The organism is Curtobacterium sp. VKM Ac-2884 (genome assembly GCF_015350945.1).
GTDB lineage: Bacteria > Actinomycetota > Actinomycetes > Actinomycetales > Microbacteriaceae > Curtobacterium.
Genome location: NZ_JADKSA010000009.1, coordinates 1 through 55,881, shown reverse-complemented (window position 1 = coordinate 55,881; position 55,881 = coordinate 1). Strand labels below are relative to the sequence as shown.

The window sequence follows — 55,881 nt, the reverse complement described above, 5'->3', positions numbered from 1 at the left end:
CCCCGTCGGACACCTCAGCACGATGCACTGGCTCGGTCTGCGGCCCGGAGACGTGCACCTGGCGATCAGCTCGCCCGGCTGGGGCAAGCACGCCTGGAGCTGCTTCTTCGCGCCGTGGATCGCCGAGGCGACCGTCTTCGTCCACGACACCCCGCGGTTCGATCCGGCCGCGCTCCTCGCTCAGCTGGAGTCCGCCGAGGTGAGCACGTTCTGCGCGCCGCCCACCGCCTGGCGGATGATGCTCCAGTCCGATCTCGGTGAGCGCCCTCGGGCACTGCGCGAGGTCGTGTCGGCCGGAGAACCGCTCAACCCCGAGGTCATCGACCGGGTCGAACGCGCGTGGGGTCTGACCATCCGCGACGGCTACGGGCAGACCGAGACCACCGCGATCATCGGCAACGCGCCCGGCAGCACCGTCACCCCGGGGGCGATGGGCCGTGCGTTGCCCGGTGTCACCGTGACGCTGCTGGACCCCGTCACCGGGCGGCCCGGCGACGAGGGCGAGGTCTGCCTCGACCTCGACGAGCGACCGGTCAACCTGATGGCCGAGTACCTCGGCGACCCCGAACGGACCGCGGCATCGATGCGCGACGGCTTCTTCCACACCGGCGACATCGCGGTGCGGGACGCCGACGGGGAGCTGACCTTCATCGGTCGGACCGACGACGTGTTCAAGTCGTCCGACTACAAGGTGTCACCGTTCGAGGTCGAGAGTGCCCTGCTGCAGCACCCCGCCGTGGCCGAGAGTGCCGTCGTGCCCGCCCCCGATGACGCCCGGCTCAACGTCGTCAAGGCGTACGTGACGCTCGCCGCCGGGTTCGAGGCGACGGCGGACACCGCCGAACAGGTGCTCGCGTACGCGCGGACCGCGCTCCCGGCGTACGCACGCGTGCGTCGGGTCGAGTTCGCGGAGCTGCCGAAGACCATCTCGGGCAAGATCCGGCGCGTGGAGCTGCGGGAGCGCGAAGAGCGCGCGGCCGCGAGCGGGGTGCCCGTCGACGGCGAGTGGCGCGACGAGCAGTTCCCGGGACTGCGCGCGTCCCGTCCGCAGCGACCGTCCACCGGCAGCTGACACGCGGCGCGGCACGTGGAACTGATCACCGACGTGTCCCGCGGCGCCTGGCTGCTCGCCCGCGCGGGGGCGTTCGGCACCGTGGGCGGGACGGTCGGAACCGGGTTCGAGGCCTCCGCGCGCATCCTCCACCCGGTGTCGGCGGATCGCGAGGACCGTTCGATCGTGGACGAGTGGGGCGACCGCCCGAACGTCGAGTCGGCGGTGTGGCCGTGGGCGGAGGTCGCGGCTCGCACCGGGAAGACCTTGCATCCGCTGGTGCAGTGGCGGAGCCTGACCGGCCGGACCGACGAGTCCGACCTGGTGCTCGAGGACGGATGGCGCGTCCACCCGCCCGAGGAAGGCTGGTTCGAGCCGATCCTGCTCGCTGCGCTCACTGAGCACCTGGCCGAGGCCACTTCGACGCCGGACGATCTGGTCGCAGCGGTCTGGGGCGGGTGGGGTGATCTGAGCGGCGGTTCGACGCTCGCCGTCGGTTGGCAGGGCGCCGATCAGGCGACTGCGGAGGAGATCGAGGCGATGCAGCGGTACGTCGTCGAGCAGCAAGCAGTGCACGACGGAGAACAGGCGGCGATCCGTGCTGCCCTCGCGGTGGAACGCTTCGACTGGCCGCACCGCGAGTGCTTCCTCCTCTCGATGACCCTGCCGCAGCTCGCCGACCCGACATGGCTGGACCGTGCCCGGATCGGGACGGTCGCGGACCTGCGCCACACCCCGCAGATGCTCTGGCCGGAAGACCACTCCTGGGTGCTCGCGTCGGAGATCGACTGGGACTCGACGATCGTCGCCGGGGCGCGTGCCCTGGTCGACGCGGTCCTGGCCGACGACCGGTTCGAGGCCTTCCCGGTCGACGAGGACAGCGACCTGACGTGGGACGGCGACCTGGTCAACGGTTGAACCGTGGCGGTGTCGGCGGCCTCGTCCGCCGCCTGTCGACTAGAGCCGAGCGGGGAACGCCGATCGTCGGCCGACCAGCGTGAGCAGCGCCGCGACCGCCCCGAACACGATCATCACCACGGCCAGGACCAGTCCGTCGAACACGGTCAACAGCGCGGCTCCGAAGACCCCGGCGACGAAGATCGCGATGTTGAACGCGACGGGCAGGAACGCGCTGGCGACGTCGGCGTTCTCCCCACCGGCCGTGGTGAGCGCCGCCTGCAGCTGCGTCGAGGCACCACCGAAGCTGACTCCCCACAGGACGGCGGCGACCAGGACGGCGACCGGCGATGCGTGGCCGACGAGCAGGACGACGCCGGTGACGACGAACAGTCCGACGCTCAGGTGGAGCAGGGGGCGGGGATGCCGATCGAGCAGTGCTCCGGTGATCACGACGCCGAGGATCGCCGCGATGCCGTAGACGAGGAGGACGAGTCCGGCGCTGAGGTCGGTGCCGGTCACCCGCAGGTACGGGGAGATGTAGGTGTAGATCGTGTTGTGCGCGACCATCCACGTGGCGATGACGGCGAGGATGATCGCGATCCCACGGATGCGGAACACCTTGACCACGGAGAGCTTCGCAGTGCCGGTCTGCCCGGGTGCGTCCGGCACGAACGCCGCGATCAGCGCGAGGATGACGACCCCGACGAGGCTGAGTCCGATGAACGACCAGCGCCAGTCCAGGGCGGTGCCGATGAACGACCCGAGCGGCGTGCCGAGCGCGAAGCCGACGGGGGCGCCCGTGGAGACGATGGCGAGCGAGACGCCTGCGAACCGCGCGGGACTGATGCGCCGCGCGTAGGTGGCGAACATGCCCCAGATGATCCCGGAAGCCGCGCCGGCGACGAACCGCGTGACGAGCGCGATGGTCACGTTCGGGGCGAACGCGGTGAGGGTGTTCGCGATGATCAGCACGGCGATGGCCGTCATGATCAACGGCTTGCGGCGTAGGCCCCGCGTGAGTGCGATCGCCGGCACCGTGACGATGACCGTGCCGATCGCGTAGGCGCTGACGAACAGTCCGACCGTGCCCTCGGACGTCCCCATGCCGTGCGCGATGACCGGCAGGAGGCCCGCGGGCATGGTCTCCATGGCGACGAGCACGAACCCGATCGCCGCGAGCAGTGCGAGCGGGAACCACGGCAGCCGGTCGTCGGCAACCGGAGTGGTCGACGGAGCCGACGGGGTCGTGGTCACGAGGGGGTCCATGTCCCTGACGCTAGGGCGGCTCGAGCGGCGGAAGGGAGGTTCTGCTCGACCCTGTTTCGGCAGAGCCTCACTCGTTGCGCGGAAGTGGTCTTCGCTGGGGGCATGACCGAACCCCAGACCTTCTTCATCACCGGGACCAGCCGCGGTATGGGCACCGAGTTCGCGCGCGCTGCCCTGGACGCCGGACACCACGTCGTCGCGACCGGGCGGGACCCGGAACGTGTCGTCGCAGCGGTCGGCCAGCACGACGAGCTGCTCGCCGTCGCGCTGGACGTCACGGACGAGCGCACCGTCCGGAGCGCGGTCGAGGCAGCGATCGAGCGGTTCGGCCGCATCGACGTCCTCGTGAACAACGCCGGGAGCTTCCAGGGCGGGTTCTTCGAAGAGGTCTCCCCGGAGCAGTTCCGCGCGCAGATGGAGACGAACTTCTTCGGTGCGATGAACGTCACCCGCGCGGTGCTCCCCGTCATGCGGGCGCAGGGCTCCGGTCGGGTCATCAGCATCAGCTCGACCGCCGGCATCGTCGCCGGTGCCGGTGGGAGCGCGTACGCCGCGTCGAAGTTCGCGCTCGAGGGGTGGATGGAAGCGCTGCACGACGAGGTCCTGCCGTTCGGCATCCACACCACGGTCGTCGAGCCCGGCTTCTTCCGGACCGACCTGCTCGCGGAGGGCAGCTCCACGTTCTGGGGCGACGTCCACCTCGACGACTACCGGTCCTCGTCGGACCAGACCAAGGAGTTCTTCCGCGGCATGGAGGGCAAGCAGAGCGGCGATCCGGCGAAGCTCGCCCGGACGCTCCTCGCCCTGACGGAGATGTCCGCACCACCGGTGCGCCTCGTCGCCGGTGCGGACAGCGTCGAGGGGGTCATGCGGAAGGCGCAGCAGCTCGTCGAGCAGGCGCGGGCGTTCCCGGAACTGACCACGTCGCTCGACCTGGACGACCAGCAGCGCTGAGCCGAGACTCCGCACACGACCAAACCCCTCGAACGGGGGGCTCCGAATGAGTCCGGTCGTTCATGACCCGCATCCGGGTCACAGCGCACCCGCCAGGTCTCGCCAGCACCGAAGCCCGCCGCCCGCCATACTGAACCGATGACCCGCGCGCTGCTCCTCGTCGACATCCAGCTGGACTACTTCCCGGGTGGGGCGTTCCCCCTCGTCGAACCCGAGGCCGCTGCCACCGCCGCCCGCGCCGTGCTCGACTCCTTCCGCGCCGCCGGCGACCTGGTGGTGCACGTCTTCCACGTGTCCACCGACGCCGACGCCACGTTCTTCGTGCCGGGCACGCCGGGCCTCGACTTCCACCCGTCGGTCGCGCCCGTCGATGGCGAGCCGATCCTCGAGAAGCACGCACCGAACAGCTTCATCGGCACCGGACTCCAGGAACTGCTGACCGACGCCGGAGTCGACGAGGTCACCATCGTCGGGATGATGAGCAGCATGTGCATCGACTCGACGACCCGGGCCGCGCACGTGCTCGGCTTCACCGCGACCGTCGTCGCCGACGCGTGCGCCGCGCCGGACCTGACGCTCGGGGGCGTCACCGTCCCGGGCGCGAGCGTCCACGCCGCCTTCATGGCGGCGCTCGACGGCAGCTTCGCGACCGTCACGACGAGCGACGCGCTCAGCCGCTGACGTCCGCAGGGCGCGTTCGGGGCACTGAGACCAGGGCGAAGCGGACGGGAGGCCCGTGGCGGCCCCGCCCCGCGCCTCCCGTCCGCCAGCCGGCTCAGTTGATGATCTCGCCGCGCTCGTCCGCGCGCAGTGCGGCCAGTCGCTCGCGCCAGAGGCGCAGCGCCTCCGGGGTGAGTCGGGGCCAGTCGGTGACCTCGCGGACGATCCGTACTGGTTCGGTGCTGCGGTAGGACCGGGTCGGGTTGCCGGGGAACTTCTTGTCGGTGACGTTGGGGTCGTCCTCCCAGGGGCCGGTCGGCGCGACCTCGTAGACCCGCGGTTCGGCGTCACCGGCGGCGAGCTCGGCCGCGAGCCCGGCGCCGTCGGAGACCGCCGTGAAGTAGACGTGGTTCATGACCACCTCGGGGCGGTAGTTCGACCGGAAGCCCGCGGTGAGCAGGTCGCCCGGTACGAGGTCGGCCTTCGTGCCGTGGAAGAACGGTCCGTCGTCCTGTGCCTGCTTCACGGCGTCAGGCTACGCCGAACGGCTCCGGCCCCCGCGCACCTGACACATCCCCCTTCCGACGGACGCGCCGCCGGACACCCCTGCAATAGCGTGGCCGCTGTGATCGAAGTCAGCCACCTCACCAAACAGTACGGTCCGAAGACCGCCGTGGACGACGTCTCGTTCGTCGTCCGACCCGGCAGTGTGACCGGCTTCCTGGGGCCGAACGGCGCCGGGAAGTCCACCACGATGCGCATGATCATGGGCCTCGACCGGCCAACCGCGGGGAGCGCGACGGTGAACGGCCAGCCGTACACGACGTTCCGCGACCCGCTCCGACAGGTCGGTGCGTTGCTCGAGGCGAAGGCGGTCCACTCGGGCCGCAGCGCCTACAACCACCTGCTCTCGCTCGCGGCGACCCACGGCATCCCGAAGGCCCGCGTGCACGAGGTCATCGACATGACGGGCCTCGAGTCCGTGGCGAAGAAGCGCGTCGGCGGGTTCTCGCTCGGCATGGGGCAGCGCCTGGGAATCGCTGCCGCACTGCTCGGCGACCCGAAGACCCTGATCCTCGACGAGCCCGTCAACGGTCTCGACCCCGACGGCGTGTTGTGGGTCCGGCAGCTCGCTCGCCGGATGGCCGCCGACGGTCGCACCGTGTTCCTGTCCAGCCACCTGATGAGCGAGATGGCGCAGACCGCCGACCGCGTGGTCGTGCTCGGCCGCGGGAAGGTCCTGGCCGACGCCCCGATCGCCGAGTTCGTCGCCGGTGGGGGCGCCGCACCGGGCGCCGCCGGCGGTGGCAGCCGGGTCATCGTCCGGACGCCGTCGCCCGACCAGCTGTTCCAGGCCATCGGCCCGAACGCGACGGTCACCCCGCGCGAAGACGGCACCTTCCTGGTCGTCGGTCCCGACGCACCGACGGTCGGCAACATCGCCGCCCAGGCCGGCGTCGCACTGCACGAACTCACCCCGACCGGCGCGAGCCTGGAGGAGGCCTACATGGCCCTCACCCGCGACGACGTCGAGTACCGATCGGAGGGCACCCGATGAGCGCCACCACCCCGCCCGTCACCCGGGCACACTCGGCATCCGTGCCGGACAGCGTCCGCCTGTCGTTCCCACGCCTGGTCCGCAGCGAGTGGATCAAGCTGCGCAGCATCCGGTCGACGATCTGGTGCTTCGCGATCCTGGCCGTCTTGACGATCGGCATGGCCGGACTGCTCGGCGCGTTCGTCGTCTCGCCGGACAACGCGCCGCAGGACGTCGCGAACGGCAGCTTCGTGAGCATCAACACCACCGGCGTCTCCCTCAGCGCGCTCGTCGTCGGCGTGCTCGGCGTGCTCATCATCACCGGCGAGTACGGCACCGGTCAGGTCCGCTCGACCTTCACCGCCGACCCTCGACGCACCGGTGTGATCCTCGCGAAGGCCACTGTCCTCGCGCTGACCACCTTCGTCGTGAGCGTCGTGGCGACGTGGATCGGCGTGGTCCTGTCGGCGCTGCTGCTGGCGTCCGACAGCACGAGCCCGCAGATCGGTGACCCGTCGGTGTTCATGCCGATCCTCGGCTCCTCGGTGTACGTGACGCTCCTCGCGCTGCTCGCCTACGGCATCGGGCTGCTGGTCCGGTCCAGTGCCGGCGGCATCGCCATCACGCTCGGCATCCTGCTCGTCCTGCCGGTGATCCTGTCGCTCGTGGCGGGGCTGCTGAACGCCGAGTGGATCGCTGACGTCCTGAAGTTCCTGCCCGACCAGGCCGGCAGTCAGCTGTTCATGTACCCGTACACCGGGCAGGAAGCGGGCCCGACGAGCGGCGTGGTCCTGAACGGCTGGGGTGGCTTCGGCGTCCTGGCCGCCGAGGTGCTCGTCGTGGGTGCACTCGCGCTGACGGTCGCACGTCGACGCGACGTCTGACCCGACCGACCGCACACGCGTTCCGCGACGTCCCACCTGTCGATCGACAGGTGGGACGTCGTTCGTTGTGCCTGCATCGACTGGCCCCTGGCCTCGCTAGGCTCACGGCGTGCGACACCTCCCCGCCCTGGTCCTGCCGGCGCTCGCCGTCGTGGCCCTGCTCGCCGGCTGCACGTCGGCGCCGCCCGTCGACGAACAGGCCCTCGGCAGGTGGAAGACGCAGCAGGAGGCGAGGACCGAGACCGATGACGCGGTCCTCGGGGTGCTGAGCGCCGACACGAGCCCCGGCGACGAGGACCCGGCCCATCTCGAGCCCGGCGTCCGCGTGCAGTTCCCGGACTCGCGGACGATCGACCACCTCGAGTTCTCCTGCTACGGCAACGGGCACATGCGCGGCATCGTGCGGACGGTGCTGCCTGGCGGATCGCAGAGCATCGAACTCGATCCGATGGACTGCCGCGACAGCCCGCACCAGATCGAGCTGTCATCGAGCAAGGCCGTCGACAGCGTCGCGTTCAACGACTTCGACAGTGACCGGCCGAGCGCCTGGCGACTCGTCATCGTCGGGCCGGGCCCCTCGGGGGAGTGACTACCGCAGCACCTGGTAGCGGTGCAGCGTGACCCCGTTGTGGTACTCCCGCTGCTCGAGCAGGTCCAGCAGCACCGGCGGTCGCACGCCCGTCACCGGCGGGTCGAACAGCGGCCGACCGGCGCCGAGCACCGCGGGGTGCGTGTAGAGCAACAGCTCGTCGAGCAGCCCCGCGTCGAGCAACTGCGTCGCGAGGTTCGGACCGCCGACACCGATGTCGCCCTCGGACTCCTCGCGCAGGACGGCGAGCTGCTCGATGGCGTCGTCGCCCCCGATGACCCGGGTGTTGTGGTCGGCGCTGGTCCGGGTGCGCGAGACCAGGACCTTCGGCTGGTCGGTCCAGACCTCGCCGTACTCGCGCATGAACGCCGGCATCGACTCGTCGGTGCGGGCGTCCGGCCAGAACGGGTCCATCATGTCGCGGACGACCCGCCCCTCGACGGACAGGGTCATCGCCGCGGCGCGGGCGTTGAACTCGCGGTGCAGCGGCTCGTCGATCCGCATCCACTCGGGTCCCTCGGCGTCGCCGAGTTCGCCCTCGTCGCGCTCGACGAAACCGTCGATCGACACGTTCATCCAGTACACGAACCTCGCGGGCATCGCTGACTCCTTCGTCGCGCGGAACCGGACGGAACCGGCCCGGTCCGCTGCGCGCGAGCGTACGCTCGCGCACGCAGCCCTTCCTCGACGATGAGAGCAGGCACCCGTGCGCCGAACAGTCGCAACCATCCTCGCCGTCGCGACGCTCACGGCGGTCGCGGCCACGGGCCTCCCGGTCGGCCCCGCCGCAGCGTCCACGCCCGTGGCGGACCGGACCACCGGACACAGCGGCTCGGGACACGGCGCGGCCGCGCCGACCCACCGGAACCCGGTCGCGCTGAGCCTGCCCGACGGCGAGACGGCGGCGAGCTGCGCCGACCCGACCGCGATCCGCGGCGTCGGGCGCGACCGCAACTGGTACCTGTACTGCACGACCGACGCGTTGACGGCGACGGAGCAGAACGCCGACGGGTCGCTCGTGCAGCACGGTGTGCCGACCTACCGGTCGACCGACCTGACGCACTGGACGTACGTGAACGACGCGTTCCCGACGCGACCGGCCTGGGTGGGGTCCGCCAACGGGATCTGGGCGCCGGACGTCGTGTACCGCGCGGGCGACCGCGGTCGCGCGGGCACCTGGTACCTGTACTACGCCGCGTCGGACACGCCCTCGGCATCGGCACCGACCGGCGGGGGATCCGCGATCGGCGTCGCGACGAGCTCGAGCCCGACCGGTCCGTGGACGGACTCCGGCGGCCCGGTCGTGGCACCGCAGACCGCCGCGAACGGCACCGGGGCGCGCTGGGCGTTCGACCCCGAGGTCATCTCCGACAAGGGCACCACGTACCTGTACTTCGGCAGCTACTTCGGCGGCGTCAACGTCCGCACGCTCAGCGCCGACGGACTCCGCTCCGACCCCGCGAGCGAGCGGCAGATCGCGATCGACAACCGGTACGAGGGCGCCTACCTGACGCGCCACGACGGCTGGTGGTACTTCATGGGCTCCGCCACGAACTGCTGCAACGGCGCCCTGACCGGCTACGGCGTCTTCGTCGCCCGGTCGCGCAGCCCCCTCGGACCCTTCACCGACCAGGACGGTGTCGCGATCACGAGCACCCGGGTCGGCGGGACACCCCTCCTCGCGCAGAACGGCAACCGCTGGGTCGGCACCGGGCACAACACGGTGGTCACCGACCTCGCCGGCCAGGACTGGATCATCTACCACGCGGTCGACCGCGGCGACCCGTACTACGCCGGGCAGCCGACGTACACGAAGCGGCCGGCGCTCATCGACCCGCTCGACTGGCGGCACGGCTGGCCCGTCGTGCGGGGCGGGGCGGGACCGTCCGACACGGTGCAGCCGGGGCCGGTCGCACAGCCGGGACAGCGTGCGACCTACCGGGCGACCACCGCACCCGTCGACGTGCCCGGACGGACCATCCGCGCGCTGTCGACCTCGTTCGACACCCTCCCCACGGCGCTCCGCTGGACCCGTGAACCCGACCGCTCGACCTGGACCGTCGGCGGTGGCACGTTCCGCTGGCAGACGCAGGACGCCGACATCCACCCGCCGGCGACGCCACTCGCCTCGGTCCTGTCCGAACCGGCGCCGCGGGGCGACTACGTGCTGCAGACCACAGTCGCGGTGGACACCCCAGCCACCGGCGACGGCGTGAACTACGTGCAGGGCGGACTGATCGTGTGGGGCGACGACGGGAACTACGTCCGGCTGACGTCGAACTCGATCTTCAACACCCGGCAGACCGAGTTCGGCAAGCAGGTGTCCGGGCAACCGGCCGGCGCGCCGAGCTACGGCAACACGGTCGTCGGACCGGTCGGGGACACCACCACGCTCCGGATCGTGCACCGGGTCGTCGGCGGGGAGCACCGGTACACCGCCTGGACGAGCGTCGACGGGCGGCACTTCGTCCGTGGTGGGACGTGGACGGCGGACCTCGGGAGCGCCCCGAGGATCGGGCTGATCTCGCTCGGCGGTGCCGGGTTCACGAGCACGTTCGAGGACCTGCGGGTGAGCACGGTGGCGACGCACCGGCGGTGACGGACGCGTGGTCGCGTGCACAACGCGGGCGCGGCTCGAGTGGGTGACCGAAGGAGGACGGGAGGCACGGTGCCAGCTGGCACCGTGCCTCCCGTCCGCTCCGTGGTCGCGTTCAGCGCACCTGCGGCTCGTCGATCGCCCAGTACCAGTCGTTGTCGGCGTTCGTCAGCGCCCACTGGACGCGGACCTGCTTCGCACCGGACGGCACCGTGACGGGGACCGACGCGACCTGCGCGATCTGGTCGGTCGTGTACGACGCGACCTGCCGGAACGCGCCACCGTCGAAGGAGACGAGGACGGTGGCCTGCTGCGCGCCCTCCTGGCGGTAGTGGTTGCCGAACGACACGGTCGCGCTGGTCTTGCCCGCGACCGTGTACGGCTGCGAGGTGATGCGGCTCGAGAACGTGCCGGTGTGGGTCTTGTCGGCCCACTCGTCGGAGTCGGCGACGGCGAACACACCGCGTTCGCGGACGTTGGCCTCGCGGGTCTGGTCGCGCTGCGACTGCGTCCAGAAGTCGTCGTCGGTCAGCGTCCAGCCGGCCCACTCGGTGACGCCACCGGTGCCCATGCCGGTGTTGTCGACGCTCCAGCCGGTCGGCATGCTCTTCGTCCAGCCGAGCGTCGAAGCCGGGATCCCGGTCTCGTCGACGCGGGGCTTCAGGGCGCCGACCATCGTGTCGAACGGGTCGGTCGACGCGGTCGCGAGCGGACGGCCGTCGAGCTCGGCGGGGCGGGCGACGCCGAAGGTGGCGAGGACGTCGGCGGCGATGTCGACGTTCTTCGGGCGGATCGCCGGGGTCTGCTTCGTGATGCCGGGGCCGGTCTTGATGATGAACGCCGAGCGCTCGGCCGGGGTGCTGCCGCCGTGGCCGCCGGCGTCGGTGTGCCCGTGGTCGGCGGTCACGATGAACGACCACTGCTCCGACGAGTACGTGGTGCGCGCCTGCACCGCAGCCCGCAGCTGCCCGACGTACCCGTCGACCTCGCTGATGGCGTCGAGGTACTGCTGCGACGCGGCACCGTACGAGTGGCCGGCGTGGTCGACGTCGTCGAAGTGCACGAACGAGGCGTTCGGGCCGGTCGACCGCAGCGTCGACACGGCGTCGGCAGCCGCGTCGGCGTCGCTCGTGGCGGCGTACCGCTCGTCCACCGTGCCGATGAGCGGCGTGCCGACCGAACCGTCGACGATCGGGTTCCAGCTGGCGTCGGCGTACGTGGTGAGGGCGCTGTTCGCACGTTCGAGCCGGGTCAGGAAGTCGGGGTACTTCGTGATGTCGCTCGTGGTGCCCCACGTGTTGCTGAGCACCTTGTGCTTGTCCGGCCAGACGCCGGTCAGGTTCGTCGCCCAGCCGGGGCCGGACAGCGTCTGCGCCATCGGGGCGGCGTACAGCCAGGTCTTCGACGAGTACCCGGACGCGATCATCGCGTCGAGGTTGGGGGCATCCGCCGCGGCGATGCGGTCGAACATGGCGCCGTCGATGCCGATGACGACGACGTGTTCGCTGCTGGCAGCGGCGGCTGCGGCCGGGGTCGCTGCGGTGGCGGCGGGTGCTGCGGCGATGCCGGTGGCGAGGCCGCTCGCCGCCAGTGCGATCGCGGTCGCGGCGATGGGGATGGTCCTGGGGATGCGCACGGTCGAGGCCCTTCTCGAGGTCGGTGGAGTGGCCAGCCCATCGGCGCAGCGTGGCCTGGGGCGTGCGACCCGGGAGCGTGGGGACGAACGCGTGGTGAACCGCAGATGCACCTGTCCGGACAGGCTGGATCGTCGTTCGCCGCCCGTGCTACCGTCCTGTCGACAGCGCCTAGGGTTCCGGGACTCACGTCCGACTGGTCCGAGCGGCGCCACGGCCCGCCACCGAACGCGGACCGTCATCTGAACGGACAAAAGCCTGGAGGACCTCGCTCGTCGCGCCGCGCGTCGAGCAGAAGGTCCTGCCCGTGACTCCGTTCGCCGTCCTCCTCGTCCTCTCCGCCGCCGTCGCGCACGCCGCCTGGAACGTCATCGCCCACGGCGTGAGTCGCATCGGGTTGCCGTTCCTGTGGCTCGGTGCCGTGTCGAGCGTCGTCGTGTGGATCGGCGTGGTGCCGTTCACCGGCGGGCTCGGCACGGGGAGCCTGTCCGGCTTCCTGGTCGGCATCGTCGTGTCCGGGCTGCTGCACGTCGCGTACATGCTCGTGCTGCAGCGCGGGTACCGGGTCGGGCAGCTGTCCACGGTGTACGCGACCGCACGGGGGACGGGCCCGACGATCAGCGTCGTCCTCGCGATCACCCTGCTCGGGGAGCGACCGTCGTGGTGGGCGTTGGCGGGCGGCCTGCTGGTTCTCGTCGGGGTCGTGGCGGTCGGGCTCGCGGACCGCGGGACGGCGACCGCACCCCGCGCCCTCCCGCGCCGTCGGCTCGACCCCGGCATCGTCGCCGGGCTGCTCACCGGTGTGGCGATCGCCGCGTACACGATCTGGGACGCGCACCTGGTGCGCGGCGGTGTCGCACCGGTCGCCTTCATGGTGGGCTGCACGGCGGTCGAGATCGTGCTGTTCGGCGCAGCCCTCGGCCCGCGTCGGCGCGAGGTCCTGCCGGTCCTCCGTGCGCACTGGGGCCGGGTGCTGGCGTTCGGGGTGCTCTCGCCGCTGTCGTACATCCTGGTGCTCGTCGCGATCACGATCGCACCGGTCGCGCTCGTCGCCCCGATGCGCGAGGTCAGCGTGGTGCTCGTGAGCGTGTTCGGCGTCGTGGTGCTGCGCGAGGGGCGCGCAGGGATGCGGATCGCGGCGTCGGTCGTCGTGCTCGCCGGGATCGCACTGCTGGCGGTCTGAGGGCGGACCGTCCCGCGCCGGCAGGGGAGACCTGTCCGGACAGGTGCCTGTCGTGTTCACCTGCCGGTCACCCTCGGTGCACCGGTTGGGCACGGCGCGCAACCTGTCGGATGCCACAGTTGCGGCGTCCCGAGCGGACGGCGGACCCCGCCCCGCTGCGGATCCTCGCCCCGCCGCCCGAAAGGTCATCATGCCCATCACCGCCCTCAAGCCGCTGGCCGCCCTGGCCGGCGCCCTCGTGCTCGCCGCGACGATCAGCTCCTGCTCGGCAGGCTCCACGGCCGCCGCCGGCAGCGACGAGACGTCGACCGCGACGAAGTACGCCGCGGACGAGAACACGATCGTGTTCGGCGTCGTACCCGACTCGGTGGACACCGAGACCAACTACCAGCCGCTGATGGACTACATCGCGAAGGAGTCCGGCAAGAAGGTCGAGTACCACGAGTCGACCGACTACGCCGCGCTCATCGAGGCGTCGGTCGCCGGCAAGATCGACGTCGCGTCGTTCTCCGGCTTCACCTACGTGACGGCGAAGAACAACGGCGCGAAGATCACGCCCGTGTCGTCGATCATCACGGCCGAGGGGCAGAAGCCCGGCTACTACTCCGAGGCGATCGTGCCGAAGGGCAGTGACATCACCTCGCTCGACGGGTTCAAGGGCAAGAAGGTCTGCTTCGTCGACCCGTCCTCGACCTCGGGCTACCTGTTCCCGAGCTACAACCTGCTGAAGGCCGACATCGACCCGACCAAGGACGTCACCCCCGTCTTCGCCGGCAAGCACGACGTCAGCGTGCAGAAGGTCGCCGCCGGCACCGAGTGCGAGGCCGGCTTCGCCGAGGACAGCGAGGTCGAGAAGAACAAGGACGTCACGGTCATCGCGAAGACCATGGTGCCCGGCGCCCCGATCGTCGTCTCCGACACCCTGCCGCAGGCCGAGAAGGACACCCTGACGAAGGCGCTCGCCGACGTCACGATCGACGACATCATCGCCGCCGGCGTGACGAGTGCCGACAGCGACGGCTTCCGCAGCGTGTTCTACGGCACGAAGCCGGTCGACGACGGGTACTACGACCTGATCCGCGACATCTGCAAGACCACGAAGTCGACCACCTGCCAGGCCTGACCCCGGCACCCCCGGAGCCCGGACAGCGCGAGGAGCAGCACGCATGACGCACGACGACCCCGCGGTGGAGATCACCGCACTCACGAAGCGCTTCGGTGACACGACCGCGCTCCGGGACGTGTCCCTGACCGTCCGACCGGGCGAGGTCGTCGTCCTCCTCGGGCTGTCCGGGTCCGGCAAGTCCACGCTGCTCCGGCACGTGGACGCCCTCGAGCTGCCCACCTCCGGCACCGTCCGGGTCGGCGGCACGACCGTGCACGACCTGTCCGGCCGGAGGCTCCGCGAGCTGCGTCGTCAGGTCGGGTTCGTGTTCCAGCAGTTCGAGCTCGTGCCCGCGCTGACGGTGCTCGAGAACGTCCTGACCGGAGCCCTCGCCGCCCTGCGCGGCCCGCGGCTCGGCCTGTGGTCCTACCCCCGCCGGCTGCGGCACCGTGCGCTCGCGCACCTCGACCGCGTCGGGTTGCTCGACCGGGCCTACCAGCGCGCGGACACGCTGTCGGGCGGACAACAGCAGCGCGTCGCGATCGCCCGGGCGCTCATGCAGGACCCGTCGGTCCTGCTCGCCGACGAGCCCGTCGCGTCGCTCGACCCGGAGTCGAGCGGTCAGGTGATGGCGCTCATCCGCGAGATCGCCGCTGAGCGGGGCCTGACGGTCCTGTGCAGCCTGCACCAGGTCGACCTCGCGCTGTCCTGGGCCGACCGGATCATCGGACTCCGGCACGGCGAGGTCGTCCTCGACACCCGCACCGAGGGGCTCGGCAAGGCGCAGGTCATGGAGATCTACGGCCAGGTCGCGACGTCGACCGACGAGTTCGCGGCCGTCGAGGCGCTGCACGACACCGTGGACGCCACGAGCGGGCTGCCGGCATGACCGCCGTCACCGAGCGGCCCGTCGTCCGCACCCACCGCTCGCCCGAGCAGGCCGTCGCCGCAGCACCGCGCCGGCGCGTCTCGCCCGAGCGCGTCGCCGCCTGCCTGACGCTCGTCGCCCTGGCCGTGCTGGCGTGCGTCGCCCTGGCCCGGATCGACATCTCGGTGCCGAACATGATCGCGTCGTGGTCGAACGCGGAGCACTTCTTCCAGCGCGTCGGCACCGTCCGGTTCCCGGACGCCGCGACGCTGCTGCAGCAGACTGCCCTGACCGTGGGGCTCGTGCTGCTCGGCACCCTGCTCGCCGCGGTGCTGAGCGTCCCCGTCGCCTACCTCGCCGCGGGCAACACCAGCCCGGGCCGCGGGTGGATCGCCGCCGCGCGGTTCGTGAGCGTCCTGACCCGCGCGATCCCCGACGTCGTCCTCGCGATGGTGTTCGTGCTGATGTTCACGATCGGCCCGCTGCCCGGCATCCTCGCCATCGGCATCCACTCGATCGGCATGATCTCGAAGCTCTTCGCCGACGCCATCGAGCAGATCGACGAAGGGCCCCGCACCGCGATCCGCGCCACCGGGGGCAACCGCCTGCAGCAGTTCACGGCCGGCGTGCTGCCGCAGGTGCTGCCGTCGTGGGTCGCGACGATCCTGCACCGCAACGACATCAACCTGCGAGGGTCGGTGATCCTCGGGTACGTCGGCATCATCGGGCTGGGCCGCGAGATGTCGTTCGCGTTCAAGTCCCTCGACTACTCGCTCGGCATCGGGTACGCGATCGTCATCTTCGCGCTGTGCGTGCTGATGGAGATCGTGTCGAGCTCGGTCCGGGCCGCCATGCTCGGCGTCGCGCCGTCCGGCCGGGGGATCGGTGCGAGCGCCATCCGTGCGGGCATGCGCCGCCGGCAGGCCGGCGACGAGCGGCGCCAGCGCAACAGTGCCACGGCCGAACCCCGCGCCACCGCCGCCCCGCGCTTCGCCACCCCCGACGACGCCCTCCGCCGCCCGTGGACCGCCGCGCGCGTCCGCACCACCGTGTGGTCCTGGGTCGCGGGCCTGGTCGTCATCGGCAGCGTCCTGGTGTGCGACATCGCCTGGGGCGACCTCGCCACCGTGTGGGGCAAGATCCCGCCGGTCGCCGCCCAGTTCTGGCCGCCGTCGTTCGGCAGCTACGGTGCCGGCGTCATGTTCTCCGCGATGTTCGACACCGTCGCCATCGCGCTCGCCGCCACCCTGCTCGCGCTCGTCTTCTCGATGGTCATCGGCTCGTTCGCGGCCCGCAACGTCGCACCCACCCGCGGCGTCCGGACCGGCGCCCGGTTCCTGCTCGTCGTCGTGCGCGGCATCCCGGAGACGATCCTGGCCGTGGTGCTCATCGTCATCACCGGCCTCGGCGCCCAGGCCGGCACCCTCGCGCTCGCGTTCGGCGGCATCGGCCTGCTCGGCAAGCTCGTCGCCGACTCGCTGGAAGAGGTCCAGCCCGGCCCGGAACGCGCCCTCACCGCCACCGGTGCGACCCGGTTCCAGCGGTACGCCGGCGCCACGGTGCCGCAGGGAATCCGGGCGATGATCGGCCACACGTTCTACCTCGTCGACACGAACATCCGCGCGGCGACCATCCTCGGCATCGTCGGTGGTGGTGGGATCGGCTACTACCTGCTCAACGCCGCGCAGGGCTCGAACTACGCGTCCGTCACCGGGATCGTCCTGATGATCCTGGTCACAGTGCTCGTGGTCGAGGGCATCGCCATGTGGATGCGGAGGGTCTTCCGATGAACGCGACGACGACGACAGTCACGACGGCCGGCACCGAGCGGGTGGACGTCCTCGTCGTCGGCGCCGGCATCGTCGGCCTCGGCGTCGCCTACGAGGCGATGCTCCGCGGCGCACGCGTCGCCGTCGTCGACCGCGCCGCCGGCGTCGTCGGTGCGAGCGTCCGCAACTTCGGACACGCCTGCATCACCCCGCAGACGGGCGAGGCCGCCGGGTACGCCCAGGAGGCCCGCCACCGGTGGCTCACGCTGGCTCCGCTCGCCGGGTTCACGGCTCGGGAACGCGGTGCGCACGTCGTCGCGCGCCGTCCGGAAGAGCTCGCGGTGCTCGAGGAGTACCGCGCCACGGGCGCGGACGTCCGTCTGCTCGACGGGTCCGCGATCGCGGCCGCCGTGCCGGTCGACCCCGCCACGGCCAGCGGGGGAGCGCACCTCGCGCAGGACCTGCAGGTCGACCCCCGGGAGGCCGCACCCGCCATCGCCGCCTGGCTCGCCACCCAGGGCGTCCGGTTCCACTGGCGCACCGCTGCGCTCGGGATCGAGACCGGTGCGGTCCGCACGGCGCGCGGCACCATCGAGGCCGACCGCATCGTCGTCTGCACGAACCACGACGTCGACCAGCTGTTCCCGGCCCTCGCCGAGGCGGCCGGGGTCGTCCGGTGCCGCCTGCACATGCTCCGCGCGGCGATCCCGCTGGCCTTCCCGCTCGCGACGCCGCTGCTCACCGGGTGGTCGCTGCTCCGGTACTCCGGCTTCGCGGCGATGCCGAGTGCCGAGGCGCTCCGGTCCGCCCTGTCGGCGTCGCTGCCCGACGGCATCCGCTGGGACCTCAACCAGATGTACACGTCGCCGCCGGACGGCAGCGTCATCGTCGGGGACACCCACGAGCGTGAAGTAGACGCTCCGCCGTTCCAGGACGAGGACGGCTTCCGGCTGCTCGTCGCCGAGACCGAGCGGCTGTTCGGCGCACCGCTCCGCGTACTCGACCGCTGGCAGGGCGTCTACGCGTCATCGCCCCGGCAGGAGTTCCTCGTCGAGCACCCGCTGCCGGGCGTCGACGTCGTCACGGTGACCACGGGCATCGGCATGACCACCGGACTCGGCCTGGCGCCGTCGGTCCTCGACGCCGTACCCGGGCAGCACGCGGATCAGGTGCGCGCCAGCACCCGCTGACCGGCGACCCACACCCCGACGACGCGCTCGCCGCGGATCGCCACGACGTCCGCACGGTGTCCGGGTGTCAGTGAGCCGCGGTCGTCGAGACCGGTGTGCCGCGCCGGTGCTGCGGTGACGGTGCGGACGAGGTCGTCGAAGGGCGCGACCCCGGCTGCCGCAGCGGCACGCAGCCCGGGGAGCAGCGAGCCGAGGTGGTAGTCGGACGTGACGACGTCGGCGTGCCCGGCGACGAGTGCCGACCGGGCCGAGGGGCCGGACCCGTGCGAGCCGCCGCGCCACAGGTTCGGTGCACCGACCACGACACCGAGCCCTGCCGTGGTGGCCGTCTCCGCGGCGTCCGACGTCACCGGGAACTCCGAGATGCCGGCGCCCAGGTGCGCCGCGGTCCGCACGGCCTCGGCCGAGTCGTCGTCGTGCGCGGCGAGGACGACACCGGCTGCGCGAGCGACCGCGGCGATGCGCTCGCGGCGGCCCGGGACCCCGGCGGCTCCGCGGCGGAACCGGTCGAGGCGTGCATCGAGTTCGTCGTTGCCGAGTCGGTCCAGCGCCCGGTAGGCGCGACGCCACCCCGCCTCGTCCGGGTACTGCCCGCGGCCCGGCGTGTGGTCCATGTACGACACGAGTCCGATGCGCGCCGGGGCACCGGCGACGAGCCGCTCGAGCGCGTCCACGGTGCCGTCGTCCGTCACGTCGACGCGCAGGTGCACGCGGACGTCGATCGGCAGTGGCGTGGTCGCGAGGGCGTCGAGCACGGCGGCCGCGTGCTCCGCGCTCCGGGTCGGCACGGTGTCGGGTTCGATCGAGCAGCACAGGAACGCCGTGGTCACGCCGGCGAGCAGCGCGTCGGCGGCGAAGGCGTCGAGGGCGTGCGGCAGCGGGACGCCGACGCCGGGGCGCGGCTGCTCGAACCGGGCGAGGGAGTCGGCGTGCACGTCGACGAACCCGGGCAGCAGTTCGACGTCGCCGAGGTCGACCACGTCGTCGTCGGCACGGTGCTCCGCGACGACGACACCGTCCCGCACGTGCAGGACGGTGTCGTCGGTGCCCGCGCCGAGGTGGACACGGGCGGCGCGGTACGTCGTCATCCGACCAGCATGCTGGACGGCACGACCGCGCGGCGCAGGTACCCGGCCGACGGCGGGGTCACGACGGCGTGGTCGACCCCCTCGAGTCCGACGGCGGGTTCGACGAGGTCGGCGAACGGCAGGTCGGTCGACGCCAGGAAGTCCACCGCGGTGGCGAGGTGCCGGGGTGCGTAGTTGTGCACGCCGACGATCCGGAGCAGCCCCCGCACGATGCGCTCGGGATCGAGCGACACCGGACGGCTCGACGACACCGCGCCGACGAGGACGGCCGTCCCGCCGACGTCCAGGGCGTCCACCGCGGTCTCGACGGCGTCCGGGTAGCCGGACAGCTCGATCGCGACGTCGACGGCACTCACCGGCTCGCCCGGCGACACCGCAGCATCCGCACCGAAGCACACGGCCAGGGCACGTCGCCGGGCGTTGGGGTCCGAGACGACGACGGTGGCCCCGGCGGCGACGGCCATCGCGACCGCGGTGACCCCGAGCAAGCCCGCACCCGTCACGAGGACCCGAGCCCCGGCGAGCGGGCGGTCCACCGCGTCCAGTGCTGCGGCGACGGTGGCCGTGGCGCACGCGGCCGGGGCGGCGACCACGGCCGGCAGGTGCTCGGGCACGACCGCGATCGCGGTGCCGGGCAACAGGACGCAGTGCGTCGCGAACCCGCCGTTGAGGAGCCAGTCGGCGGTCGATGCTTCGTGACCGTACTTCCGCAGGGACCGGCACTTCTGCGGCAGCCCGGCACGGCACCGGTCGCACGTGCCGCACGACGCCGCGACCGACCAGACGACCCGGTCTCCCAGAGCCACGGGGACGCCGGCGACGGTGGTCGGCACCGACCCCTCGGCGATCGCGACGACGTGGCCGACCTGCTCGTGCCCGAGGACGCTCGGCGCTGGTCCGGCTCGGTGCCCGAGCGCCGTGTGCAGATCGCTGCCGCACACCGTCGCCGCCTCGATCGCGACCAGGACGGACCCGTCGTGCATCGGCAGGGCCCCGGCGTGCTCCTCGACCGTGACCGGGTGCCCGATGCCGTGCCAGAGCGCGTACCGGGCGTCGACGTCGGTCACCGGGCCACGGCGCTGAACTCGTCGGCGCTGAACTCGTCGGCGCGCGGCTCGTCGGCGCGCGGCGCGTCGGTCCCGAGCGCGGCCGCGTCGAGGCCGGCGAGCAGTGCGGGCAGGTCGGCGACGGAGTCGAGCACGTGCGTGTGCGGCACGGTGGCGAAGTCGGCGTCCTGGTGGGTCCCGGTCCGGACACCGGCGACGATCGACGCCCCGGCACGGGTGCCCGTCAGCAGGTCGGCCACGGTGTCACCGACGACGGCGACCTGGCGCACGTCGTCGGTCTGCGTGCGCAGCACCGCGGTCAGGACCATGTCCGGGAACGGACGGCCACGACCGGCGTCGGCCGGCGACAGCGCGAGGTCGACCCGGTCCTGCCAGCCGAGCGCGTCGAGGACGGCGTCGCGGGTCACTGGGCTGAACCCCGTCGTCAACGCGACCTTCGTGCCGGACGCGCGCAGGGCCTCCAGGACGTCCACCGCACCGTCGACGGGCCGGACGCCGCGTCCCACCGTCGTCGCGTAGGCACGCTCGAAGGCGGCGTTCGCCGCTTCGGCACGCACCGTGTCACCGTCGAACAGGGCCGTGAACACGGCGATCTTCGACTGACCCATGGTGTCGAGCGCGTACTGCACGGCGTGGTCGTGCGCGGCCGTGCCGGGCTCGAGGCCGACGTCGGTGAGGGCGGTTCGGAAGGCGTCGACGACGACACCGCCGTCGTGCACGGTGGTCCCTGCCATGTCGAGGCAGACGAGCGAGATCATGGGGCTCCTGTGGTCCGGTCGCCCGCGGGTGCGGGCTGTCTCCCGCGAGAGCGGGGCTGCCCACAGCGTCCGAGGAACCGATGACCACCATCCGGTCCGCAGGTGTCCGGCAGGTGAACAGCGCCGGGAGCCTGCAGCGCTCCTGTCCGGACAGGTGTGCGACGGGCCCGCCACCTCGGTTACAGTCCGCAGCGTGCCGGAAACGCGTTACCTCGAGATCGCGGCGGAGCTCGAAGCCGAGCTCGCCGACACCGTCGTCGGCACCCGGGTCGCCAGCGAGGCCGAACTCGCCGCACGCTTCGGCGTCGGCCGGTCGGCCGCCCGCGCCGCCCTGCAGCACCTGCAGCGCCGCAACCGGATCCGCCGGGTCAAGGGCGTCGGCAGCTTCGTCGCACGGCGCATCGACTACCGGATCGGCTCCGACGCCGCGCCGTCGTGGAGCCGCACCGTGCGCGACGCCGGGGGAGAGCCCTCGAGCGTCACGCTGTCCTGCGCCCTCGCCCCGGTGCCCGCATCCGTCGCCCCGCACCTCGGGCTCGAACCCGGAGCGCCGTGCCACCGGCTGACCCGGCGCTCACTCGTCGACGGACTGCCCGCCGCGTGGGGCGTCGAGTGGGTGCCCCGCACGGTCGTCCCCGAACTCGGGCAGGCGCTGCGGGTGCGGAACTCGCTCTACGACGTGCTGCGCGAGGCCGCCGGCGCCGAGCCCGTCCGCCGGTGGGTGCGCGCCGGTGCCGACGTGGTCACCGACGAGGTCGCCCGGCACCTGGACCTCGACGAGGTCACCCTCGGGTGGTTCATCGAGAGCTGCACCGTCGACGCCGGCACCGGACGGCCGCTCCTGGTGAGCGAGCGCTGGATCCGGGCCGACGCGATGCGGGTGCTGTTCGAGAGCGGGCCGACGGGCTGACGCGTCGGCGCCGTTCAGCCGGAGAACGCCGCGGGCCACCACGATCCCCGTCGGGATGGGAGGATGCACCGACGCCTGCCCGCACCGAGAACGAGGTTCGATGAGTCCGACCGAGGACACCCAGTCCGCGGCCCCACTGCTCGACGGGCGCTACCGACTCGAACACGCCATCGGCCAGGGCGGCATGTCCGTCGTGTACCGCGGCATCGACGAGAGCCTGCACCGCCCCGTCGCCGTCAAGGTGTTCCACGCCGGCACGGTCGACATCGCCCGGCAAGAGGCCGAACTCGGCGTGCTCGCCTCGCTCGAGCACCACAACCTCGTCAGCCTGCTCGACACCGGCGTCGTCACCGGTCACGACGGCACCCACCAGCGGTACCTCGTGATGGCGCTGGTCGTCGGCCAGGACCTCGAGGAACGCCTCGCCGTCGGCCCGCTCGCCTCCCGCCACATCGCCGAGATCGGCTACGACATGGCCGAGGCGCTGCACTACATCCACAGCCACGGCGTCGTGCACCGCGACATCAAGCCGTCGAACATCCTGCTCGTCGACTACGGCAACGACTCCGACCGCGCCCGCGCGCGGCTCACCGACTTCGGCATCGCGCTCGCCGCGGGCGTCGAACGCATGACCGCCGACGGCGTCACCACCGGCACGGCCGCCTACCTGAGCCCCGAGCAGGCCCGCGGCGGCGACGTCGGGAGCCCGAGCGACGTCTACTCGCTCGGCCTCGTGCTGCTGCAGTGCTTCACCCGCCGTCGCGAGTTCCCCGGTTCGCTCGTCGAGTCCGCGGTCGCCCGTCTGTCCCGCGACCCGGTCGTGCCCGAGCCGCTGCCCGAGCACTGGAAGCAGCTGCTCCGTGCGATGACCGCGCAGGATCCGGCCGCACGCCCCGCCGGTGCCGAGCTCGTGACGCTGCTGCGCGACGTCGTCATCACCGAGACCGCCGGCGCCGACCACGTCGTCGACACCACGGCGGCGGCTCCGGCCGCGTCTGCCGGAGCACCGCGAGCCGACGTCGACACGGCCCGTCCGGCGACGCTCGACACCCTGCCCGACGAGGCCCTGCACCGCACCACCGCGATGGCCGCCCGCCTGTTCGACGCGCCCATCGCCCTGGTCGAGGTGCTCGACGAGGACCGCGCCTGGTCGCAGTCGTACATCGCCGAGGGCGTCGACGAAGCAGCGCGCAACATCAACTTCGGCAACGGCTTCGCGCCCGTCGCGGTCCCCGTCGTCATCCCGGACGGGTCGATCCACCCGGACATGCAGCACAGCCCGCTCGTCACCGGCGCGCTCGGCATCCGGTTCTACGTGAGCGTGCCGCTCGTCCGCCACGACGGTGTTCCGATCGGGACCCTCGCGGTGCTCGACACGAAGCCGCGGCAGGCGACCGAGGCCGACCTCGCCAACCTGCACGACCTGGCCGCGCTCGCCGTCACACAGCTCGAGATCCGGCAGGAGTCGCTCCGCACGACGAGCGACTCCCTGCCGGTCGCTCAGGTGACGGGGCAGCAGGAGGGCGCGCGGCCCTAGACGGTTGCCGCTGGCGGACGGGAGGCCCGGTGTGGGCCCGCCCCGCGCCTCCCGTCCTCCCGCGGTCTCGTCTCGTGCGTCGATCCGGTCGCGCACCTGCGCACCTGCGCGCGCCCGCGTGCCCGCTCGGTCGGCGCGCGCCCGCGTGCCCGCGTGCCCGCTCGGTCGGCACGCTGGACGCCGAGCGGGCGAAATGCCCGGGTTGCGCGCTCCGCGACCCGGGCATTTCGCCCGCTCGCGGGCGCATGCCGCGACTTGCATGCATCCGGTGGAATACGAGTGCCCGCTCGCGCGAGCGGGCGAAATGCCGGGGTTGGGAGTCGGCGGGCCGGGGTATTTCGCCCGCTCGCCGGAGTGGAGGGCATCACCGGCGCGGGAACGGCGGCGCGGTGGCACCTGGACGGGAGGTGGCGTGGGCTGCGGCGTCGGCCCTACTGTCGGTTCGTTGCGCGGCACCGGCCGCCACGGAGGGATCGCACTGTGTTCATGGATCTGTCCGGGTCGCACGTGTTCGTGCTCCTGCTGATGCTGGCCCTCGAGGTCCTCGCGCTCGTGCAGGTCTGGCGTGACCGTCGGCGCACGTTCTTGGTCAAGGTCGTCTGGACGCTCGTGATCCTGGCGCTGCCGGTCATCGGCGTGCTGGGCTGGGCCGTCAACTGGCTGCTCGGCAGAGCTGCGGAAGCGCTGCAGCGACGGAACGCCTGACCGCCGATCCCGGCTGATCGGGCACTGCCCCTATCGGTTCAGGCGGCGCAGGCGCATGCTGTGCGAGGTAACCGGAACCCGAATCCGCAAGTGGCCGAAGCACGCTCGGCCCGTGGGGAGGGAGCGCCTCACTGGACGTCAGTCGAGCGTCGACGCTTCCTTCCTGTCCTGTTCCGGAGCTCGTCCCGCCGCGATTCGGGTGTCGCGACCGGACGGGAGGGACGTGCGCGTCCCCGCGAGCCGGGCCCTCACCGTCGCCCGGCTCGTGCAACTCACTCGGTGAGGGCAGCCGCGTAGGCGCGGACCGACCGGTGGTAGCGGGGGAGCGTCGGTTCGACGGCCTCGATCGCGACGCGGAGCGCCTCGTCGTGACGGCCGGCACTGTGCAGGGCGAGCGCGAGGAACACCTTCGGCGCGGCACCGGTGGACGGGTGTTCCGGGGCGTCGCGGAGCATCGCGATGGCCTCGTCGACGCGGTCGAGGTTCCGCAGGGTCGAGGCGTGCTGCACGACCATCTGTGCTGCACGGGCGGGATCGACGTCGGCGAGTCCCGCGGCGGTGGCGGCTGCGTAGTGGACGTCGGCCTCGGCCTCGTGGCCGCCGGAGTCGTTCGCGCCGCCGAGCTCGAACGCGCCGAGGGCCGGGTGCGGCGCAGCGTCGGCGAGATCGCGCATGCGGTCGATGCGCTGCTGGTCGTCGATCGTGTCGTCGGCCCAGAGTGCGGCGACGCGGGCTTCCCAGTCTGCGGTGCTCATCGGTCCAGCGTATTGCCGCTCGGCGTCGCGCTGTCGGTGACTGTCGCGCGGAACGACCGGACGAGCGGGACGCCGGGGTGCACGAGCGCCGGCGCACGCCAGGCGAGGGCCGAACCGATCGCCGGGTACTCGGCGGCCCGGACGAACCAGGGATCGCGGTGGTCGAGCGCTTCGAGCCGGATCGTGGCCGGGGCTCCCTCGAACACCGCCGACCACTCGACCCACGGGGCGACCGAGCCGTGCACCGCCGCTTCGCCCTGCGCGTCAGCGGTCCGGACGACCACGTCGGTGCAGTCGGCGAAGCGCCAGAAGAACCCGCCGTACCCGGCACCGACCCGGCCGTTGCTGCCCGGACCGCCGAGGTGCACGACGGCGTCGCCGGGGGTTCGGAACGAGGACGACCATGTCAGTTCCCACCCGGAGTCGACGGCGCGCCAGGTGAGCGTACGGTCCTCGTGCAGGACGACCGTGTGGTCGGGGCCGCGCCAGACGAGTTCCTGGACCGTGCCGCCGCCGTGCGGAGCGGGGTGCTGCTCGGCACGCACGACGTCGACGCGGCCGTGGTCGTCGCGCCACACGTAGCCCGGGCCGTGCACGTAGGTGCGGCCGCCCCAGCAGTTCACGCCGTCGACGTCCGGGATCGCGACCCCGACGCCGCAGTGCCAGTCGTGGTCGGCCGGGTGGTGGGCGCTCAGGACGGTGCCGCCGAGGGTCCCCACCGGGTGCAGGTACGGACGCGGCGACGACGTCGCGATGGTCCCGGAGCCGTCGAGTTCCGTCGCCACCGACCCTCCGTCGACGCGCAGGACCTGCAGCACCTCGTCGCGCGCGGTGTGGGCCCAGGGCGCACCGACCTCGGAGAACAGCGCTCGTGCGTCGGCGGCGCGGTCGACGATCGCCTCGACGTCGGCGACGAGCGGACGACGGGCGGGCCCCTCGCCCTCCCACGTCACCCAGGGGTGGTCGATGCGGACGGGCTCGGCGGCACGAACGGCCTCGAGGACCTCGACGAACGCACCCGTGGAGACCAGGGGGACGAGCAGTTCGTCGCCGCGGGACCGGTGGGCGAGCAGGTTCTCGAGCAGGTCCGTCCGGCCGAGGGTCCGGGTGGTGTCGTTGACGGTGACCTCGTCGGCTGTGTAGTGCAGCACGGCGCTCCCGGCGGCGCCGCGGACCCGAACGGTCGGCAGGACCTCGGACGGAGCGCAGAGGGTCAGGGCCGCGGTGGCTTCGAGCCCGGCGCTGGTCGTGACCCGGACGGCCGAGGTGTCGTCGCCCTCGATGTCGTTCGCCCGGAACAGCTCGACCTCGACGCGCCTGACGTCGGACGCCCGACGGCAGCCGACGAGCGCCAGGGCCGTCGCGACCGCGTGGGCGAGCGGGTTCGTCACGACGCCGTCGAGGACGTCGACCCCGCCGATCCGGCGTCGGCCTGCCCACGCGGAGCGGTCCCAGTACGCCTGGTTCCTCGTCCACGTGCCGACGGCCGCGGCGGAGCGGACCGGACCGACGAGCGACCCGTCACGGAAGGCCGGCAGGGCGTCGGACCCGAGGCTCTGGAACCCGACCTGGACGACTCGGCCTGTGCGCCGCTCGGCGTCGAGCAGGGTGTCGAGCGCGTCGCGGGTGGTCACCGGGGGTTTCTCGAGCAGGACGTCGGCACCGGCTTCGAGGGCGGTGGCCGCCAACGGCAGGTGCGCGGCGATCGGGGCGGCGATGACCACGACGTCGACCGGGCCGTGGTCGCGAGCCGCCAGGACGCCGGCCACGACGACCACACCGGCGTCGGTGGTGGTGTCGAGCGTCGGGTCGACGACGGCGGTCAGCGTGCAGACCCCCGCGGCGACGAGCCGGTCGATGTTCGCGCGGTGGTGCAGGCCGTAGCCACGCGCACCGACGAGCACCACGCCGGGCAGGGTCATCGAACGGTGCCGATCACGATGCGCGTCGTGCCGGGGGAGCGCCCGGTCACGTGGACGTGCTCGCCGTCCGGCCGGTCGGTGCCGCCGAGGAACGCGTAGTCCTGTCCGGGCGCGTAGAACGCCGGCTGGGTCGGACCGCTGCCGTTGCCGGTTCCGAAGGACACGGCGTCGTCGCCGACACGGTAGGTGCCGGTCCCGTCGGCGAGGACGGTCTCCCCGGTCGCGGCGTCGGTGCTCACACCCGTGAACGTACCCCCGCCGCGGAACGTGAGCTGGAGCGACCACGGCACGTCGGCGCCCTCGGTCGTCACGTCGAGCGAGACCGCGTCCGGCGTGACGGTGACGTCGACCGTCGTGGTGAGGGAGACAGTGTCGGCCGCACGCGCACCGAAGGACATCGACGCCGAGAAGCGACCTTCGTCCCCGAGCGCGTAGGCGCCGTCGGTCCGTCGAGCCGCGGCGGGCAGGGGCTGGTGGTAGCCGGCGGACACGGTCTCGGTGAGTCGGTACCGCCCGTCGCCGAGGGACTCCAGCGACGTCGGACGGAACGGTCCGAGCCCGAAGAACTCCCGCGACAGCCGGACGTCGGTCAGCGCGACCGAGCCCGCGAACACCCGCAGGAACGTGGGGCTGTTCGCCAGGCCCGATCGGACGTGGCCCTGCGACGGCACGTCCGACCCGGCGAACAGGACGACGCTGCGGCCCTGTTCTCGGACGTGCACGAGCCGGGCGTCGGCGAAGGTGTGCACGGCCGGTTCGAGCGGCGCACCGACGGGCAACGGACGGGCGAGCAGTGGATCCGTCATCGCGCGTGCGGCGACCGCACCGGGCTGCCACGTCTCGGCGTCGGCGGCCCGGGCAGCGACGGCGGCGAGGTCGGCGCGGTCGTCGAGCACGGCCAGGTGCCAGAGCAGGGGAGCGAACGCGCCGATGCCGAACGCCTGCGACTGGTCCTGGCGGCGGGACTGGACGGTCTCGACGGTGTCGTCGGGCAGCAGCAGCGCGAGGGTGGCGTCGAGGGACCGGCGCACGGGGTCCAGCAGCTCCGGCCGGTCGAGCACCGAGGCGAGGACGAGGAACGACGGGCACGACACGGCAGCCGCGTAGTTCGGGCTGCGCTCGGACCACAGCCCGTCGTCGTCGATGTCAGCACGCTCGGCGAGCCACTGGTCGATCCGCTCGACCAGCGCCGGTGCCGGGTACAGTCGGTGGATCCGGGCGAGGGCGGCCGACACCTCCCACCGGTGGTTCGGCGTGTGCACGCCACCGGTGAGCAGCGCCGGCGTCGCACGGTGCACGATCCGGTCGAGCTCGTCGGCGAGCACCGCGGCCGCCGGGACCGACGCCCGGTACGGCGCGAGCAGTTCGAGGGCGTCGCAGACGTCGTTCACCGTGAACGCCGAGTCCGGCGGGGAGAGCACGTTGTCGCCGCCGACGAACGTGCCGCCGGGGGACTGCCGGGCCGCGAGGTGCCGGACCCAGCCGTGCGCGGTGGCGAGGTCGTCGTCGGGAAGGCGATCGGGGCCTCCCGTCCGCTCGTTCCGGACCCACGCCCCGACCAGGCTGAGGGCACGCGCCATCAGTTCTCGGTGCTGCAGCGCAGCCGGATCGTCGTCGGCGAGCCGGAGGCGCGTGACGGCGGCGTCCGCGGCCGGGCCGACCGCGTCGAGGAACCCCATCAGTCCTTGAGTCCCGCGTTGAGGTCCGCGCCGTTCACGTACTTCTGGAACACGAGGTAGATGAGCACGAGCGGGATGATCGAGATCACCGAGGCGCCGAGCAGGACGGTCCAGTTGACGTTCTCGGCCCCGACGATGCTCTGCAGCGCGATCTGGATCGTGAACTGGTGCGGGTCGTTGAGCACCAGCAGCGGCCAGATGTAGTCGTTCCACCGCCACTGGAACGAGAAGATCGCGAGCGTCAGCATGATCGGACGGGAGATCGGCAGCATGATCCGCCAGAAGATCCCGAACTCGCTCGCACCGTCGATGCGCGCGGCCTCGACCAGGTCGTCGGGCACCGTGATGAAGAACTGCCGGAACATGAAGATGCCGGTCGCGGTGATGACCGACGGCACGATGATGCCGGCCAACGAGTCGTACATGCCGAGGTCGCGGATGACGATGAAGGTCGGCGCGAGGATGACCTCGGTCGGCAGCATCGTCGTCGCCAGGATGCAGACGAAGAAGACCTTGAGCCACTTGTTGTCGTACTTCGCCAGGGCGTACCCGGTGGCGGCGCTCGCGAGCACGGTGAGCACGGTCGTGACCAGCGCGACGATGACGGTGTTGCCGAAGTAGCGGGCGAAGTCGTAGCTCGCCCACGCCTCGGTGAAGCCGCTGACCGACCAGTTCTTCGGCAGCAGGGTCAGCGGGTACGAGAACAGTTCGCCGCCGGGCTTGAAGGCGCTCAGGACGAACCAGAGGACCGGGAAGCCGAAGGCGATGATGAAGACCCAGAGCAGGGCCGTGGCGGCGATGGCCTTCGGACGGGGTGGGCCGTCGAGGCGCTTGCGCTTGCTCTTGCTCTTGCTCTTGCTCTTGGTCGTGTTGTCGGTTGCGGGTGCGCCGGGGGCGCTGGGCAGGGTGGCGGTCATCGACGGGCCTCCGTCCGACGGTTCACGGCCAACTGGATGAGCGCGATGGCCATGAGGATGAGCATGAGGACCATCGACGCTGCGCTCGCGTAGCCGATGTGGGCGTTCTGGAACCCGTTCGTGTAGATGTACTGCACGAGCAGGTTGTTGTCGGTGCCGGGTCCGCCGCCGTTGAGCGCCTGGATGGTGGCGAACTCCTTGAACGCCCCGAGCGACGACAGCAGGATCACGATGAACGACGTCGGCGCGATGCTCGGCAGCGTGATGTACCGGAACTGGTGCCAGGCTCCGGCGCCGTCGAGGGACGCTGCCTCGTAGTACGACTGCGGCACGTTCCGGATCGCGGCGACGAACAGCAGCATGTTGAAGGCGGCTCCGGCCCACGCGGTGGCGAACACCACCACGAGCAGCGACAGGTCGGCGTTCGACTGCCACGGCACGGCCTTGCCTCCGAGGGACTCGATGACGAAGTTCGCCAGGCCGAAGTTCTCGCCGAACATCCACCGCCAGATGACACCGGTGACGATCGGGGAGATGAGCCACGGCACGAAGAACACGATGCGGGCGACGCTCCGGCCCTTCGCCGCCGGGCTCGTCAGCATCAGCGCCATCGACAGTGCGAGCACGAAGCCGAGCGGGACGGCCACGATCGCGTAGAGGAAGGTGCGCCCGAGGGCTGCGTAGAAGGTGTCGTCGGCGAACAGCTCGAAGTAGTTCGCCAACCCGATGAACTTCGGGTCGACGACACCGTTGTAGTCGGTGAACGAGTAGCCGAGGCCGATCACGGCGGGCCACACGAAGAACACGACGAACAGGACGGCGTTGACACTCACGAACAGGATCGGGGCGAGGACGGGCTTGCTGACGCCGGAGCGGCGGCGCTTCGTCGTCTTCGCGGCTCCGGGCCGGCGGGGCGGCACCGGGGTGGGGACGGCGGTCTGCACGTCACCGGCTGCGGTGGGGATGCTCACGATGATCCTCTTCGTTCGTCGCTTGCGGGGGGAGCGGACAAGGCGCGGGACGCCGGACCGGGCCGGGCGCGTGCGCCCGGCCCCGTTCCGTCAGCCGACGTGCTCCTCGTAGTACTTCGTGATCGTCTCGAGGGTCTTCTTCGCCGACTGCTGCCCGTTGATGAGCTTGCCGACCTCGGCGGTGGTGGGATCGGTGCCGAGCTCCTTGCCCTCGACCGCCCACTTCGCGCTCTCCTTGGCGTAGGAGCTCGAGATCGGGTCGGCTGCGTCGATCTCCTTCTGGTACAGCGCGAAGGAGTCCTTGGCCGCCTGGGACTCGAACGGGTACTGGATGTCCAGACCGGTCTCGACCGGCAGGAAGCCGTTCGTCGTCACGAGCTTCGCGTAGTTCGTCGGGTCGTACATGTAGTCGATGAACTTCTTCGCGGCGGTACCGCGGGCGTCCGAGTTCTCGAAGCCGACGATGTTGCCGCCGTAGTTGATCTCGGTGGCGTGGGTCGGGTCGGCGGGGGTGGCGGCGCTCGCCCAGTCGAAGTCGGTGATGTTCGAGGCGAAGTCCGACGACTGCCACACACCGGAGAAGTACGCGACGACCTGGCCGCTCTTGAACAGGGCGTTCGGGTCCTGGCTGCTCGTCCACACCGACTTCGGCATGACCGAGTCGTCGTTCATGTCGGCGAAGTCCTGCAGTGCGTCGACCGTCTTCGCGTCGGTGGGGAAGGAGCCGTCCTTCTCCTGCTGCATGAAGTCGGTGCCCTTGGTGAACATGTAGGCGCGCAGACGCGACGGCGACGAGTCGAACACCAAGTCGTACTTCGCGCCGGTCTTCGCCTTCACCTGGTCGGCGGCCTTCAGGAACTCGTCCCAGGTCCACGCCTTCGCGGGGTCGGTCGGGTAGTCGATGCCGGCCTTCTCGAACAGCGACTTGTTCACGAACAGGCCGGCAGCGGTGACGTCGGAGGGGATCGAGGTGACCTTGCCGTCGTCGTCCTTCGCGATGATGTCCTGATCGATCTTGTTGGCGTCGTCGTCGACGATCGAGGCCAGGTCGACGGTCTTGCCGGTCCAGAGCGGGTCGATGCCGGCGGCGCGCACCACGTCGGGCAGCGAGTTCGCCTGGGCGGACTCGCGGAGCTTGGTCTGCAGTCCGTCGTAGGGCAGGTTCACGATCTTGACCGCGACGCCGGTCTTCTCCTCGTACGCGGTGGCGAGGTCCTGGTAGCCCTTCTCCTGCGCGGTGGAGGTGGAGAGCCAGAAGGTCAGCTGATCGACCTTGCCGCCGTCGCCGGAGCTGCCGGAGGCACAGCCGCTCAACAGGGCCAGTGCGGCGATGCCGCCGGCGAGCGCGAGCATTCTCTTGGATGACTTCATCGTCACTGCTTTCGTTCGGGACCACTGGCGTCTGCCGTGGGCGAGCGTTCGGGGTGTCTCGGCCGAGGACCCCAGGTCTACACGACGTGAGCGCTCATGGCAAGCGCTTTCCTGCGCGATGTTCTGACAATGTGACCAGCCGTCTCGGAAGGCCGCGCCGACGGCGCGGACGCTGGTCGGGCCTCCCGGGAAATCGCTATCCTCACCACAGACCGCGCACGGCGCGGACCGGACTGGAGGCACGACATGCCCGAGCGAGGCACCGTCACCCTGGCCGACGTGGCCGAGCTCGCAGGCGTGTCGCTCGCGACCGCCTCGCGGGCGCTGAACGGCAGCACGCGGAAGGTCCGACCGGAGTCGGTGGACCGGGTGCAGGCCGCCGCCCACGAGCTCCGGTACACCGCCAACGTGCAGGCGCAGGCCGTCGCTCGCGGGACCACCACGACCCTGGCGCTCGTCGTCGGCGATATCGCCGACCCCTACTTCGCCGCGATCGCCGCGGGGGCGATCCGGGCTGCCGACGACGCCGGGCTCGTGGTGACGATCACCTCGACCGGCGGGGACCCTGCGCGCGAGGCCGCGGTGCTCGGCGTCGTCGCCGGACTCCGGCCGCGGGCCGTGGTGCTCGCCGTGAGTCGTCGACTCGGTGCCGGGCAGACGTCAGGAGCGTCGGACTCCGCAGCTGCCGTCGGCGCACTCGTCGCCGCCGGTGCCGGGGTGTCCGCGCTCGTGTCCGACCTCGACGGTGCCGCGGCCGGGGTCCCCGGCGTGCACGGCGTCGTCATCCGGAACCTCAGTGGTGCCGCGGCCCTGGCGGGTGCGCTCGTCGAGCAGGGCCACGACTCCTTCGCCGTCCTGTCCGGCGACCCGGACCTGGCGACGGCGCACGCGCGGGTCGAGGGCTTCGTCGCCGGGCTCGCCGCGCACGGCATCCGGGTGCCCGAGGACTCGGTGGTGCCGTCGGCGTTCACGCGCGATGGTGGGTACCAGGCGATGGTGACCCTGCTCGACCGGGCGGCGGGAGGCGCGTGGGCGTTGCCGCGGTGCGTGTTCGCGGTCACCGACCTGATGGCGGTGGGGGCGGTCGCGGCGATCCGGGAGCGCGGGCTCGTCCCCGGGGTGGACGTCGGCGTCGCGGGGTTCGACGACGTGCAGATGCTCGCCGACGTCGTGCCGGCGCTCAGCACGGTGCGGCTCCCGCTCGAGGAGATCGGGGAGCGGGCGGTGCGGCGGGCCCTGGGGCTCGAGGCCGACGGCGCCATCGACGGCGAGGTCGTGCTGCGGGCGAGCACGGCGCGGTAGCGCGGCGCGGGCGGGCGGCGCTCGGGTTTGGTGAGCAGAAAAGGTCGGGTCCGGCCCCGCTACCCGACCTTTTCTGCTCACGGAGTGCGGTGCCGGCGGCCGGTCGGGCTCGAGGGCGCGCGACACTTGGCGCCCGGACCTCGAGGTTCCACAACATGCCGCGGGTTCGGCGCCGAGGTTCCACGGAGTGGCGCCTGGCGCGCCGAGGTTCCGAAATCTCGGAACCTCGGATGGCGCGGTCGGGAGCGTCCTAGGCGGTCCCCATCGGCCAGCGGCGCATGCGGAGCGTCGCACGACACGCCGACGCCCGGACCTCGAGGTTCCACAACATGCCGCGGGTTCGACGCCGAGGTTCCACGGAGTGCCGCTCAGCGCCGCGAGACTCCAAGATTTCGGAACCTCGGGCGCGGGCCGCCGGAGCCGCAGCCGGAGCCGCCGCCGGACCCCGGCCGCGCGTGTGCGTTCGTGTTCGGGTACTACTGCAGCGCGCCGACCGTGGTGTACGGTTCCGGGCAAGCGCTTTCCACCACGCGGAGAGCAGGCCACAGCGAGCAAGGGAGCACGCGTTGACCACCACGCGCACCATCGGCATCATCATGAACGGCGTCACCGGACGCATGGGCTACCGCCAGCACCTCGTCCGGTCGATCCTGGCCATCCGCGAGGACGGCGGACTCCTGCTGCCGGACGGCTCCCGTGTGCAGCTCGAACCGATCCTGGTCGGCCGCAACGCCGCGAAGCTCGAGGAGATCGCCACCCGCCACGGCCTCGAGCACTGGACGACCGACCTCGACGCCGCCCTCGCCGACCCGCGCTGGGACGTCTTCGCCGACTTCGCCGTCACGAGCGCCCGCGCCGATGCGCTGCGCAAGGCGATCGCCGCCGGCAAGGCGATCTACGCCGAGAAGCCGACAGCCGAGACCTCCTCGGAAGCGCTCGAACTCGCCCGGTTGGCCGCCGAGGCCGGGGTCCCGAACGGCGTCGTGCACGACAAGCTCTACCTGCCCGGCCTCCGGAAGCTCCGCCGCCTGATCGACTCCGGGTTCTTCGGGAAGGTCCTCAGCGTCCGCGGCGAGTTCGGCTACTGGGTGTTCGAGGGGGATTGGCAGAGTGCCCAGCGCCCGAGCTGGAACTACCGGCAGCAGGACGGCGGCGGGATCGTCGTCGACATGTTCCCGCACTGGAACTACGTGCTCGAGCAGCTGTTCGGCCGCGTCGAGTCCGTGTACGCCCGCGCCGTCACCCACATCGAGCAGCGCACCGACGAGCAGGGTCACGAGTACCCGGCGACCGCGGACGACGCCGCCTACGGGGTCTTCGACCTGGCCGGCGGCATCACGGCGCAGATCAACTCGAGCTGGGCGGTCCGGGTCGACCGTGACGAGCTCGTCGAGTTCCAGGTCGACGGCACCCACGGCAGCGCCGTCGCGGGGCTGTTCGGCTGCCGCATCCAGCCCCGGACGGCGACGCCGAAGCCGGTGTGGAACCCCGACCTGAAGGACGACCGCGACTACAAGGCGCAGTGGCTCGAGGTCCCCGACAACGAGGTGTTCGGCAACGGGTTCCGCGCCCAGTGGGAGGACTTCCTGCAGGACCTGGTCGCCGGCCGCCCGCACCCCTACGACCTGCTGTCCGGTGCCCGCGGCGTGGCGCTGGCGGAGGCCGGCCTGCGGTCCAGCACCGAGGGTCGACGCGTGGACCTGCCGGAGCTGCACCTGCCCACGGGGGCCGAGCCGCGCCTCCAGGTCGAGACACCGGAGGTCGCCCAGCACACCGAAACGGTCGGGGCACACGCATGACCGACCTCACCCTCCTCGCCCCCGACGGCACGACCAGTCGGACGGCCCTGCACGAGCCGGCGGTCACGGCCGCCGCCAAGCCGACCGCGCCACTGACCGAGCGCCTCGTCTACGCGGCCGCCCACGTCGTCCCGCGCGCCGCCGCCGACAACACCCCCGGCGCCCCGGCCGACCTCGACTGGGACGCCACCCTCGCGTTCCGCCACCACCTGTGGTCGTGGGGGCTCGGCGTCGCCGACGCGATGGACACCGCGCAGCGGAACATGGGCCTCGACCCGGCCGCGACGCGTGAGCTGATCACCCGCAGCGCCCGCGAGGCGCACTCCGTCGGCGGCCGCATCGTCGTCGGCGTGAACACCGACGACCTCCCGGACGACGGGGACGACCTGCCCGCCGAGCAGCAGGTCGTCGACGCCTACGTCGCCCAGCTCCACCACGCCGAGGACGCCGGCGCCGGCGTCGTCCTGATGGCCAGCCGCCACCTGGCCCGACTCGCGCAGCGCGCAGACCGCGACAGCCCCAGCAGCAACGCCGCCGCCAGCACCTACCGCCGCGTCTACGGCCGGGTCATCGAACGGGCGAGCGCCCCCGTCGTCCTGCACTGGCTGGGGGAGGCCTTCGACCCCGCCCTCGCCGGCTACTTCGGCGGGCAGCAGGGCCCCGACACCGTGCTCGACATCATGCGCGACGCCGGGCCGAAGGTCTCCGGCATCAAGATGAGCCTGCTGAACGCCCGCGCCGAGGTCGCCCTCCGCTCCCAGTTGCCCGCGACCGCCCGGATGTTCACCGGCGACGACTTCCACTACGTGGACCTCGTAGCGGGAGACGGCCGCGCCCACTCCGACGCCCTCCTCGGCGCCTTCGCCGCCATCGCCCCCATCGCCTCCGCCGCCGTCCAGGCCCTGCCCGACGCGACCGCCTACCGCACCCTCCTCGCCCCCACCGAGGCGCTCTCCCGCCACGTCTTCAGTGCCCCGACCTGGCACTACAAGACCGGCATCGCCTTCCTCGCCTGGCTGAACGGCCACCAGCCCGCCTTCCAGATGGTCGGCGGCCAGCACGCCGGCCGCTCCCTGCCGCACCTGTCCGAGACCGTCCGGCTCGCGAACGCCTGCGGCGCCCTCGAACACCCGGACCTCGCCGCCTCGCGCTGGCACGCGCTGCTCGCGGTGGCCGGCGTGGAGACACGGCCGACCGGGAGGCCCGGATCACCCACCGCCGATCGCACCGTCGCCGAGGTGGTCGCGTGACGACCGCGGCGGACGCCGTCACGCCGGTCCGGTCCGCCGGCGCTGCGCCGCATCCGCGGCTGTCGGTCAACCAGGCGACGATCAAGTACGCGCCGCTCCGGCAGGCGCTCGACACCGTGGCCGGGGCCGGCGTCGGAGCCATCGGCACCTGGCGGGAGCCCGTGGCCGAGGTCGGTCTCGCCGAGGCCGTCCGGATGGTCGCGGACTCCGGGCTCCGGGTGTCGTCGCACTGCCGCGGAGGCTTCTTCACGCTCCCGCCAGGCACCGCGCGGCAGCGGGCGCTCGACGACAACCGCCGCGCGATCGACGAGACCGCCGCCCTCGCCGCGGCCGGAGCACCCGGTTCGGCGCCCGTGCTCGTGCTCGTCGCCGGGGGACTGCCCGAGGGGTCACGCGACCTGGTCGACGCCCGGGGCCGGGTGGCCGATGCGCTCGCCGACCTGGTGCCGCACGCCCTCGACGCGGGGGTCCAGCTCGCCGTCGAGCCGCTGCACCCGATGTACGCGGCAGACCGTGCCGTGGTGTCGACGCTCGCGCAGGCGATCGACCTGGCGGCGCCGTTCCCGGCGGCTGCCGTGGGGGTCGTGGTCGACACGTTCCACGTGTGGTGGGACCCGGCGCTCGCGGCGTCGATCGCCCGCGCCGGGGCTGCCGGGCGGATCGCGTCGTACCAGGTGTGCGACTGGACCACCCCGATCGCGGCGGACCCGCTGCTGTCCCGGGGCTACCCGGGGGACGGCCACGTCGACTTCGGGCCGGTGACGGACGCGGTGGTCGCTGCCGGCTACGCCGGTTACGTCGAGGTCGAGCTCTTCAACCAGGCGATCTGGGACACCCCGCCCGCCCAGGTGGTGGCGCGTGTCGTGCAGGCGTTCGACACCGCGGTGCCGCTCCCGCGCTGAGAACGGCGTCAGCGCGCGCGGCGGACGAGCACCACGCTGTCGAGGACCTCGTGCGGGTCGCCGTCGGGCGTCGTCGCGGTGCGCGGCCGGAGTTCGGCGGCGACGACGTCCCACGAGCCGTCGAGCTGCAGGGCCGCCAGGTCCTCGTCGGGCGTCGGGAACCGGTACTCCCGCATCTCTGCCGGCAGATCGTCGTGCGGTGGGGCAGCGTGCGCGGTCACGAGCAGGTGCCCGCCGACGCCGACGAATCCGGTCGCCCGCCGCAGGATCTCTGCGCGGGGGATCTCCACCGGCCACGACTGCAGGAACGACGCCGTCACCAGGTCGAAGCGCGCAGCCGTCTCCCACGTGGCGAGGTCGGCGGCGACGAACGCGGTCCGTTCCTCGACCCCGGCCGACACGGACGCCCGCGAACCGCGCTCGATCGCCGTCACCGACAGGTCGACCCCCAGCGCGTCCCAACCCTGCTCGGCGAGCCAGACGACGTCCCCGCCCTCACCGCAGCCGAGGTCGAGCGCGCGCCCCACCGGCAGCACCCCGGCGACGTCGGCCAGCACCGCGTTCACCCGGCCGGACCAGATCCCGTCGCGCTCGGCGTACCGCTGCTCCCACCAGTCGCGCGCAGAGCGGACGCCATCGGTGGTGGTCTCGTGTGCATGCATCTGCCCACTCCAGCGCACCCGCCGGGCCCGACCCAAGCCCTGTTGCCGCCCCAGCAACGTCGCACGGTGCGAGCCGGACCCGCACCGCGCCTCCCGGCCGCCCGATGGTGAGCAGAAGATGTCGGGTCGCCGTCACGGACCCGACCATTTCTGCTCACGAAGCGCACGCGCCGCGCACGCGCCGCGCCCCCGCTACTCGGCGGGAGGGATGGGCTCCGCGTTCTCGATGCGGGCGCTCGCCGTGGCCATGTGCTCGTCCATCGCCCGCTGCACGGCGGGCACGTCGCCGGCCCGGAGCGCCTCGTAGATCGCACGGTGTTCGTCGTAGGCGGCCTCGGTGGCCTGGCGGGTCTGCACGCGGCGGCCGACCCACACGCTGAGCATCGAGCGCAGGCTCTGCAGCAGGTCGCCGAGCACGTCGTTCCCCGCGGCCCGGGCGAGCAGGACGTGGAAGCGGACGTCGGCGTCGATGAAGGCCTCGGGGTCGTCGAGGGTGGCCTCTTGCCGGACGAGGTACTCACCGAGTTCCGCGACCTGCTCGGGCGTGGCGCGCTGCGCGGCGAGGATCGCGACCGTGCGCTCGAGCGACGACCGGACCTCGAGCAGCTCGCGGGTGCGGTTCGAGGCGAGCATGAGGCCCCACGACAGCGTCGTCGGCAGCAGGTCCGAGGTGCCGCCCTGCAGGTACGTGCCCGAGCCGGGCCGGATCTGCACGATCCCCAGGATCTCGAGGGCCGCCAGCGCCTCGCGCACGGCGGAGCGGCCGACACCGAGCCGCTCGGCCAGGATCCGCTCGGAGGGCAGTCGCGAACCGGGGGCCAGCTCGCCTGCGGTGAGCAGGGACACGAGCTGTCGGGCGACCTCGGAGGCGGGCGACCCCGCGGGCACGGACTCGAGTTCGAGTCGGATGTTGAGGGGGTCGTCCGGGCTGAACGCGGGCATGCAGTGAGCGTACCGTTCGGTCAACCGGTTGGGCTTCAGGCGCTCGGGATGATCTGGTCAACCGGTTGACAAGTCGGCCTCGAATCCGCACACTGGACCAGGCGCACCGATGCGCCCGCTCCGTCCGAGCGCCGAGCACGGGTCGGAGTCGTACCACCCCCACCGAGCAGGAGTCATCGTGGACATCCCCGCCACGCGAGGCATCCCCACCTCGGTCGTCGAGAAGACGGCCATCCGCAAGATCGCGATCCGCATCGTGCCGTTCGTGGCACTGATGTTCTTCATCAACTTCCTCGACCGCACCGCGATCTCCTTCGCGGCCCCGAACGGCATGGAGGCGGACCTCGGTCTGACCGCCGCGCAGTTCGGGTTCGCCTCCGGCGTGTTCTTCATCGGCTACCTCGTGCTCGAGGTGCCCTCCAACCTGGCGCTGCACAAGTTCGGCGCGCGCATCTGGCTCGCGCGCATCATGATCACGTGGGGCATCGTCTCGCTGCTCTTCACGTGGGTGCAGAACTACCCGCAGCTCGTCGGGCTGCGCTTCCTGCTCGGCATCGCCGAAGCCGGGTTCTTCCCCGGCGCAATCCTGTTCCTGTCGACGTGGGTGCCCGCCCGGCACCGCGGCAAGATGCTCGCGCTGTTCTACTTGGCCCAGCCCCTGACGAGCGTCATCGGCTCCCCGCTCGCCGGCTGGCTGATGACCCACGAGGGCATGCTCGGCGGCCTGGCCGGCTGGCGCTTCATGTTCCTGTGCGTCTCGATCCCGGCGATCATCGTCGGCGTCCTGTGCCTCTTCGTGCTCAAGGACAAGCCGTCGCAGGCGAAGTGGCTCGACGAGGACGAGAAGGTCTGGCTCGAGACGACGCTCGCTGCCGAGAGCGCCGCGAAGAGCGGGGGAGACGGGCACGCCAAGGGCGGTCTCCGTGCGGCCTTCGGTTCCGGTCGCGTCTGGATGCTCGCCGCGGTCTACTTCGGCTTCATCTACGGCCTGTACGCGCTGAGCTTCTTCCTGCCGACGATCATCGACGGCTTCCAGGAACAGTTCGGCACCACGTTCGACCTGTTCCAGAAGGGCATGATCACGGCGATCCCGTACGTCCCCGCCGCGGTCGTCCTGTACTTCTGGTCGCGTGACGCCTTCCGCCGTGGCGTCCGGGTCTGGCACATCGCCGTCCCCGCGCTCGTCGGTGGCCTGAGCATCCCGGTCGCGCTCTACATGAACAGCCCGGCCGCCACGATCGCCGTCATCGCGGTCACCGCCTGCGCGATCTTCGCCGCGCTGCCGAACTTCTGGACCGTGCCGACGCAGTTCCTGACCGGTGCCGCCGCGGCCGCTGGGGTCGCGCTCATCAACACCATCGGCAACCTCGGCGGGTTCGCCGCCCCGTACATCACGGGCGTCGTCAGCGGGTGGACCGGCGGCTACCAGGTCCCGATGTTCATCGTCGGCTTCTTCATGGTGCTGTCGAGCGTGCTGATGTTCGTGCTCGGTCGGAACACCAAGCGGAACGAACGACGGGACGCCGACGCTGCGGCGCAGGCCACGACGACCACGACCCAGGAGAGCCACGCATGACCCGCCTGTTCAACGACCCGGCCGACTTCGCCGACGAGATGGTCGACGGTTTCGTGGCCGCGAACCAGGCCCGGGTCCGCAAGGTCCACGGCGGCGTCGCCCGCTCGACCACCAGCCCCGAGGGGACCGTCGCGCTCGTCGTCGGCGGTGGCTCCGGCCACTACCCGGCGTTCGGCGGACTCGTCGGACACGGCCTGGCAGCCGGCGCTGCGATGGGGAACCTGTTCGCCAGCCCGAGCGCCCAGCAGGTCACGGCGGTCGCGAAGGCGTCCGAGCACGGCGGCGGGGTGCTGCTGAGCTACGGCAACTACGCCGGCGACGTGCTCAACTTCGACGCCGCGGCGCGGGCACTGGCCGACAGCGGGATCGACGTCCGCACCGTGCGGGTGACCGACGACGTCGCCTCTGCCCCGAGCGACGAAGCCCACAAGCGTCGTGGCATCGCCGGTGACCTGTGCGTCTTCAAGGTCGCCGGCGCCGCAGCGGAACGCGGGGACGACCTCGACGCGGTCACCGCCATCGCGTCCCGTGCCAACGACCGCACCCGCAGCTTCGGCGTCGCGTTCTCCGGCTGCTCGTTGCCCGGAGCCGACGAGCCGCTCTTCACCGTCCCCGAGGGGCGCATGGCGATCGGCATGGGCATCCACGGCGAGCGGGGCATCGCCGAGGCCGACGTCCCCACCGCGTCCGGCCTGGCCGACCTCCTCGTCGACAAACTGCTGACCGAGCTGCCGGAGGGCGTGGAAGCGCATGCCGGCCAGCGCGTCGTCCCGATCCTCAACGGCCTGGGCAGCGTCAAGTACGAGGAACTCTTCGTCGTCTTCGGTGCCGTGCAGCGTGGGCTCGCCGACGCGGGCGTCGTGGTCGTCGAACCCGAGGTCGGCGAACTCGTCACGAGCTTCGACATGGCCGGCGTCTCACTGACACTCTTCTGGCTCGACGACGAACTCGAGGAGCTCTGGGCCGCGCCCGCCGACAGCCCCGCCTACCGCAAGGGCGGTGCCGTCCCGCAGCAGCCGGTCGCACCCGAGGCGCTCGCCGCGGACGAGCAGGCACCGGTCACGCCCGGCACCGAGGCGTCGCAGGCATCCGCCGCCCGGGTCGTCGAGGCGATCACGGCCATCCGCACCACCATCGACGACCACGCCGACGAGCTCGGTCGCATCGACGCCGTCGCCGGCGACGGCGACCACGGCATCGGCATGCAGCGCGGCTCCACCGCCGCGGACCGCGCCGCGCAGGACGCCGCCGCACGGGGCGCCGGCGCCGGCAGCGTCCTGGCGATCGCCGGAGATGCCTGGTCCGACAAGGCCGGTGGCACGTCCGGCGCGATCTGGGGAGCCGCCCTGGAGGCACTGGGTCGCGTCCTCGGCGACGACCAGCGTCCGTCAGCCGCCACCGTTGCACAGGCCGTGCACGCGGCCGTCGAGGCGGTCCTCGCCTTCGGAGCCGTCCCCGGCGACAAGACCATGGTCGACGCGATCGTCCCGTTCGACCAGGTCCTCACCGACCGCGTCGCGGCCGGCGACGACCTGGTCCGCGCCTGGTCGGCCGCGTCCGCCGCAGCGACGGCCGCCGCCGACGCGACCGCCGACCTGCTGCCGAAGATGGGCCGCGCCCGAACCCACGGCGAGGACGCGGTCGGCACCCCCGACGCCGGCGCGATCTCGTTCGCCCTGATCACCGCGGCGGTCCTGTCGACCGTCTCCGTCCCCGCCTGATCCACACCACCACGAAAGGCACCCGCATGAGTGACCAGCAGTTCCGCATCGTCGTCGGCTCGGACGATGCCGGGTTCGACTACAAGGAGATCATCAAGCAGGACCTGCAGGCCGACCCGCGGGTCGCGTCGGTCGTCGATGTCGGCGTGGACGCGGACGGGCACACCGCGTACCCGCACGTGGCCGTCGATGCTGCGCGACTCGTCGCGTCCGGTGAGGCCGACCGCGCGATCCTGATCTGCGGCACCGGACTCGGTGTCGCGATCGCGGCGAACAAGGTCCCCGGCATCCGGGCCGTCACGGCGCACGACTCGTTCAGCGTCGAGCGTTCGGTCCTGTCGAACGACGCCCAGGTCCTCTGCATGGGTCAGCGCGTCGTCGGCATCGAGGTCGCCCGCCGGATGGCGAAGGAGTGGCTCGGCTACACCTTCGACCAGTCGAGCGCGAGCGCCGAGAAGGTCGCGGCGATCTGTTCCTACGATGGTTCTGCTCCGGTCGGGACCGACGCCTGATGCCGGCGACCACGGCGGCGGCCCCGATCACGATCGGGGTGTCGCTCAAGATGTACTTCGGGCACGCCCGGATGCTCGAGTGGGCGGCCGCCGTGGCCGACATCGCCCGGACGCACCCGGCGGTCCAGTCCGGCGCCGTCGAACTCTTCGTCATCCCGACGTTCCCGTCGCTCGTGCCGGTGCACGCCGTGCTCGAGCGCACCCCGGTGCTCCTCGGCGCGCAGGACCTGGCGTGGGCCGACGAGGGTGCCTTCACGGGTGAGGTGTCCGGCCGCGAACTCCGCGAGGTCGGGGTCGACCTGGTCGAGATCGCGCACGCCGAGCGTCGCTCCCTGTTCCACGAGTCCGACCAGGACATCGCCGGCAAGGTGCACGCCGCCTTCCGCAACGGTCTGCGTCCCCTCATCTGCATCGGTGAGACCGACCGCGCGGCCGACGGCGACCCGTCCGCTGCCGTCGCCGAGGTCACCGCGCAGCTCGACCGCTTCGTCGCGACGGCCGTCGCCGACGGGCTCGCCGGGCCGGTCATCGCCGCCTACGAGCCGGTCTGGGCCATCGGCGCACCGCAGCCCGCTCCCGACGAGCACATCGTCGCGGTGCTCGCGGGCATCGAGCAGCACCTGGCGACCCGTCCGGAGCTCGCCGGTTCGGTCGTCATCTACGGCGGCAGCGCCGGGCCGGGCCTGCTCACCCGGGGACAGGGCGGCATCGGTGGCCTGTTCCTCGGCCGCTTCGCCCACGACCCCGAGGCGATCCGCACGATCCTCGACGAAGCCGAGGCGCTGGCCGCGACGCAGGACGGAGCACCGGCGTGACCTCCCTGCTCGGCCTCTCCACCTACGCCTACTTCTGGCGGATGTCCGGCCGCGTGCCGGCACCGCTGTCCCTCGACGACGCCCTGCGCGACGCCGCGGCCCACGACGGCGTCGACCTGTTCCAGATCTGCGACCACCTGCCGCTCGACACCGCGTCGGACGACCGGCTGGCCGCGATCCGGACGCTGGCCGACGACCTCGGGCTCACACTCGAGGTCGGCACCCGCGGTACCGACCCGGCGCACCTCGCCCGGTACCTGCACATCGCGCAGGTGCTCGGTGCGACGCTCGTCCGGTCGATGTGGACGAGCGGCGACGACCAGCCGGACGCCGCCGAGACCGAACGCCGTCTGCGTCAGGCGCTGCCCGCCTACGAAGCGGCCGGGGTGACGCTCGCCCTCGAGACCTACGAGGTCGTCGCCACCGCCGACCTCGTAGCGGTCGTGCAGGCGATCGGCTCCGACCACCTCGGCATCTGCCTGGACCCGGCGAACACCGTCGCACGGCTCGAACACCCCGCCGACGTCGTCGCGATGACCACCCCGCACGTCGTCAACTGGCACGTCAAGGACTCCGGGTTCACCCGGTCACCGGGGTGGGTCGGGTTCCAGTACACCGGCGTCCCGATGGGCACCGGGGTCATCGACCACGACGCCGTCCGCGCCGCGATCGACCCCGACACCCGGGGGATCAACCGCGTCATCGAGTTCTGGCTGCCCTGGCAGGACGAGCACGCGGGCGCCGAACCACGACCGGGCGAGACGCCCGCACAGACCACCACCCGCATCGAGGCGGCGTGGACCGAACACACCATCGAGCACATCAGGAGCAAGGAATCATGACCGACACCGTCACCACCCCCCACACCGTCGCTGCCGGATCCGGTACGGCCGACGTCACCGTCGCCGTGATCGGTGCCGGCGGCAAGATGGGCACCCGCGTCTCGAACAACTTCGCGAAGAGCGAGTACACGACGCTCTACAGCGAGGCCTCGCCCGCCGGGCAGGAGCGCATCCAGGCCCTCGGCCGGTCACTCACCGACAGCGTCGAGGCCGCCAAGGTCGCCGACGTGGTCATCCTCGCCGTGCCGGACGTCCTGCTCGGGAGCATCTCGGAACAGCTCGTCCCGGTCATGAAGTCGGGTGCCAGCATCCTGACGCTCGACCCGGCCGCGGCCTACGCCGGACTGCTCGCCAAGCGCGAGGACATCCACTACGCCGTGGCGCACCCGTGCCACCCGTCGGTGTTCCTCGAGCGCACCACCAAGGCCGAGTGGGACGACACCTTCGGGGGCATCGCCGCTCCGCAGGAGGTCATCGCGGCCTTCGACGCGTCCGAGTCCCTCGGCGACGAGGACGAGCGCGCCAAGGCGATCGCCGAGGCCGTCATCACCACCATGTACGCGCCCGTCATCCAGGTGCACTGGGTCACCGTGAAGCAGCTCGCCGTGCTCGAGCCGACCCTGGTCGAGACCATCGCCTGCATGATCGGCGACTTCCTCAACGACGCCCTCGAGGAGACCGTCACCGGCGTCGGCGTGCCCCGCGAGGCCGCCCGCGCCATGCTCTACGGCCACACGTGGATCGCGCTGACCAACGGCCTGCGCGGCTCGAACCCGTTCTCGGACGCATGCCACATCGCCATGGGCTACGGCCGCGAGAAGCTCATCAAGGAGGACTGGAAGCAGGTCTTCGACGACAGCGAGCTCGACAGCGTCATCGCGAAGATGCTCAAGATCGACGCCGTCCGCCGCTGACACCCGTCTGATCCGCCGAAGCGACAGATTCCCGCCGACCCTCAGCGGGAATCTGTCGCTTTCGCGGTACTTGCTGGGCCCTCCTACGCGGGCAGCGGCCCGCCGCGGGGTCCCCAGGCTTCGGCGAGGGTGATCGAGGCGACCCCCGGCACCGTCAGCGCCCCCACGGACGCCCGGAACCACGCCGCTGCCGCCGCCGAGTGCTGCGCCGGATCCGTCGCGTCCGCCACGAACTGCGGCCCGTACCCGGCCTCGACCGTCGCGTCGGTCACGACGGGGCGCGCGGACGTCGCCACCGCGTTGAACCGTGGCCGCAGCGTCACCGGTCCGACGTGGAGCGCCCTGCCGGCGGCCAGCCGGGAGGCGCTCATCACCACCCAGCGCTGCATCCGGATCGACTCGGTCACCTGTTCGGGCGATCGGTCGTGCATCTGCGGCGTCACGCTGAAGGTCAGGGGCCCGTCCCAGTCGCGGAACAGGTCGACGGTCCGGTTCAGCTCCGTGAAGTGCGCGCGCGTACCCGCGACGACCTCGAGGTCGCCGGCAGCCGCCGCAGTATCGAGGAGGGCCTGCTGCAGCGCCGGGGTCGTCACGTGCGAGGACGGGTCGAACGCCCCGATGCGGACGACCGGCCCGCCCGCGAGCACGTCGTCGATCGCGGCGCGCAGTCGATCCGGGTCGTCGGTGACGAACCGGACGTCGAGCGGCCCGCCACCCGCATCGCGCCGAGCTGACGCCAGCACCGCCCCGACGTTCGGATCGTCGAGCACGGGTTCGACCAGGACCGGCACGCCGAGTGGGCGCGCGTCGGCCCGGCGCGCAGCCGCCGGGGCCGAGGCAGCGAGCAGCTGGAGCGTCGGCGGCGGGGCGACCACCGCGGTGGGAGCCGGCCCGTCCAGGAACGCGAGGTCCGGGGCGGGGGAGGCCGTGCCTCCCGGTCGATCGTCCGTCGTCGCGCGCAACGTGAGCGACTGGTGGACCACGGAGCCCGCGTCGAGCGCGACGGGGAACGGCTCGGACAGCGGCGTCGAGTAGGTCTTGAACGAGGCGTCGGTCCAGCCCCGTTGGTCCTCCGTCTCGAACACGTCGCCGGCCAGGTCGAGCGTCAGCGCGACCCGGCCCGTCGACCAGTCCAGCCCCGACAGGTCGCCGGCCGGCTGGTGCGGCGCGATCCACGTCGGGAACGCGGCCGCGGTGGCGCTGCCGGACGGATGCCGCGCGGTGACGGGCACGCCGGCGAGGGTCGGCGGGTGCAGCACGACCAGGCCGATGCGGTTGCGGCGGAACGGCGTCGTCGTGGTGCCGGTCGCGTCGACGCGCAGGATGGGGCCGTCGACGGTGACCTCGAGGACGTACCGGAGCACCTCGGTGTCGTCGTAGCGGGCGCTGGCCTCGATGCGCAGGCGCCCGCGGCTGCCCGTGCCGGAGGGCAGCGTCCGAGCGAGCACGGTGTCGTCGGCGGTGCGCCAGTCGTGGTCACGCGTCACGAACCGGATCGCCCGCAGCACCGGTTCGCCGTCGTACGCCAGGTCGGCGAGCTCGGCGCCGCGCAGCGTGAACCGCCACGCACCCATCGACGTCGCAGTGCCCATCGACGTCGCAGTCATGGCTCATGACTACCACCGGTCAACCGGTTGGGCAATGATGGGTCTGTGGAGCGACGGCGCTCCCAGGACGGAGCTCCCGCATGACCGCACGACTCGACCACAGGACCGCACTCGTCACGGGGGCGGGCTCCGGCATCGGCCGTGCGATCGCGGACCGGTTCGTCGCCGAGGGCGCACGCGTGGTCTACGCCGACCGGGACGCGACGGCGGCGGGCACCGCAGCAGCGGCAGCCGGCTCGCTCGCGCTGCCGCTCACCGTGGACATCGCCGACGAGACCAGCGTCGCAGCGGGGTTCGCCGCCCTCGCGGAGCGCGATCTGACGCCGGACGTGGTCGTCGCGAACGCCGGCGTGCAACTGTTCGGCCACGACGCCCGGGTCGCGGACGTCTCGCTCGACACCTGGAACCGCACGGTCGCGGTCAACCTGACGGGCACGTTCCTGACCGTGAAGCACGCCGTCCGGGCGATGCTCGCGGCCGGCGGCGGCGGGTCGATCATCGCGACGGGCTCACCCACCGGGCTGAACGGCGAGGGTGCGGACTTCGCGGCCTACTCGTCGACCAAGGGCGGCATCCACGCGCTCGTCCGTGCGACCGCGATGGCCTACGCCGGGGACGGCATCCGGGTGAACACCGTCGTACCGGGCTACACCGAGACCGGCCTCGTCTCGGCGATCTCCGGCGACCCCGAAGCGCGGGCCGCGATCGTCGCCCGCACGCCCCTCGGTCGCCCCGGGACCCCCGACGACGTCACCGGCATCATGGTCTACCTCGCCAGCGCGGAGTCGTCCTACGCGACGGGCGCCGAGTTCCGCGTCGACGGCGGCATGACGAGCCTCTGACCGCCTGCGGCGCGAGCTCGCCCCGAGTCTCGGGCTGAGCGACACCTCTCGGGCTCCGCAGTGCGAGGACTGTCGCCTCACCCAAGACTCGTGGCATCACCACCCCGACCGGGAGGCCCGGCGCAGCCCCGTCAGGCCGGCGTGCGGTGGGCGAGCAGCGCGCCCAGGGCCGCGGCCCCGCCCGCAGCGTCCGGCACCGTCACCATCCGTGCCTGCCCGCCGCGGAGCCGTGCCACGAGGCCCGGCCCCGACCGCACCACGTAGGCGACCCCACGGCCGGAGAGCCGGTAGCCCCAGCCACCCCACTGTCCGGGCGAGACGTCCTCCCACCCGCAGGACTCGATCCGCTCGAGCGGGACGCGCATGAGCGGGATGCGGGTCCACGTCGAGGTCAGTCGCATCCCACGCCGGTCCACGGTGAGCTCGGCCCGGGCGAGCACCAGTACGGCGAGCCCAGCGACGACCAACACCGCTCCGGAGGCGACGGCCGTACCGAGGTCGACCGGAGCCATCGCGAGCCCCGTGCCGATCCCGAGCCCCACGACGACGGCCCCGAGCGCCGCGAACCAGCGACTGCCGATGCGGGCGCGCCACGCGACCCGTGTGTCCGACCCGATGCGCAGCGGTTCGACGTCGTGCGCCGGCACCGGGGGAGCCGTCCGGACGAGCGCGACGACCGGGACCGCGGCGATGACCGCGCTGACGGCCAGGAACGGCACGGTCCACCAGCCGGACAGCGTCCCGTCGCCGACGGTGTTCGTCGCGGCGAGCACGATCCAGGCGGTGCCCAGGCTGCCGGCGAACAGGTTGGCGACGAGCACCAGGGTGGCGGCGGTCCGGCGGTCGGGCATCCGCAGCGCCGCGAACGCCACGGCCACGGCGCCGGCGGTCACCGCGAGCGTGATCCAGAACACCGGCCAGGGCGAACTCCAGCCGTCCGCGGTGCCGTCGGCCCCGAAGTGGACGGCCATGCGGTCCGGCAGGCTCGGTGCGGCGACGAGGGCCGCGACCACCAGGGCCAGCGACACCGCCGTCCCGGGTGCCACCACCGCCAGGCGAGTCCTTGCGTCCATCGGTCGGTTCGTCATCGTGCCCCCTTGATCATCGTGAACAGGTCGTCGAGCGGGACCCCGAGCGTGTCGGCCTGGTCGCGCAGCTCGTCCACGAGCGTGCGCAGCCGGTCGAACGACGCGTTGCCCGATCGCAAGACCGTTGCTCCGCGACCCCGCCGCAGTTCGATCAGTCCGTCGTCCTGCAGCTGTGCGTAGGCGCGCAGCACCGTGTGCATGTTGACGTCGACCGCGGCGGCGAGGTCGCGCGCCGACGGCAGGCGTTCCCCGCTCGCGAGGTCTCCGCGTGCGATCGCGTACCGGATCTGTGACGCGACCTGTTCGGCGAGGGTGGCCCGCGCGGTCGGGTCGACGGTGATCAACATGTTCGCATTGTATGCGAACAATCCCGCTGACGCGACGGTCCTCGTGGCGCGCTCTCCGGCCTTTGGCCATGGAACGCAGGCCCCCGTCCGGGGGTACGGCGTCCGGGTACTTTCGGCTGCAGCGAACCACTCGCGATTCAGGGAGAAAACCACGATGACGAACTACGAATCCGCCGACGGGGTGGAGCCCGTCCAGGTCACCACCTACCGTCTCGTCCGCAAGGCCGCCCGACGTGGTTGGGCCGTGCCCACCGACGAGGCCGAACCGTCCCTCGCCGACCTCGTGAGCACCCGCGGCTCCGCGCGCCCCGAGGCCCGCTGACCCCGCCACCGACGCCGCACGGGGGCCAGCAGTATCGTCGGCCCATGCCCCCTTCGACCCGAGCGGTCACCCGTGGCGTCGAGGTCGGGACCCGAGGCTCCGACACCGGCGTCCCCGTACTGATCCTGCACGGCAGCCCCGGCGGGATCGACGTCGCCGAGTTGATGGGGGCGTTCCTGCCGTCTGAGGACTTCCGCGTGGTCACGGTTTCGCGACCGGGCTACCTCGGCACCCGACTCGACGCCGACCACTCCACGATCGACGACGAGGCCGACCAGCTCGCCGGGGTCCTCGACGACCTCGGCATCGACCGGGTCGGTGTGCTGGCCTGGTCCGGTGGCGCCCCGGCCGCGTACCGACTGGCGGTCCGCCACCCGAATCGGACCAGGGCGCTCGCCGTCGCCTCCGGGGTGTCCGGTCGCTGGGTCCCCGGGTCGGCGGGACCGGCCGAACGACTCGTGACCGACACGGTGTTCGGCGCCGGTCTGGCGTCGGCCGCTGCGCGCATCGCCCCGGCTGCCGCGGCACGCGCTGCGGTGGCCGGCGTGAGCGCCCTGCGTGGCCGGGCCCTGCGGGAACACGTCGCCGGCGTCCTGGCCGACCCGGTGCGGCGGGCGTTCCTGCTCGGCCTCGCCCGGACCGGCAACGCGTCCGGACCCCGACGCGCCGGCTGGGACAATGACGTGCGCCAGCTCGCGGCCGTCGAGTCGCTCGACCTCGGTGCCGTCCGGGCTCCGACGCTCCTGGTGCACGGCGACGCGGACTCCGAGGTCGTGCACGACGACAGCGCCCGCGCTGCCGAGACGATCCCCGGCGCCGAGCTCGTCACGCTGCCGGGTGGCACGCACTTCGCGCTCTGGGACCACCGCGACGCCGCCGCCGTGCAAGCACAGGTGCGGGCGCACCTGCAGCAGCACTGACCACCGGTTCGCCCGCTTGCTCACGATCCGGTGTCGACGAGGTCTCGATCTCGACACGATGCCCCGTGCGTGACCACGGCGCTGCCACGATGGCGGGTATGGCTTCCCCCCGACTCGCGCTGCCCGTCGTCGCCGGTGCGCTGCTCGCGTCCCTCGTCCTGTCCGGCTGCTCCGCCGACGCCTCGTCGACACCGACGCCGACCTCGTCGAGCGCTCGATCGGCGGACGCAGCGGTGGACGCACCGGCGGCGTCCCCCACGGTGGACCCGATGGAGGAGGACCGCAGCGCCGCGGCCGTCTGCGGGCAGATCAGCGCGCTGTCGACGATCGCCCTGAACGCCTCGGACGGTCGTTCCCGCGGTGCCCTGACCGATGCGCAGTACGAGGCGCTGATCGCGGCGGAGCGCTTCGGGTACGAGCACCTGTCGAGCAGCGACGAGCGGCTCGACAACGCGATCGACTACGCGCACGAGTACCTCGACGCCCACCCGGCACCCACGTCGGGGCCGGCGCTCGAGGGCAGCCCCGAGTGGGACCTCGTCGGGCGCACCCTGAACACCGCGTGCCAGCAGGCCGGTTCGAACGTGGTCGCGACCGCTCAGTCCGGCGGCTGATCGCGACTCGTCCGGCGGCCAGAGCGCACCGGGGCACCGGGGCACCAGGGTCACGCAACGGTCGCGGCCCGCTCCACCGCACCGATCAGCGCGTCCAGCGCCCGGTCGAGCTCCGGAACCGTCACCGCCCCGTACCCCAGCACGACCCCGGCCGGCGTGCTGCCCGGAGCCATCCCGTACTCCTCGAGCGTCGAGACGAGCACGCCGGCACCGGCCATCCGCGCCGCGACCTCCTGCCCCGTCGCCGGACCCGACCACACCACCACGGCGTGCAGTCCGCCGGTCAGCGCACGGGCCTCCAGTCCGACGACGTCGTCGAGCCGGGCCGCGATCCGGGCGCGACGGTGCGTGTAGTCGCGCCGGACCCGGCCGAGGTGCCGGCGGAGCGAGCCGGTCCGGAGCAGGTGCGCGAGCGCGACCTGCACGGGCTCGGCGACGACCGCGCCGCGGGCACGACGGGCAGCGAGCACCGCGTCGGCGACCCCGGCCACGGGCCCGGCCCCGACCAGCACACCAGCCGTCGCGGGCAGCACGACGTAGGAGCAGCGCAGCCGTGGGTCGAGCGTCTTCGAGAACCCGCCGACGTGCAGCACCACCCCCTCGGCGTCGAGTGCCGCGAGTGCTGGCACGGGGCTGCCGCGGTGCCGGAACTCCGAGTCGTAGTCGTCCTCGACCACGAGCGTGCCCGTCGCCGCAGCCCAGGCGAGCAGCCGCTGCCGTCGCGCCACCGGCATCACCGAGCCGAGCGGGTACTGGTGCGTCGGCGTGACGAGCACGACGTCGACCGGCGGTGCGGCGGTGAGGGCATCGAGGTCCATCCCGTCGTCGTCGAGCGGCATGCCGACGACGGTCCCGCCCGCGCTGAGCACCGCACGCTGACCGGTCCGGTACCCCGGGTCCTCGACCGCGAACACGGGTGCGCGTCCGAGGTGCACGCGGAGCGCCTCGGTGACGAGCGACAACGCCTCGGAGGTCCCCGCGGTCAGCAGCACCCGGTCGACCGACGGAGCGAACCCGCGGCTCAGGCCGAGCTGTGCGACCACCTGCGCTCGGAGCTCCACCGTGCCCAGGGGGTCCGCGACGGCGTTCCGCAGTGGGGCGTCGGCCGCCGCCCGCCAGGCCGCGCGCCAGTCCCGCTGCGCGATCGCGGTGACGGCGGGGACCCCGGGGCGGCAGTCGATGACCCGGGCGGTGGCCATCGCCGTCGCACCCGGGTCCGACGCTGGCAGCAAGTCCCCGACGGCGCCGCCCCGGCCGCCCACGCTCGCCACGCCGCCGGTGCCAGCCGACGCGACGACCCGCGCCACCGCACCGTGCCGCGTCCGGATCCAGCCCTCGCCGTCGAGCTGGTCGTAGGCGGCGACGACCGTGCCGCGTGCGACGCCGAGCTCGGCGGCCAACGCCCGGGTCGAGGGCAGCGGATCGCCCTCGCGCAGCGTGCCGTCGTGGACCATCCGTCGGACGCGCGCGACCACCCCTGCGGTCTTTCCGGACTGGTCCACCACGATCACCTCGATCTGGTCCACGCACTGGACCACTGTCGAACCTAGCGTGGCCCGCATGAGCACCCCGAACCCCTCCGACGGCCCCGACCTGCGCGTCCGGCGGATCCGCGAACGCCAGTCCGACGACCCCGCCGTCCTCCGGGCGATCCTCGCCGAGGCCCACCTCGCCCACGTCGGGTTCGTCCGCGGCGGCCACCCGATCGTGCTGCCCTTCCTGTGCGGCGTCGGCGACCTCGGCGCCGGCCCGGTCCTGCTGCTGCACGGCTCGACCGGCGGCGGCCTCTTCCTCGAAGCAGGGGCCACCGGCGTGCAGGTCGCAGCGACGGTCACGCACCTGGACGGGCTCGTGTTCGCCCGATCGACCTTCGACAGCTCGGCGAACTACCGCAGTGCGATGATCGCGGGCGCCGCGACGGTCGTGCCGCCCGAGCTCCGCACCGAGGCGCTCTGGCAGGTCTCCGACCACCTCATGCCCGGCCGCCGCGACGAGGTCCGCGAGATGACCCCGAAGGAGGTCCGCGCCACCCAGGTCCTGCAGCTGCCCCTCGACCGCGCGAGCGTGAAGGTCCGGTTCCAGGGCAACGGCGAGGCCGCGGACGACGGCGAGGACCACGCGGTCTGGGCCGGCGTGCTGCCACTCGCGGTCCGCGCCGGCGTCCCGGTACCGGGGGACATCTCGGGGGACGCCCCGGTCGACGCGTCCGTCGTGGCGCTGGCGGCTCGCCTCGACCGCCAGTCGTCCGACCGGGAGGCCCGGATCGCCGCCGTCATGCGGGTCGCGTCCGTCTGACGCCGGGTCCGCGGGCCCCTGGACGCTGATCTGCCGCATCTGAGCGACCTGCGAGGATCGCCCGTTCCTGTGACGAGCCGCAGGAACACTCCGGGACTGCCCAGCCTCGATCCGCCCCGTGACCAATACGTTACTTTCCGGATCGCCCAGCGGTCCCGACCCGGAAGGACCCATGGGACGCCACGCCCTGCCTGCAGCAGCCGAAGACCGACAGCCCTCGCGAGCGACCCCGCACACCGCGGTGGAACCCGCCCCGGCGTCGCCGCAGCCGCAGCCGTCCCGTCCCCGTGGTCGTCGCTCGGCTCTCGGTCCCGCCGCTGCCCGGGCCACGTTCGTGGAGCACCCGAAGCCGACCCGCACCGTCCGGATGCAGCCGCGTCCGCTCCCGGTCGCCTCGAGCGCCGGTGCGGCCGTCCTGAGCCGGAAGGCCGTCCTGCGTGCCGAGCGGGCCGTCGACCCGCGGCACATCCGCCGCACCGCGAACGCCAAGCGTGCCGCGATCCTGCTCGCACCGGCCATCGCCGTGACCTCGAGTCTGACCCTGGCCGTGCCGGCGAACGCGGCGACCCCGGCCGAGACGCAGCAGGGCACGACGACCGCGCAGGCCGCGCAGACCTTCACCGTGGCGCACGACGTCAAGGTCCCCGTCGTCACGACCGACGGCATGACCACCACGACCACGGTCGTCTCGTACCCGACGCTCGACCTGCGCTTCGGGGTGACCACGGCCCAGGCGCAGTCGGCCCTGTCGGCGGCGCTGTCCGCCGGCGGCGACCGCGCCACCATCGTCGAGACCGCCCTGCAGTACATGGGCGACCCGTACGTCGAGGGCGGCGCGAGCCACGAGGGCATCGACTGCTCCGGCCTGACGATGGTCGCGTACGCGGCAGTCGGCATCCCGCTCGTGCACTACGTCCCGACGCAGGACGCCGCGGCGACGACGATCCCCGAGTCCGAGGCGCTGCCCGGTGACCTGGTCGTGTACGACGACGAGGACCACGTCGGGCTCTACCTCGGCCAGGGGCTCGTGCTGCAGGCACCGCACCCGGGCGAGGTCGTCGACATCGTGCCGATGTACTCGGCCGCGCACCACTTCGCGCGCCTGCTGCCCGCCGGCAGCTGATCCGACGCAGGCGGGGCCGTCGACGGTGACCATCCCGGCCACCGGAGGGTCCGGCACCGACGTGTCACGGGCCTCCCGTATCCTGGCCTGATGGCTTCCGACACCCGTACCCCGTTCGAACAGCAGCAGTCTGCTCGTCCGCAGGTGCGCCCGCGCACCGAGGGCTGGAAGCAGGCGACCGACACCGACGGCCGTCCGCTGCTGCAGTTCGCGTCGCCGAAGCGCGGCAAGCCGCCCGTGCACCTGGCCGACCTGACGGCCGAGGAGCGCGAGGCCCGCGTCAAGGAACTCGGTCTGCCGGGCTTCCGCGCGAAGCAGCTCGCGACCCACTACTTCACGCACTACACGTCCGACCCGGACAAGATGACCGACCTGCCGGCCGCCCAGCGCGAGCAGCTCGTCGCCGGGATGCTGCCGCCCCTGCTGACCGAGACCCGGCGGCTGGCGACGGACAACGGCGACACGATCAAGTTCCTGTGGAAGCTGCACGACGGCGCCCTGGTCGAGTCGGTGCTCATGCGGTACCCGGGTCGCATCACGCTCTGCGTCTCGTCGCAGGCCGGCTGCGGCATGAACTGCCCGTTCTGCGCCACCGGCCAGGCGGGGCTGACCCGCAACATGTCCACCGCCGAGATCATCGAGCAGATCGTCCGGGCCAACGCGGCCATCGCCGCGGGCGAGCTCGGGGGCGATCCCCGCAAGGGCGGCAAGGACCGCGTCGACGCCGAGCGCGTGACGAACATCGTGTTCATGGGCATGGGAGAGCCGCTCGCCAACTACAAGCGGGTGATGGACGCCGTGCGGTTGATGGTCGCGCCGCAGCCGAACGGCCTCGGCATGAGCGCCCGTGGCATCACGATCTCGACCGTCGGGCTGGTCCCCGCGATCCTCAAGCTGGCGGACGAGAACATCCCGGTGACCTTCGCGCTGTCGCTGCACGCCCCGGACGACGAACTCCGCGACGAGCTCATCCCGGTGAACTCGCGTTGGAAGGCCGACGAGGCGATCGACGCCGCGCACAACTACTACGTCAAGACGGGCCGTCGTGTCTCGATCGAGTACGCGCTCATCAAGGACATGAACGACCACGCCTGGCGTGCGGACCTGCTCGCCGAGAAGCTCAACAAGCGCGGCAAGGGCTGGGTGCACGTCAACCCGATCCCGCTCAACCCGACGCCGGGCTCCGTGTGGACCTCGTCCGAGGTGCACGTGCAGGACGAGTTCGTCCGACGGCTGAACGCCGCGGGCATCCCGACGACGCTGCGCGACACCCGTGGCAAGGAGATCGACGGGGCCTGCGGGCAGCTCGCTGCAGCGGAGTAGCCCCGCCGCCGACGGGGACTCCCGGGCCGACACGCCCGGGAGGAACCACGGTTGGCGAGGCCCCCGGGGCCTGTGTAGTGTTACCTCTCGTTGCCACGGCGGCGGAGAACGGAACGGCTGAGACGGTCACTGGGTTTACCCGGGGATCTTGTCCGCCACGGTTCTTCCCCGGGCAGCGGATTCACCAGCCTCTCTGGCGGAGCATCTTCGGGTGTCGAGCGGGGGAGTGCGTCTGGTCCTTGAGAACTCAACAGCGTGCACATTGTCAATGCCAATTTATTGATTGACCTCGTGCCT

52 protein-coding genes (1 of these 52 only partly in view) are annotated in these 55,881 nt (G+C 72.3%); 33 read left to right on the top strand and 19 right to left on the bottom strand.

Features of this window, described 5'->3' with window-relative positions:
- Both ITJ60_RS18655 and ITJ60_RS18650 read left to right on the top strand, forming a co-directional pair.
- On the top strand, positions 1 to 1,072 hold the 3' portion of the coding sequence (locus ITJ60_RS18655) for an AMP-binding protein (protein WP_194649033.1). The gene continues 689 nt to the left of window position 1, outside the view; 1,072 of the gene's 1,761 nt are visible here — the last part of the coding sequence; its start codon lies beyond the left edge, outside the window; its stop codon occupies positions 1,070 to 1,072.
- Between the two features lie 15 nt (positions 1,073 to 1,087).
- Entirely contained in the window at positions 1,088 to 1,969 is an 882-nt protein-coding gene (locus ITJ60_RS18650; protein ID WP_194649032.1) for a hypothetical protein, read from the top strand.
- A 39-nt stretch (positions 1,970 to 2,008) separates the two neighbouring features.
- Here ITJ60_RS18650 and ITJ60_RS18645 read toward each other — a convergent pair whose 3' ends face one another.
- Entirely contained in the window at positions 2,009 to 3,217 is a 1,209-nt protein-coding gene (locus ITJ60_RS18645; RefSeq protein WP_194649031.1) for an MFS transporter, read from the bottom strand.
- Positions 3,218 to 3,319: 102 nt separating this feature from the next.
- On the opposite strand from ITJ60_RS18645, the gene ITJ60_RS18640 reads away from it, so the two are divergent.
- Together ITJ60_RS18640 and ITJ60_RS18635 are read left to right on the top strand one after the other, a co-directional pair.
- Complete coding sequence (locus ITJ60_RS18640) at positions 3,320 to 4,171, top strand: SDR family NAD(P)-dependent oxidoreductase (RefSeq protein ID WP_194649030.1); 852 nt, start codon at positions 3,320 to 3,322, stop codon at positions 4,169 to 4,171.
- A 138-nt stretch (positions 4,172 to 4,309) separates the two neighbouring features.
- Positions 4,310 to 4,852: a cysteine hydrolase family protein gene (locus ITJ60_RS18635; protein ID WP_194649029.1), complete on the top strand. Its 543-nt coding sequence runs from the start codon at positions 4,310 to 4,312 to the stop codon at positions 4,850 to 4,852.
- Positions 4,853 to 4,946: 94 nt separating this feature from the next.
- Here the strand turns inward: ITJ60_RS18635 and arr are convergent, their stop codons facing one another.
- Positions 4,947 to 5,357 (bottom strand): NAD(+)--rifampin ADP-ribosyltransferase, encoded by a 411-nt coding sequence (gene arr / locus ITJ60_RS18630; protein ID WP_194649028.1) that lies wholly within the window; start codon positions 5,355 to 5,357, stop codon positions 4,947 to 4,949.
- A 99-nt stretch (positions 5,358 to 5,456) separates the two neighbouring features.
- On the opposite strand from arr, the gene ITJ60_RS18625 reads away from it, so the two are divergent.
- The 3 genes from ITJ60_RS18625 to ITJ60_RS18615 all read left to right on the top strand — a co-directional run bounded on the left by ITJ60_RS18625 (position 5,457) and on the right by ITJ60_RS18615 (position 7,841).
- The gene (locus ITJ60_RS18625; protein WP_123314435.1) at positions 5,457 to 6,389 is read left to right on the top strand and encodes an ABC transporter ATP-binding protein; all 933 of its coding nucleotides are present in this window, start codon (positions 5,457 to 5,459) and stop codon (positions 6,387 to 6,389) included.
- A complete protein-coding gene (locus tag ITJ60_RS18620) occupies positions 6,386 to 7,252 on the top strand; it encodes an ABC transporter permease (RefSeq protein WP_194649027.1) in 867 nt (288 codons plus the stop codon). The genes ITJ60_RS18625 and ITJ60_RS18620 overlap by 4 nt, the downstream gene beginning before the upstream one ends.
- A 109-nt stretch (positions 7,253 to 7,361) precedes the next feature.
- Positions 7,362 to 7,841 (top strand): hypothetical protein, encoded by a 480-nt coding sequence (locus ITJ60_RS18615; protein ID WP_194649026.1) that lies wholly within the window; start codon positions 7,362 to 7,364, stop codon positions 7,839 to 7,841.
- Here ITJ60_RS18615 and ITJ60_RS18610 read toward each other — a convergent pair whose 3' ends face one another.
- The gene (locus tag ITJ60_RS18610) at positions 7,842 to 8,441 is read right to left on the bottom strand and encodes a dihydrofolate reductase family protein (protein ID WP_194649025.1); all 600 of its coding nucleotides are present in this window, start codon (positions 8,439 to 8,441) and stop codon (positions 7,842 to 7,844) included. It abuts the gene before it with no gap.
- Between the two features lie 106 nt (positions 8,442 to 8,547).
- On the opposite strand from ITJ60_RS18610, the gene ITJ60_RS18605 reads away from it, so the two are divergent.
- Positions 8,548 to 10,440: a family 43 glycosylhydrolase gene (locus tag ITJ60_RS18605; protein WP_194649024.1), complete on the top strand. Its 1,893-nt coding sequence runs from the start codon at positions 8,548 to 8,550 to the stop codon at positions 10,438 to 10,440.
- 112 nt (positions 10,441 to 10,552) lie between these two features.
- Here ITJ60_RS18605 and ITJ60_RS18600 read toward each other — a convergent pair whose 3' ends face one another.
- The gene (locus ITJ60_RS18600; RefSeq protein WP_323749223.1) at positions 10,553 to 12,073 is read right to left on the bottom strand and encodes an alkaline phosphatase family protein; all 1,521 of its coding nucleotides are present in this window, start codon (positions 12,071 to 12,073) and stop codon (positions 10,553 to 10,555) included.
- Positions 12,074 to 12,378: 305 nt separating this feature from the next.
- Here ITJ60_RS18600 and ITJ60_RS18595 point away from each other — a divergent pair, with 305 nt between their 5' ends.
- From ITJ60_RS18595 to ITJ60_RS18575, 5 genes are all read left to right on the top strand, one after another.
- Positions 12,379 to 13,254: an EamA family transporter gene (locus ITJ60_RS18595; protein WP_123338409.1), complete on the top strand. Its 876-nt coding sequence runs from the start codon at positions 12,379 to 12,381 to the stop codon at positions 13,252 to 13,254.
- 190 nt (positions 13,255 to 13,444) lie between these two features.
- Complete coding sequence (locus tag ITJ60_RS18590) at positions 13,445 to 14,377, top strand: phosphate/phosphite/phosphonate ABC transporter substrate-binding protein (protein WP_194649022.1); 933 nt, start codon at positions 13,445 to 13,447, stop codon at positions 14,375 to 14,377.
- Positions 14,378 to 14,420: 43 nt separating this feature from the next.
- The gene (gene phnC / locus ITJ60_RS18585; RefSeq protein ID WP_194649021.1) at positions 14,421 to 15,248 is read left to right on the top strand and encodes a phosphonate ABC transporter ATP-binding protein; all 828 of its coding nucleotides are present in this window, start codon (positions 14,421 to 14,423) and stop codon (positions 15,246 to 15,248) included.
- Positions 15,245 to 17,017 carry a PhnE/PtxC family ABC transporter permease gene (locus ITJ60_RS18580; protein ID WP_194649020.1) on the top strand — a complete coding sequence of 591 codons (1,773 nt, stop codon included), beginning with the start codon at positions 15,245 to 15,247 and terminating at the stop codon, positions 17,015 to 17,017. The genes phnC and ITJ60_RS18580 overlap by 4 nt, the downstream gene beginning before the upstream one ends.
- Positions 17,014 to 18,186 (top strand): TIGR03364 family FAD-dependent oxidoreductase, encoded by a 1,173-nt coding sequence (locus ITJ60_RS18575; RefSeq protein WP_194649019.1) that lies wholly within the window; start codon positions 17,014 to 17,016, stop codon positions 18,184 to 18,186. Before ITJ60_RS18580 ends, ITJ60_RS18575 begins: the two co-directional genes overlap by 4 nt.
- On the opposite strand, the gene ITJ60_RS18570 is transcribed toward ITJ60_RS18575, so the two are convergent.
- Genes ITJ60_RS18570 through ITJ60_RS18560 form a run of 3 tightly spaced genes read right to left on the bottom strand, consistent with a single transcriptional unit; the run spans position 18,162 to position 21,099 of the window.
- Positions 18,162 to 19,274: an alpha-D-ribose 1-methylphosphonate 5-triphosphate diphosphatase gene (locus tag ITJ60_RS18570; protein ID WP_194649018.1), complete on the bottom strand. Its 1,113-nt coding sequence runs from the start codon at positions 19,272 to 19,274 to the stop codon at positions 18,162 to 18,164. The genes ITJ60_RS18575 and ITJ60_RS18570 overlap by 25 nt on opposite strands.
- Positions 19,271 to 20,341 (bottom strand): zinc-binding dehydrogenase, encoded by a 1,071-nt coding sequence (locus ITJ60_RS18565; RefSeq protein WP_323749222.1) that lies wholly within the window; start codon positions 20,339 to 20,341, stop codon positions 19,271 to 19,273. The genes ITJ60_RS18570 and ITJ60_RS18565 overlap by 4 nt, the downstream gene beginning before the upstream one ends.
- Entirely contained in the window at positions 20,338 to 21,099 is a 762-nt protein-coding gene (locus ITJ60_RS18560; protein WP_194649017.1) for a phosphonatase-like hydrolase, read from the bottom strand. Before ITJ60_RS18560 ends, ITJ60_RS18565 begins: the two co-directional genes overlap by 4 nt.
- A gap of 193 nt (positions 21,100 to 21,292) precedes the next feature.
- On the opposite strand from ITJ60_RS18560, the gene ITJ60_RS18555 reads away from it, so the two are divergent.
- The 3 genes from ITJ60_RS18555 (at position 21,293) to ITJ60_RS18545 (ending at position 24,251) form a co-directional block, all read left to right on the top strand.
- Positions 21,293 to 22,009 (top strand): GntR family transcriptional regulator, encoded by a 717-nt coding sequence (locus ITJ60_RS18555; RefSeq protein ID WP_159572162.1) that lies wholly within the window; start codon positions 21,293 to 21,295, stop codon positions 22,007 to 22,009.
- Positions 22,010 to 22,109: 100 nt separating this feature from the next.
- Entirely contained in the window at positions 22,110 to 23,546 is a 1,437-nt protein-coding gene (locus tag ITJ60_RS18550) for a protein kinase domain-containing protein (protein WP_194649016.1), read from the top strand.
- A gap of 486 nt (positions 23,547 to 24,032) precedes the next feature.
- Positions 24,033 to 24,251 carry a PLDc N-terminal domain-containing protein gene (locus ITJ60_RS18545; protein WP_194649040.1) on the top strand — a complete coding sequence of 73 codons (219 nt, stop codon included), beginning with the start codon at positions 24,033 to 24,035 and terminating at the stop codon, positions 24,249 to 24,251.
- 272 nt (positions 24,252 to 24,523) lie between these two features.
- Here ITJ60_RS18545 and ITJ60_RS18540 read toward each other — a convergent pair whose 3' ends face one another.
- The 6 genes from ITJ60_RS18540 to ITJ60_RS18515 all read right to left on the bottom strand — a co-directional run bounded on the left by ITJ60_RS18540 (position 24,524) and on the right by ITJ60_RS18515 (position 31,866).
- Positions 24,524 to 25,006 carry a tetratricopeptide repeat protein gene (locus ITJ60_RS18540; protein WP_194649015.1) on the bottom strand — a complete coding sequence of 161 codons (483 nt, stop codon included), beginning with the start codon at positions 25,004 to 25,006 and terminating at the stop codon, positions 24,524 to 24,526.
- Positions 25,003 to 26,928 (bottom strand): DUF6807 family protein, encoded by a 1,926-nt coding sequence (locus tag ITJ60_RS18535; protein ID WP_194649014.1) that lies wholly within the window; start codon positions 26,926 to 26,928, stop codon positions 25,003 to 25,005. Before ITJ60_RS18535 ends, ITJ60_RS18540 begins: the two co-directional genes overlap by 4 nt.
- Complete coding sequence (locus ITJ60_RS18530) at positions 26,925 to 28,607, bottom strand: hypothetical protein (RefSeq protein WP_194649013.1); 1,683 nt, start codon at positions 28,605 to 28,607, stop codon at positions 26,925 to 26,927. Before ITJ60_RS18530 ends, ITJ60_RS18535 begins: the two co-directional genes overlap by 4 nt.
- Positions 28,607 to 29,524, bottom strand: coding sequence for a carbohydrate ABC transporter permease (locus tag ITJ60_RS18525; RefSeq protein ID WP_194649012.1), 918 nt, complete (start codon positions 29,522 to 29,524; stop codon positions 28,607 to 28,609). The genes ITJ60_RS18530 and ITJ60_RS18525 overlap by 1 nt, the downstream gene beginning before the upstream one ends.
- Positions 29,521 to 30,495, bottom strand: a complete 975-nt coding sequence (locus ITJ60_RS18520) for a carbohydrate ABC transporter permease (protein WP_207895555.1) — start codon at positions 30,493 to 30,495, stop codon at positions 29,521 to 29,523. The genes ITJ60_RS18525 and ITJ60_RS18520 overlap by 4 nt, the downstream gene beginning before the upstream one ends.
- A gap of 90 nt (positions 30,496 to 30,585) precedes the next feature.
- A complete protein-coding gene (locus ITJ60_RS18515) occupies positions 30,586 to 31,866 on the bottom strand; it encodes an ABC transporter substrate-binding protein (protein WP_228510666.1) in 1,281 nt (426 codons plus the stop codon).
- Positions 31,867 to 32,112: 246 nt separating this feature from the next.
- Here ITJ60_RS18515 and ITJ60_RS18510 point away from each other — a divergent pair, with 246 nt between their 5' ends.
- The 4 genes from ITJ60_RS18510 to ITJ60_RS18495 all read left to right on the top strand — a co-directional run bounded on the left by ITJ60_RS18510 (position 32,113) and on the right by ITJ60_RS18495 (position 37,119).
- Complete coding sequence (locus ITJ60_RS18510) at positions 32,113 to 33,168, top strand: LacI family DNA-binding transcriptional regulator (RefSeq protein WP_194649011.1); 1,056 nt, start codon at positions 32,113 to 32,115, stop codon at positions 33,166 to 33,168.
- A 596-nt stretch (positions 33,169 to 33,764) separates the two neighbouring features.
- Positions 33,765 to 34,967 (top strand): Gfo/Idh/MocA family protein, encoded by a 1,203-nt coding sequence (locus ITJ60_RS18505; RefSeq protein WP_228510669.1) that lies wholly within the window; start codon positions 33,765 to 33,767, stop codon positions 34,965 to 34,967.
- The gene (locus ITJ60_RS18500) at positions 34,964 to 36,217 is read left to right on the top strand and encodes a DUF993 family protein (protein WP_194649009.1); all 1,254 of its coding nucleotides are present in this window, start codon (positions 34,964 to 34,966) and stop codon (positions 36,215 to 36,217) included. Before ITJ60_RS18505 ends, ITJ60_RS18500 begins: the two co-directional genes overlap by 4 nt.
- Entirely contained in the window at positions 36,214 to 37,119 is a 906-nt protein-coding gene (locus ITJ60_RS18495) for a sugar phosphate isomerase/epimerase family protein (protein ID WP_323749221.1), read from the top strand. The genes ITJ60_RS18500 and ITJ60_RS18495 overlap by 4 nt, the downstream gene beginning before the upstream one ends.
- Before the next feature lie 8 nt (positions 37,120 to 37,127).
- Here the strand turns inward: ITJ60_RS18495 and ITJ60_RS18490 are convergent, their stop codons facing one another.
- A complete protein-coding gene (locus tag ITJ60_RS18490; RefSeq protein WP_194649008.1) occupies positions 37,128 to 37,781 on the bottom strand; it encodes a class I SAM-dependent methyltransferase in 654 nt (217 codons plus the stop codon).
- Positions 37,782 to 37,973: 192 nt separating this feature from the next.
- The gene (locus ITJ60_RS18485; protein ID WP_111086527.1) at positions 37,974 to 38,723 is read right to left on the bottom strand and encodes a FadR/GntR family transcriptional regulator; all 750 of its coding nucleotides are present in this window, start codon (positions 38,721 to 38,723) and stop codon (positions 37,974 to 37,976) included.
- Positions 38,724 to 38,901: 178 nt separating this feature from the next.
- Here ITJ60_RS18485 and ITJ60_RS18480 point away from each other — a divergent pair, with 178 nt between their 5' ends.
- The 6 genes from ITJ60_RS18480 to ITJ60_RS18455 are packed head-to-tail and all read left to right on the top strand — an operon-like array spanning position 38,902 to position 45,103.
- Complete coding sequence (locus ITJ60_RS18480; protein WP_194649007.1) at positions 38,902 to 40,299, top strand: MFS transporter; 1,398 nt, start codon at positions 38,902 to 38,904, stop codon at positions 40,297 to 40,299.
- The gene (locus ITJ60_RS18475; protein WP_194649006.1) at positions 40,296 to 42,020 is read left to right on the top strand and encodes a dihydroxyacetone kinase family protein; all 1,725 of its coding nucleotides are present in this window, start codon (positions 40,296 to 40,298) and stop codon (positions 42,018 to 42,020) included. The genes ITJ60_RS18480 and ITJ60_RS18475 overlap by 4 nt, the downstream gene beginning before the upstream one ends.
- 26 nt (positions 42,021 to 42,046) lie before the next feature.
- Positions 42,047 to 42,532, top strand: coding sequence for a ribose-5-phosphate isomerase (locus tag ITJ60_RS18470; protein ID WP_194649005.1), 486 nt, complete (start codon positions 42,047 to 42,049; stop codon positions 42,530 to 42,532).
- Positions 42,532 to 43,347, top strand: a complete 816-nt coding sequence (locus tag ITJ60_RS18465) for a triose-phosphate isomerase family protein (RefSeq protein WP_194649004.1) — start codon at positions 42,532 to 42,534, stop codon at positions 43,345 to 43,347. The genes ITJ60_RS18470 and ITJ60_RS18465 overlap by 1 nt, the downstream gene beginning before the upstream one ends.
- Positions 43,344 to 44,189: a sugar phosphate isomerase/epimerase family protein gene (locus tag ITJ60_RS18460; RefSeq protein WP_323749220.1), complete on the top strand. Its 846-nt coding sequence runs from the start codon at positions 43,344 to 43,346 to the stop codon at positions 44,187 to 44,189. The genes ITJ60_RS18465 and ITJ60_RS18460 overlap by 4 nt, the downstream gene beginning before the upstream one ends.
- Positions 44,186 to 45,103: a phosphogluconate dehydrogenase C-terminal domain-containing protein gene (locus ITJ60_RS18455; protein WP_194649003.1), complete on the top strand. Its 918-nt coding sequence runs from the start codon at positions 44,186 to 44,188 to the stop codon at positions 45,101 to 45,103. Before ITJ60_RS18460 ends, ITJ60_RS18455 begins: the two co-directional genes overlap by 4 nt.
- A gap of 83 nt (positions 45,104 to 45,186) precedes the next feature.
- Here ITJ60_RS18455 and ITJ60_RS18450 read toward each other — a convergent pair whose 3' ends face one another.
- On the bottom strand, positions 45,187 to 46,710 hold the full coding sequence (locus ITJ60_RS18450; RefSeq protein WP_194649002.1) for a hypothetical protein: 1,524 nt from the start codon (positions 46,708 to 46,710) through the stop codon (positions 45,187 to 45,189).
- Positions 46,711 to 46,790: 80 nt separating this feature from the next.
- On the opposite strand from ITJ60_RS18450, the gene ITJ60_RS18445 reads away from it, so the two are divergent.
- The gene (locus tag ITJ60_RS18445; protein ID WP_194649001.1) at positions 46,791 to 47,552 is read left to right on the top strand and encodes an SDR family NAD(P)-dependent oxidoreductase; all 762 of its coding nucleotides are present in this window, start codon (positions 46,791 to 46,793) and stop codon (positions 47,550 to 47,552) included.
- 131 nt (positions 47,553 to 47,683) lie between these two features.
- On the opposite strand, the gene ITJ60_RS18440 is transcribed toward ITJ60_RS18445, so the two are convergent.
- Complete coding sequence (locus tag ITJ60_RS18440; RefSeq protein ID WP_194649000.1) at positions 47,684 to 48,625, bottom strand: DUF1648 domain-containing protein; 942 nt, start codon at positions 48,623 to 48,625, stop codon at positions 47,684 to 47,686.
- 11 nt (positions 48,626 to 48,636) lie between these two features.
- Positions 48,637 to 48,987 carry a GntR family transcriptional regulator gene (locus ITJ60_RS18435; RefSeq protein ID WP_111086536.1) on the bottom strand — a complete coding sequence of 117 codons (351 nt, stop codon included), beginning with the start codon at positions 48,985 to 48,987 and terminating at the stop codon, positions 48,637 to 48,639.
- 154 nt (positions 48,988 to 49,141) lie between these two features.
- Between ITJ60_RS18435 and ITJ60_RS18430 the strand changes: the two genes are divergently transcribed.
- The 3 genes from ITJ60_RS18430 to ITJ60_RS18420 all read left to right on the top strand — a co-directional run bounded on the left by ITJ60_RS18430 (position 49,142) and on the right by ITJ60_RS18420 (position 50,843).
- The gene (locus ITJ60_RS18430; protein WP_159572230.1) at positions 49,142 to 49,309 is read left to right on the top strand and encodes a hypothetical protein; all 168 of its coding nucleotides are present in this window, start codon (positions 49,142 to 49,144) and stop codon (positions 49,307 to 49,309) included.
- 44 nt (positions 49,310 to 49,353) lie between these two features.
- Entirely contained in the window at positions 49,354 to 50,229 is an 876-nt protein-coding gene (locus ITJ60_RS18425) for an alpha/beta fold hydrolase (RefSeq protein ID WP_194648999.1), read from the top strand.
- Positions 50,230 to 50,327: 98 nt separating this feature from the next.
- A complete protein-coding gene (locus ITJ60_RS18420; RefSeq protein WP_194648998.1) occupies positions 50,328 to 50,843 on the top strand; it encodes a hypothetical protein in 516 nt (171 codons plus the stop codon).
- A 50-nt stretch (positions 50,844 to 50,893) separates the two neighbouring features.
- Here the strand turns inward: ITJ60_RS18420 and ITJ60_RS18415 are convergent, their stop codons facing one another.
- Positions 50,894 to 52,369 (bottom strand): PLP-dependent aminotransferase family protein, encoded by a 1,476-nt coding sequence (locus tag ITJ60_RS18415; RefSeq protein ID WP_194648997.1) that lies wholly within the window; start codon positions 52,367 to 52,369, stop codon positions 50,894 to 50,896.
- Between the two features lie 34 nt (positions 52,370 to 52,403).
- Between ITJ60_RS18415 and ITJ60_RS18410 the strand changes: the two genes are divergently transcribed.
- From ITJ60_RS18410 to rlmN, 3 genes are all read left to right on the top strand, one after another.
- Entirely contained in the window at positions 52,404 to 53,138 is a 735-nt protein-coding gene (locus ITJ60_RS18410) for a pyridoxamine 5'-phosphate oxidase family protein (protein ID WP_194648996.1), read from the top strand.
- 172 nt (positions 53,139 to 53,310) lie between these two features.
- Positions 53,311 to 54,261, top strand: coding sequence for a C40 family peptidase (locus tag ITJ60_RS18405; protein WP_194648995.1), 951 nt, complete (start codon positions 53,311 to 53,313; stop codon positions 54,259 to 54,261).
- 90 nt (positions 54,262 to 54,351) lie between these two features.
- Positions 54,352 to 55,584 carry a 23S rRNA (adenine(2503)-C(2))-methyltransferase RlmN gene (gene rlmN, locus ITJ60_RS18400; protein WP_111086542.1) on the top strand — a complete coding sequence of 411 codons (1,233 nt, stop codon included), beginning with the start codon at positions 54,352 to 54,354 and terminating at the stop codon, positions 55,582 to 55,584.
- Positions 55,585 to 55,881 lie beyond the last annotated feature (297 nt).

Coding starts and splice junctions, on each gene's coding strand:
- ITJ60_RS18435 (WP_111086536.1), bottom strand. CDS start 48,987: ATGTTGATCACCGTCGACCCGACCGCGCGGGCCACCCTCGCCGAACAG.
- ITJ60_RS18470 (WP_194649005.1), top strand. CDS start 42,047: ATGAGTGACCAGCAGTTCCGCATCGTCGTCGGCTCGGACGATGCCGGG.
- ITJ60_RS18420 (WP_194648998.1), top strand. CDS start 50,328: ATGGCTTCCCCCCGACTCGCGCTGCCCGTCGTCGCCGGTGCGCTGCTC.
- ITJ60_RS18645 (WP_194649031.1), bottom strand. CDS start 3,217: ATGGACCCCCTCGTGACCACGACCCCGTCGGCTCCGTCGACCACTCCG.
- ITJ60_RS18525 (WP_194649012.1), bottom strand. CDS start 29,524: ATGACCGCCACCCTGCCCAGCGCCCCCGGCGCACCCGCAACCGACAAC.
- ITJ60_RS18530 (WP_194649013.1), bottom strand. CDS start 28,607: ATGGGGTTCCTCGACGCGGTCGGCCCGGCCGCGGACGCCGCCGTCACG.
- ITJ60_RS18510 (WP_194649011.1), top strand. CDS start 32,113: ATGCCCGAGCGAGGCACCGTCACCCTGGCCGACGTGGCCGAGCTCGCA.
- ITJ60_RS18405 (WP_194648995.1), top strand. CDS start 53,311: ATGGGACGCCACGCCCTGCCTGCAGCAGCCGAAGACCGACAGCCCTCG.
- ITJ60_RS18430 (WP_159572230.1), top strand. CDS start 49,142: ATGACGAACTACGAATCCGCCGACGGGGTGGAGCCCGTCCAGGTCACC.
- ITJ60_RS18610 (WP_194649025.1), bottom strand. CDS start 8,441: ATGCCCGCGAGGTTCGTGTACTGGATGAACGTGTCGATCGACGGTTTC.
- ITJ60_RS18540 (WP_194649015.1), bottom strand. CDS start 25,006: ATGAGCACCGCAGACTGGGAAGCCCGCGTCGCCGCACTCTGGGCCGAC.
- ITJ60_RS18550 (WP_194649016.1), top strand. CDS start 22,110: ATGAGTCCGACCGAGGACACCCAGTCCGCGGCCCCACTGCTCGACGGG.
- ITJ60_RS18545 (WP_194649040.1), top strand. CDS start 24,033: ATGGATCTGTCCGGGTCGCACGTGTTCGTGCTCCTGCTGATGCTGGCC.
- ITJ60_RS18465 (WP_194649004.1), top strand. CDS start 42,532: ATGCCGGCGACCACGGCGGCGGCCCCGATCACGATCGGGGTGTCGCTC.
- ITJ60_RS18455 (WP_194649003.1), top strand. CDS start 44,186: ATGACCGACACCGTCACCACCCCCCACACCGTCGCTGCCGGATCCGGT.
- ITJ60_RS18535 (WP_194649014.1), bottom strand. CDS start 26,928: ATGACCCTGCCCGGCGTGGTGCTCGTCGGTGCGCGTGGCTACGGCCTG.
- ITJ60_RS18440 (WP_194649000.1), bottom strand. CDS start 48,625: ATGGACGCAAGGACTCGCCTGGCGGTGGTGGCACCCGGGACGGCGGTG.
- ITJ60_RS18515 (WP_228510666.1), bottom strand. CDS start 31,866: ATGAAGTCATCCAAGAGAATGCTCGCGCTCGCCGGCGGCATCGCCGCA.
- ITJ60_RS18575 (WP_194649019.1), top strand. CDS start 17,014: ATGAACGCGACGACGACGACAGTCACGACGGCCGGCACCGAGCGGGTG.
- rlmN (WP_111086542.1), top strand. CDS start 54,352: ATGGCTTCCGACACCCGTACCCCGTTCGAACAGCAGCAGTCTGCTCGT.
- ITJ60_RS18410 (WP_194648996.1), top strand. CDS start 52,404: ATGAGCACCCCGAACCCCTCCGACGGCCCCGACCTGCGCGTCCGGCGG.
- ITJ60_RS18620 (WP_194649027.1), top strand. CDS start 6,386: ATGAGCGCCACCACCCCGCCCGTCACCCGGGCACACTCGGCATCCGTG.
- ITJ60_RS18475 (WP_194649006.1), top strand. CDS start 40,296: ATGACCCGCCTGTTCAACGACCCGGCCGACTTCGCCGACGAGATGGTC.
- ITJ60_RS18505 (WP_228510669.1), top strand. CDS start 33,765: ATGAACGGCGTCACCGGACGCATGGGCTACCGCCAGCACCTCGTCCGG.
- ITJ60_RS18425 (WP_194648999.1), top strand. CDS start 49,354: ATGCCCCCTTCGACCCGAGCGGTCACCCGTGGCGTCGAGGTCGGGACC.
- ITJ60_RS18485 (WP_111086527.1), bottom strand. CDS start 38,723: ATGCCCGCGTTCAGCCCGGACGACCCCCTCAACATCCGACTCGAACTC.
- ITJ60_RS18490 (WP_194649008.1), bottom strand. CDS start 37,781: ATGCATGCACACGAGACCACCACCGATGGCGTCCGCTCTGCGCGCGAC.
- ITJ60_RS18570 (WP_194649018.1), bottom strand. CDS start 19,274: ATGACGACGTACCGCGCCGCCCGTGTCCACCTCGGCGCGGGCACCGAC.
- ITJ60_RS18560 (WP_194649017.1), bottom strand. CDS start 21,099: ATGATCTCGCTCGTCTGCCTCGACATGGCAGGGACCACCGTGCACGAC.
- ITJ60_RS18450 (WP_194649002.1), bottom strand. CDS start 46,710: ATGACTGCGACGTCGATGGGCACTGCGACGTCGATGGGTGCGTGGCGG.
- ITJ60_RS18590 (WP_194649022.1), top strand. CDS start 13,445: ATGCCCATCACCGCCCTCAAGCCGCTGGCCGCCCTGGCCGGCGCCCTC.
- phnC (WP_194649021.1), top strand. CDS start 14,421: ATGACGCACGACGACCCCGCGGTGGAGATCACCGCACTCACGAAGCGC.
- ITJ60_RS18500 (WP_194649009.1), top strand. CDS start 34,964: ATGACCGACCTCACCCTCCTCGCCCCCGACGGCACGACCAGTCGGACG.
- ITJ60_RS18640 (WP_194649030.1), top strand. CDS start 3,320: ATGACCGAACCCCAGACCTTCTTCATCACCGGGACCAGCCGCGGTATG.
- ITJ60_RS18445 (WP_194649001.1), top strand. CDS start 46,791: ATGACCGCACGACTCGACCACAGGACCGCACTCGTCACGGGGGCGGGC.
- ITJ60_RS18580 (WP_194649020.1), top strand. CDS start 15,245: ATGACCGCCGTCACCGAGCGGCCCGTCGTCCGCACCCACCGCTCGCCC.
- ITJ60_RS18635 (WP_194649029.1), top strand. CDS start 4,310: ATGACCCGCGCGCTGCTCCTCGTCGACATCCAGCTGGACTACTTCCCG.